Genomic DNA, 57,671 nt, shown 5'->3' on the forward strand with positions numbered 1-57,671 from the left:
GACGATCGTCCTCATGTTCATTCTGCGCATCGGCAGCCTGCTGGAAGCGGGGACCGAACAAATATTGACGATGTACAACCCGCTCGTATACGAAACCGGCGACGTCATTGGAACATTCGTGTACCGCATGGGCCTCGGGCAGCAGGATTACAGCTTCAGTACGGCGGTCGGATTGTTCAACTCCGTGGTGGGTTTCCTCTTAATCGTCATTGGAAACATGCTTAGCAGAAAATTTCTTAAACGAAGTATTTGGTAGGGGGTGAGCCGCTTGCGTCACAAAAAAGCCGGCGATTATGTGCTCGATATCGGAATTTATTGCATCTTGACTTTTATGGGCCTGATCACTCTGCTTCCCTTCGCCAACGTTCTGTCCAAGTCGGTGAGCGAAGAGTGGGCGATCGTCGCGGGGAAGGTCGGCGTATTCCCGCGAGGTTTTCAGCTGGATACGATGCGATTCGTCGTTACATCGGACCAATTCATCCATTCCTTTCTGATCTCCGCGTTCGTTACAATCGTCGGGACGCTCGCCTCTATTCTGTTCACGGCCATGACGGCTTACCCGCTCTCGAAGAGGGAGCTTCCGGGGATGGGCGTTCTGATCGTCCTGTTCATCTTCACGATGATGTTCAGCGGAGGCATTATTCCGAATTACTTGCTCTTGCGCGAATTGGGCATGCTCAACCATCTTAGCTCGCTCATCTTGCCTGCTTTGATCAGCGTGTTCAATCTGCTCGTGGTGAAAAGCTATTTCGAAAGCTTACCGCCAAGCCTGGAGGAGTCGGCCAAGCTCGACGGGGCCAAGAACATCGGCATTCTGTTCCGCATCCTTCTGCCGCTGAGCGGTCCGGTCCTGGCGACAGTCGGATTGTTCTACGCCGTCTATTATTGGAACGACTACTTTAACCCGATGCTGTACATCAACAGCACATCCTTAAAGCCGCTTCAGCTGTATTTGCAGGATATCGTGATGAACGCCGACACGTCTACGGCATTGAGCATGAGTGCCGACGACATGATGAACGTGCCGGCAGAGGGCATCCGTGCGGCAACCGTGATCGCGTCGACGATTCCGATTTTGCTCGTGTATCCGTTCCTGCAGAGGTACTTTATTAAAGGCGTGCTGATCGGTTCCGTTAAAGGGTAGGTCGGCTGCGCGAGGCAAATTCAACGTTGCATTAACTTTTTCAGGTGCACCTGATGTTAATGATATAATTACATTATTCTTAGGAGGGTCATGCATTGAGGAAACTACCGAAATTGCTCACGCTTGCCGCTATGACCGTAATGCTTGCCGGATCGTTGACAGCATGCGGATCGAAAAACAACGGAAACAACGGAAACAACGGAAACAACGCTTCCGAAGACTCAAAGGGGAATCCAACAGCCTCGGAAAGCAACGCGGCTCCGGAAACGGAGAAGCCGACCTTGAAACGACTGAACGTCTTTCAAGCGGAAGATTATGCAACCTATCCCGTAGCCAAATTTCTGGAAGAGAAAACGGGCTATAAAGTCCAGTACGACGTCCTCCCGCAAGACAAAACAGCCGAGAAACTCAACTTGATTTTCGCTTCAGGCGAGCCTTATGACTTTATTACGTTCTACAATGATTTGGCGCTCTACTCCGACTATGCTCAGAAGGGAGCATTGACGGATTTGACCCCGCTGATTGACCAATATGGACCGAACATCAAGTACGCGGTTTCTCAGCAATCGATGGACGCGCTCAAAATCGACGGCAAGCTGTACGCAATACCGGCTCCGGTTACGCATGAGGTCGGCTTTAGCATCCTGATCCGTACCGACTGGCTGGAGAAGGTTGGCCTGGCAATGCCGACGACGACCGATGAGCTGGTGAATGTTTTGAAAGCGTTTAAAGAGAAGGATCCGGGCGGCAATGGCGATCAAAACGTTCCGCTGACGATCAAAGGCGATCAAGCCATGCTGGAAAACATCGTTGGCGCTTTCGGCATGCCGAATCCATGGAACGACGTGAACGGCCAATTGACTCCGCGTGTGCTCGATCCGAACTATCCGGATTATGTGAACTACGTAGCCGATCTGTACAAACAAGGCTTGCTGGACAAAGAGTTTATCATCAATAAAGACGCTACCGCCAAAGAGAAGTTCGCGAGCGGCAAAGCCGGCGCCATCATCGTTCACTGGGCGGATATCCCCGGTCTGAACGACGCGCTGACCAAAGTCGTTCCGGATGCGAAGTTCGCTTACGTAGGTGCTCTGAAAGGTCCGAAAGGGCAAGCAGGCTTCGGCGCAATGTCGGGCTTTGACCGTCTGACCTTTATTCCGAAATCCGCGGAGCATCCGGTTGAAGCCATTAAGTACATCAACGAATTGCTGGAGCCGGCCACGTTCAAAGAATTGGCGATCGGCCAAGAAGGCAAGCATTACAAGTTTGAGAATGACGCTTATATTCCGATTTTGCCGATTTTCTCCGATGAGCGCAACCAAGCGAACAACTACATGGCCGGCGTAGACGAGGCGAACTATCCGCAATACTGGCAAGCGCGCGTCCGCAAAAACCCGATTATGTTCGAAGGCTTCGACTTCTTGAACAACAAGCAGCCCGCGGAAGTGAAAGTTCGCAATACGCTCGGATGGGCTCCGTATTTGCCGGAGCATGCGAAGAACAATATGCGCCTGGAAGTAATGGTCGGCGAATATACGGTGAAACTGTTTGCCGGCGCCGAGTCGCTGAACGATCTGGCGAAATTCCAAGAGAAGTATAAAGCTTCCGGGGAAGACGTCAGCGCGAAAGAAATTAACGACTGGTACGCGACTACAAAATAATAATCATAAACGGAGGCAGCGGTGAGATTCATGGAATCTACCGCTTCCTTCCATTGGAGGAGAAGCCCTTATGAACCTTAATTCCTATACATTCGAACGTCAAATCGACACTTACGCATACGCGGATGTCGTTGTAATCGGAGGAGGGCCGGCGGGTACAGCGGCTGCGATCGGCGCGGCGCGTTCCGGCAAAAAAGTCGCGCTGCTCGAAAAATCGGCGCAGCTCGGAGGCATGGGCACGCTCGGCAACGTCAGCATCTTCATGCCGATCGGAAACGTAACCGGCATCTATCGGGAAATGATCGCGGAAATGCTGGCTGAGTACTTGCCGGAGGGACATGACGAGTCGATCGCGCCGCAATACTCCCCGTTTCTGCTGCGGCATTATTTGAACGAGAAGATGAAAAAGGAAAACGTTCACGTGTACTTCCATTCCGAATTCGTGGGTACGATCCGCGAAGGCAATAAGATCAAAGCCGTTATTATGTCTACTCGCGAAGGCTTGAAGGCTTTCGAAGGAGAACGGTTCATCGATTGCACCGGTGATGCCCGCGTCGCCATCGATGCCGGCGTTCCTTATACGACGGGGCGCGAAGAGGACGGCTTAACGCAGCCGATGACTCTGATGTTCCAGATGACGAATACCGGCAGCCCCGTCACCCCTTTCTTGCCGGAAGGATGCTACGAATATAAGGAAGTGTCTGATCTCCCGCAAGGGCGCAGGTTATACTGGGAGCAGAACAACAACGGCACGCTGCTCGTCAACATGTCTCGCGTCAAAGCAAATGGCGCGAAGATTGAAGAAGTGAACTACGCGGAGGCCGAAGCGCTGAAACAAGTATTTTCCATCGCGTATTACCTGCAAAAGACAGGGTATGGCAACTATTCGCTTTCTCATATCGCATCGCAGACCGGCGTTCGCGAAACGAACCAAATCGAAGCGCTCTATCGGCTGACTGAGCAGGATTTAGTGACCGGTGCACGCTTCCCGGACGTGGTCGCGCAAACGAACTACGAGATCGACATTCATAGCCCGGATGCGGCCAAAACGACAGACGAGCGTAAAATCGACGGGTACGATATCCCTTACCGCTGTATGGTTCCGGAGGCGATCGATAATCTCCTCGTGGCGGGACGGTCCATCTCCGCGACGCACGTGGCAATGTCGTCGATGCGCGTGCAGGCAACGTGTTACGCGCTGGGGCAAGCAGCAGGCGCGGCCGCAGCCATCTCGATGGATCGCGAGACCGCGATGAGAGACGTACCAATGACCGAGCTGCATGAACAATTGAAGAAGCAAGGCGTCAAGTTTTTCGTGAAATAAGCAAGGAAGCGGAGATGCGATATGCTTCGCCGGATTCGACAACGAGAGCCAGCCGGGGAGGACGACTTAGACATGTATAAATTATTAATCGTGGATGACGAGCCGACGGTTAGAACCGGCTTACGTACCTATTTCAATTGGTCCTCCTACGGTATCGAGGTGATCGGCGAAGCGGACGACGGAGACGTGGCGCTTGAGTTTGTCGAGAAAGAGCTGCCGGACCTGATCTTGTCCGATGTCCGGATGCCGAACATGGATGGGATTACGATGGCGCAGCAAATTTCAGCGAGGTATCCCGATGTTCAGATTATTTTCGTAAGCGGTCACGACGACGCCGAATATTTGAAATCCGCCATGAAGGTCAGCGCGGTCGACTACATCTTCAAGCCCGTGAACCTGCAAGAGCTGACGGAGGTCATCAAGAAGGTCGTCATCGATTTGGATGCCAAACGGTATGAGCAGCGCCGCAAAGAGGAAATGCGGATTAAGCTGAAGGAAGGCATGCCGCTTCTGAGGGAGAAATTCCTGCTCGCTTTGATCGGCAATGTCACGCCGAAGCACAATCTTCAAGACCGCCTTGTTTTTCTGGGGTTGGATTTACCCGTTGAAGCTTCCTATTGGGTGATGGCGATTTCCGTCGACGATCTGGGGGAAGTGACGGCGAAGCGTTCCGAGGTGGATCGGCAGCTCCTGTGGTATTCGGTGTTAAACATTTGCAGAGAACTGATAGACGTTCATATGAGCGGCTATGCTTTCGAGCATCGGAGCGGGGAATTTGTCGGTATCTTACGGGCGGAGTCTGAGGATGGCGGGCTTCAGGATGTCGCGAACGCTTTGCTCACGCTGGCTGACGACATTCGAGAAAATTTGGAGCGCTGGCTTAAGATAGGCGTAACGATCGGAATCGGCGATCGGGCGGATTCCTTGGCCGAGCTGGCTCACGGGTACAAACAGGCTCGGGAAGCGGTCGATCACAAATGGTATCTGGGAAAAAACCGAATTATTACGATGAATAGCCTTGAAAACCCCGAAGCGGAAGGCGGCGGGGGCACGGGGAAGTTCGATTCCGAGCATCAGGAGCAGCTGGCTTCGGCGCTGAAAGCGGCAGATCCGGACAAGGTTCGCGAGACCCTCGATCTGCTGTTCGCGGACTTGAACCGCAATCGGCCGGCCGGACTAAAATACGGACGCAACGTATGCTTGCAGATCGCCCTCGTGGTCGGGCAGCTATTAATGGAGCTGAATGTGCAGTCCACGGAGCTGGAGTCTGCGGAATCGGCATTGTGGGAAGCATTGTTCGAGCAAGAAACGATAGGCGAGATGCGTCATTTGGTCGAAATCCACCTCCTATCGGTTTGCGAGCGGATCCGCGAGAAGCGAATCGGCAAGGTTGCGAATTTGGCGGAGCGGGTTCGCACCATTATCGAGCAGAAATATGCAGACGGCAATTTGACCGTCGATGCTATAGGCAAAGAGGTTTATTTAACGTCGACCTATGTCAGCCTGCTGTTTAAACAGGAAACGGGACAAACGATCAATGAATATTTGACTCAAGTGCGCGTAGAGCGAGCCAAGGAAATGCTCCGCGATCATCGATATAAGTTTTACGATATTTGCTATGCAATCGGGTACACGGATCCGAGTTATTTTACGAAGCTGTTCAAAAAAGCGACCGGCGTAACGCCGAGCGTTTACCGGGATAGCCATGTTTAAGGCCAGCGCGTTCGGTCGGTTCGTTCGCCGCTTCTCGATTCCGAGGCAGTGGCTGTTGGCCTACCTGTTCTTGATCGTGGTACCCGCGGGAGTTATTTTGTACGGGTTTTATGAGCGTTCCGCCACGATTCTCAAAGATGAAGTCTCTCGAACGATGCAGCAAGCGCTTAAGCAGGCGGGAAGCAATCTGGCTTACCGCTTGGAGCATATCGAGGATATCAGCAACTCCGTAATCATGAACGCCAATCTTCACGAGTACCTCTCGGTCGGGGAGAACGATCAGTTGATCGGCATTCAATTTCAGGTGATCAAAGATTTGCGGAATATAGTCGAATCCGTTCAGTCCAACTCGGATGTGTTCCATGTACGGCTTTTCGTCGATAAATCCAAGCTCTACGCGGGTGAACGAATTAATTTCTTCTCGCTGGAAAGTTTAAAGACAGGCTCGTGGTACGAGAAAATTATCACGCAAAACGGCGGAATCGTATGGTCGGGCAGTTACGAGCAACGGTATTTGGATGCAGGGAATGCCCGCATTTTCTCGGCTGCCCGGATGCTGAGAGATCCTAATCAATACGCGAAGGTGTCGGGCGTGCTGATGATTGACGTGAAGGAGCAAATGGTGACGGATATTTTATCGACGCTTCAATTCTCGCCGGGAACAAACGTCTACCTCGTGGATCCATATGGGACCATCGCTTATCATCCGAACAAGGCGCTCGTCGGTTCGACAGTCAGCCCCGAAATGCAAGAGGCGCTCTCGAGCGGGAGCGAAGGAACGCTCTCGATCAAGCTGGATGAGGAAGTGAATGATGTCCTGTATGCGACCGTCAATCCGACCGGGTGGAAATTGGTCGCACAGGGCACGGAGTCACAGCTTTCTCATCGCGCGGTGAAGCTGACGCAAATGACGGGATTAACCACGCTCTTGGAATACATCGCGTTGTTTCTTCTGCTACCGGTCGTACTGCTGGCAATCATCGTGCGAGGGATGAATCGCAGGGTCAAAAGCGTCATTACCACGATACGCAAAGAAGGCACGGACACTCCGGTGGATTTTCCTGCAGAGACAAGCGATTTCTTGCTGCTCGAACGGAGCGTTGAACATATGCTATTGCGGGTGCGCACGTTGGTCGGAGAGAAGTACTTGGCCCAAATTCATGAGCGCGAGGCTCAGCTTCAAGCGTTGCAAGCCCAGATCAATCCGCATTTCTTGTACAATACGCTGGATACGATCAATTGGATTGCGATCGGCAAGGGAGCGACCGACATCAGCCAGATGATCGACGCCTTGGCAAAATACTTCCGGTTGAGTCTTAATAAGGGCAGAAGTATCGTCAGCGTAGAGGACGAGTTGTGTTTGGCTCAAGTCTATTTAGAAATCCAGCAGAGCCGTTTCCCCAATACGTTCGATTTCCAGGTGGATATGCAGCCCGGGCTCGAGGCTTATCAAATGCCAAAGCTGATATTGCAGCCGATTGTAGAAAATGCGCTGTTGCACGGAATCCGCAAAGCGAAAGGGAGGCGCGGCTCCATCGTCATCACCGTTCGCGAGGACGACGGAGAGCTCCTCTTTACGGTGTCCGATAACGGAATCGGCATGGAGGAACCGAGGGCGCTGCAGCTGCTGTCGGTGGCGCCTTCCGGCGAAAAGTCCGACGGTTCGGGCAGCTCCTACGGGCTGTACAATGTCAATGAGCGCATCAAGCTCTATTCCGGAGACGACAGGTATGGGTTAAGCATCTCCTCCAAGCTTGGCATCGGCACCATCGTTACGATCCGATTCAAAGCGGCGGAGCTTACTAAAGGCGAATAATAAAGAGAAGCCGCCACGCTTAATAGCAAAACAGAGCGCTCACAAATTGTGGGCGCTCTTAGCGCGTTGACTGTACAGCAAGATAGGGGGAAGAGGCATGGAGCATGAAAAGAAAAACAGACTCACTTTAGCATTGTTTTCTATTTATTTGTTGGTTTTGGTTTGGAGTATTTTGCTGAAATTTCATTTTTCACTTTCGGAAGTACATGCAGGCAGAGCGATTAATCTTATTCCCTTTCAGGATTCGGTTACGGTTAGCGGTCTGAGATCCATTGAGATTTTTGTGAATATACATGTGTTTATCCCATTTGGCATCTATATTGGCATACTCAAATTTAATCGGCCTTTTTGGGCAAAGGTTCTTCCGATCCTGGGCACTTCATTGGCTTTTGAAATTGTACAGTTTATTCTCGCGATTGGCAGGACAGATATTACAGACCTATTCAATAATACACTTGGAGGGATGCTGGGCATTATTGTATATTGGGTTCTGCATAAGATACTGAAATCAAGAGCTGCGAAAGTAGTTCATATCATTTCGATTATGGCCATTATCCTGGTGCCGGTTTTTATCACATTGTATTTACATATAACGGGGATAAGGATCAGATTATAAGCATCTGAACTCGGGAGACCAAAGGAGTTACGATTTCTATGGACAATGAACAGGTAATCTATGGCATATTGCCGCATCCGACCCTCAAGGGTAAGGTGTTTGTACAGAAAGAAAATGAGGAATGGTGTCTCCCTGGTACGCAAGTGGAAGAACCAATCTCCCCGACTGTGGCTACACGAGAGATGTCGCGGTTGTTCGGTCAGCCCGTGGTCGCGTATCGATACATATCGATCTCAGATAATCTGCAAGTGGGGCGAAAAGAAGGCATCTTCTTAGTAGACAATCTTGGCAGTGACCAACTAACACAAGCGGGAAGATGGGTAAGCAGCGATGACTTGCCTAATTTGCCATTCAAACGATTAGACCATCTCGAGGTCATTTACAATCATTGTTCCGAATCGGAGGCAGCGGATCAACCCAAGTTCCGCCGACCATGGGAGAGCAGCGGATGGTTTGCGCAAGCGACGGCTTGGATCGAAGAAGCTCTCCGCCCGTTGGGCCTCGAGGTTATTGCGCAGCTCGAGCCCATGAAATGGTGGAGTCTGTCTTGCGTCCTCCGGGTACCTACCAATCAAGGGAATGTCTACTTCAAGGTAAACGCAGAACAGCCGTTGTTCGTGGATGAAGCTAAATTTCTCCAATTCATGGGCAAGCTTTACCCGGAACGCGTACCGGACGTCCTTGCAGCCGAACCCCATTACGGATGGATGTTATCCAGTGACAGCGGAGTCAGTATAAGAAACAGCGTATCCATGGGACAGAAGATCGAGTTACTGCGAATATTCGCGGGGATCCAGCTAGATGCCATTAACCATGTAGATGAGTTGCTTGAAATAGGTTGTGCCGACCGTAGAGCGGATCGACATCTTCCGTTGATTGCTCCGCTTCTGGATGATGAACTAATGACAGCCCAGTTAACGCCGGAAGAAATTAGCGAGCTTCGAAAGCAAATGCCCAAGGTAGCGGAAATGAACAAGAAGCTCTCGGAGTATGCAGTGCCATCGACGCTGCTGCACGGCGACCTTAACCTGGGGAATGTCACAAGCTCAAACGGCAGGCTGAGTTTCATTGATTGGACGGACGCATCCGTAGGTCATCCCTTCATGGATATGTTCCTCATCTATGACGAAACCGATTTAACGCTGCAGGCTCAACTGAGGGACGTTTATTTGGAAATGTGGAGCGGCTTCGAGCCGATGCATCGTCTACAGGAGCTGTGGTCGTTATGCGAGGTCATGCATGCCATCCATCACGCAATCAGCTACCAGTCTATCCTGCACCACACTGAAGTTAGGTCCCGAGCCGAGCTGGACGACGGACCGCCGTTCTACCTTCGCAAAGCATTGCGATTTCTTCAAGATCAAGAGGTACGGTAATACATTCTTAACAAAGGCCATCCTGCGAAGGATGGCCTTTTCAGGCTGTCGCAGAGAAAATCACTTGACTAGACACCATTTGGTGTCCTATAATAAACATGACACTAAAAGGTGTCTAATTACGAACGAGTCATACAGCCATTAATAAAAACAGTGAGCCCGGAGGAGGAAACGATATGCGTGCGATTCCCGTAACAGTAGAAGCCTTTAGATCAGGAACTCAGCCTCGAGTGAAAATGATTGCCTATTGGGTGGCCACCTTGCTTCTCGCATTTTCGATTACATTAAGCGGCATTGGGCAGCTCATGCGATATGGGGGCAATGTCGAGTTGATTACCCATATCGATTTTCCGCTATATATTACGAGCATTCTCGGCACTTGGAAATTGCTTGGCGTCCTGGCGATCGTCGTTCCGGGCGTACCTCGGCTCAAAGAATGGGCTCACGCCGGCATATTCTTTCTGATGACGGGTGCGGCATTCTCGCATGCACTAGCCGACGATTATGGCGATTACGGATTTAACATCATACTTCCGCTGACCTACGCCGCACTGAATATTGCTTCGTGGGCGCTGCGACCGAACAGCCGTAAACTTTAAATGTGAAGAGGAGAGATGGAAATGTCCAATCTTGTTGATTTCAAAAACGTGTCTACCGCCGGTTTAGAAACTTCGCCGGTAGCGGGAGCGCTTGCCGGTCTGCGTGCAAATGAAGCCCGTTATTTTATGAACAAATACAAGCATGATTTTACGGTCGTACCGGCGAGCGAGAGCCAAGAAACGCTGGATTATGTTAACCGCGTATTGAAAGAAGAACGTAATATCGTGTTTGCCGCGAAACCACTGGAAACCTCGTACTTTCAAGTGGAGAACATTCGGTGGGCTTTTGTCTTTTACGAAGATGGACTTGGCATTAACGTCCTGTACACGGTCGATGATCCTAAGAAGCGGGCCGTCGGGTTTAAGCTTTCCGAGGGGATGGAGGTCCCGGCAGAGCTGGGGAAATTCAAATTTGCCAGACAGAAATCCAAGCTGGCGGGCACGATTCGGGGTTCGTTCTTTGTAATCAAAGGGGAGTATTGACGGACAATGGCTTGGGCCATGGAAAGAAGGCAGGATCCAGGAGCAAACGTTCCCGTATCCTGCCTTTCATTGTTCTACTGCACCAAACTTTCTAAATCCGGCTGCAATTTGTTCCTCAGCATATACAGCATGGTGGCACCGACAAGGAAGGTGACCGCGTCGGCAATGACGAGCGACCAGACCACGCCGTGGAAGCCGTTCATCTGATTAGCGATATACAACACGGGAATCAGCGTGATCCCTTGAATGATGGACATAATAAAGGCCGCGGTTCCTTGCGCCGTTGCTTGGAAGATCCCCGTAAACAGCGCGGTCATTCCCGTAATGAACAAGGATAAGAACGTCACATGCAAAATGTAGCTGCCCATTTCAATTAATTGCGGGTCATTCGTAAATAAACCAATCAAGTGATCGGAAATCAGATAGACGATGACACCGAATACGGCTGCCAACGCTACAATCGCTTTGATGGTGAAGGCGATGGTATGCTTCATCCGTAATTTATTAGCCGTAAAAGAAAAAGCAATGAGCGGTACGACTCCCTCGCATAACCCCATCAGAATAACCTCTGGAAATTGCAATAAGCGTGATGAAATCCCGAACGCCGCGACGGCTTGCTCCCCGTATTCGACCAGATAACGGTTAAAGATGAGCGACATCGCACCCAAGAAGAGACTCATAACAAAAACGGGAACTCCGATTTTGAATACATTGCCGAGAATTTCCTTGTTCGCTTTGAACCATTTTAGAGAGACGGTTAGGAACGGGCTCTTATATCCAATATGGAAGGCATAGAATGCACTCGCAATCAAGTTGGAAATGACCGTCGCAGAAGCAACACCGAGCACATCCCAATGGAAGACGAAGATAACCAGCGCATCGAGAATAATATTCACCGCGACACTGAGAATCATACCGATCATCGACGTGATGGCCGCCCCCTCCGAACGCACGATATTCTCCAGCGCGAAGAATAATACGATGAACGGGGAACCGGCAATCATTACCGTGACATAGTCCTTCGTGAAGCCAAAGGAGTCCGGCGTCGCTCCCAGGCCATTAACAATGGTATCGATTAATGGTAGACCAGCGGCCATCATGATCAGACCGAGCACTATACTGCTGTAAAAAGCGAATGAGGACACATGTTTGACAACGTCATATCGTTTGTCCCCCAGCAAACGGGAGATGAATGCACTGCTGCCGATGCCGATTAAGTTACCTAGCGCCATAATAGCCGCAAATAACGGCAGCGTTAGCGCGAGTGCGGTTAACATGGCCGTATTGTCCAGCGTACCAAGGAAAAGAGCATTCAGGATGGAATAGATGACGCTCATTGACATGCCAAGCATCATCGGTACAGCGAAATGGGCGACGGCTTTGGCGACCGGTGCTTTTTCAAAGTAATGGAGGTTTTCTGCATCCATAGAAGTCACTTCTTTCTATAATTATTTATGACGACGCCAATCTAACGGTGTTAGTTTGAACCTTACAGTGTTAGATGATATCATGATCCTATACACCTGTAAAGCATAAACTTACACTGTTAGATAAAAGGACGGATAGCGATGAAAAAGCAGCAGCCGCAGATTTCGGAAGATAAGATTTTGGAAGCCTCATGGGAGCTTCTGGGGGAGGAGGGCATTGAGAAATTCAGTCTGAGGCGATTGGCTGATCGGCTGGGGATACAGGCTCCTTCTCTGTACTGGTACTTCAAGAGTAAGCAGAATCTCTATCAGCGTCTCGCCAACCAGGTATCTAAAGTCATTCTGGAGGAATTCCACTCGGAGGGGGACTGGAAGGAGCAGCTGACAGGACTTGCGGTCACGCAGCGCAGCGTGCTCAGCCGATATCCCTGCTCCACGCAGCTCATGATGATGACGCTCCCTCACGAGCCGGACATTATCCGGTTCACGAACCGTATGCTGCTTTGCGTGGAATCGACGCCTCTTGATCAAGAGCAGAAACTGCAAGTAGTGAATACGCTTGTGAACTATGTCTTCTACTTCGTTCTGGACAACTACCAGCATGAGCGCAATGTCACTGCGATGCTTAAAGAAGAGGGAGCGCCGCAACCGGGTGAAGAGATGCTTCGCCTGCTGGATTCGATGAGCGAAACGGAAGCGGGGCTGTTTCGGAGAATGTTCACGACCGGGCTGTTCCAGGTGATGGGAACCGATGGGGCGTTTGAGTTCGGTCTTAGGCTAATACTGCTCGGCATTGAACAGGTAATAAAGGAGCAGGAGAAGCAGGAAGCGAAATAGAAGATCATGAGTGAAAACAGGATCCAGAATAAGGAGGAACGATTCAACGATGACGGAATTGAACCCTAACTCCAATAGGTCGGCGGGTGAGCCGGACAGTGTGGCCATCTTGCAATTCAAACAGGCCGTAGAGGGCAATAATTCGGAAACGGTAAGGCAGCTGCTGAACGACCATCCATCGCTTGTGAGGCGGATCGACGAACCATGGTTTTCTTTTGATGCACCTGCGATTGTGATCAGTGCCGGCAGGGGAAGACGTGAAATGGTGGACGTGCTGCTGCAGTACGGGGCCGATATCAATGTCAAAAGCAGCTGGTGGGCGGGAGGATTTGGCGTCCTGCATCATGATCATCACGACTTGTCCCGCTATCTTATTGAGCGGGGAGCTCATGTCGATCCGCATGCTGCGGCTGCTTTGGGGATGCTCGACCACTTGAAGACGATGGTCGAGAAGGAGCCGGAACTTGTTAATCAGCGCGGGCCGGATGGACAGGTTCCGCTGCATTTCGCCGTTTCATCGGAGGTCATGGATTTTCTGCTGAATCACGGGGCGGAAATCGATAAGCGGGATCTGGATCACAACGGGACACCGGCGCAATATGCGGTTAACAACCCGGACAAATGCAGACACTTAATCGAGCGCGGTGCCAAGGCGGATCTCTTCATGGCCTGTAAGCTGGGGGATGCCGAGCTTGTCCGCGAAATTTTGAACGACGATCCCCATACGCTGCAAGCCCAGGTGGGGAAAGGGGACCTTACCGCCGCCGGTGGGCATATTTATGAGTACACGATCGGCTCGGGCGCGAAGCCGCTTTTTCTTGCGGATCGTCTGGGTCTTGAGGCCATCACGGATTTGATGTTATCGTATAGTCCAGTCGAGCAGAAATTCCTGCTTGCTTGTATGCGGGCGGATACAGAAACGGTCCATGATATGTTAAGAGAACATACCGACATCGTCCAAACGCTGAAGCCGGAAGATCGGAGCGTCATTGCGGATGCGGCATGGGATGACAAAACAGATGCGGTACGTCTTATGCTGGAGATCGGCTTTAACGTAGATGCGCGCCGCAATGACCGTTCCATGACAGCTCTTCATGGAGCTGCGGTACAAGGAAACGATGAAATTGTCCGACTGTTAATCGACCAAGGTGCGTCTGTCGACATTCTCAATGAATTCGGCGGGACGCCATTGAATAGCTGCATCTGGGGTTCGCTTCATATTCAAAATCCCGAGGGCGACTATGCCTTAGCTGCGGAGATCCTTATCGGAGCGGGGGTTAAGCTTCCCGACCAAGCCATGGGCAGCGAGAAGGTCAAAGACGTTCTCATTCGGCACGGAGTGCCGGGTGAGAAAGGTTGAAAAAGGAGACCGGCTAATTCTAGCATTATTTTTGCTATACTATTGGGAGATAATAGAGTTGTAGTCGGAGGATAGGCGTATTTGGCGGATCACGGATCATTAAATAAGAGAATGAGGGATGACAATGTCGTACATCGTTGATTTTAAAAATGTGTCTACCGTTGGTTTAGAGTCCTCGCCGGTAGCAGAAACGCTTGCCGGCTTGCGCGCGAATGAAGCCCGTTATTTTATGAACAAATACGAGCATGTATTTACGACTGTCCCCGCTAGCGAAAGTCAGGAGAGCCTTGAATATGCTCATCGCATTTTGAAGGAAGAACGGGGTATCGAATTTGCTGCCAAGCCGTTGGAAACGTCGCGTTTTCAAGTGGAGAATATTCAATTTACCTATGTGTTCTACGAGGATGGCCTTTCGATCAATGTGATGTACACGGTCGATGATCCTAAGAAGCGGGCGGTTGGCTTTAAGCTCTCTGAAGGGATGGAAATTCCAAAGGAGCTGGAACCGAAGTTCAAGTTTGCCAGGCAGAAGTCTAAATTAGCCGGAACCATTCGGGGCTCGTTCTTCGTTATTAAAGGCGAATACGCCGTGTAGCAACGTGTAGATACTAACGGAATAGAACCATTCAACGGAAAGGAGAGTGAAGCTATCCCTATGATCAATGCAGCACATATTATTCTATATAGCACGGACGCGGATGCGGACCGGGTTTTCATTCGAGACGTGCTCGGGTTAGCAGGCGTTGATGCCGGCGGCGGGTGGCTTATTTTTAAACTTCCCCCTGCTGAAATTGCCGTGCATCCGACAGATGGACCAAGCAAGCAAGAGTTTTACTTTATGTGCGAGGACATCGAGAAGACGTTAAATGATTTAACGGCCAAAGGCGTGGAGATCTCGGCGCCAATCAGCGATCAAGGTTGGGGCAAGCTGGCCTCCATAAAGCTTCCGAGCGGGGCAGATCTTCCGATTTACCAGCCGCTGCATCCTGTAGCCTACGACATGGAGAGCTGAGTCTACACAACAATGAAGGCCATCCCGTAAGGGGTGGCCTTCAGGCTGCCCGAGAAACTCTCGACGGCCGCTTTTTGTTTGTACTTCATGAACAAAACTTTTAACGGTTGCCAGCGTGGCGATTTGATGAAAATAAGCCTCTGTGAAATCCTAACGGTTGCCACAGACGTTATTTGCAGCATATAGGTCATTTTCTAGTGGAAAACGATCAAATAAGCGTTCTGGCAACCGTTAGAATATAAAAAGGGTACATTGATGCAATAACCACTGTCACAACCGTTAGAGATGGAATGCGACAAAGTTTGCTCTCGTGTCATGCTGGAACCCATGAATCGACTTTGTATCAACCGTGGCTTTCTCGACACTCATAAGGCCATCCCGTGGAGGGATGGCCTTATGAATTTTCCGGATTTATTAACGGCTCCACTGGCAATGCTAACGGGAATGAGAACGGCATCAAGCAGCCAAGGCTTCCTTCGTGATCTGCTCGATGTCGATTTGTGAGCGAGCTCCTTCACTTACGAGGTCGGGCAAAATGTGCTGCAGGAAGTAATCGACGCAGTGCAGCCGAATGCCTTTGATTTTAATGAGCGCATGCCGGTACATGACGACGAATTCTTGCTCGGAGTTTCCCTTCTGCAGCTCGGCGAACGCCTCGTAGATCTGATCCATTTTATCGGCCACTTCGAGGATTTGACCTTCCACGGAATCATCTTTCCCTTCACGCAGCTGTCTGCGGAAGATCGACTTAAACTCTTCGGGAATATGCTCATCGATGAAATGGGCGACCATACCTTCTTCAACTTGCTGCAGCATAGAGCGCAGCTCCATGGAGTAGTGCTTAACAGGCGTCTTGATATCGCCGATAAAAATTTCACCATAATCGTGGCTGCTTGTGATCTCATAGAGCTTCTTCCAATCGACGGCGACGCCATGGCTTTCTTCGATATCGGCCAGAGTTTTGGCATATTGGACGACTTTCCATGAATGCTCAGCAACGCTATGTTCTTGGAATTTGAATTTGCCGGGACAACGAATGATTCTCTCCAAGTCGGTCAAGGATTGGAAATACGCATGAATCCCCATACGATCAGCTTCCTTTCTTTGATGAAGGTTTGGCTTGCTGCCATCGTAGGTCCAGTATAAAGGCGGATTGTTAGCGGATCGTTAATTCCACATTGGCAATCGGTGGGCGAGGGGTTCATGAAGAAAGGCCATCCGGCAAAGGATGGCCTCAATGATTACACTACTGCTTAAATGACGATGTCCACACCGATACTGTCTAATCTGCCGACTTCCCGAATATAGGACACGACGGCCTGATGCTCGGCGTTAATCGCGTACGCATCCAATGCGTCTTGATTTTCGAACTTCACCATAAGCACAACTTGGTACTCTTTGCTTTTCTCAGCTATGTTGAGTCCCGACTGAATTTCGACGATTCCTGAGATGGAGTCTTGAAGCGCCTTGAAGCGTTTCGCGACCTCTTGAAGCTGTTCATGTGTTGTTGTTTCAGCAAATTTCAAAAGCACCGTACGTTGAATCATGAATTTATCCTCCTATAAGGCAGCAATAATGATGTCTTGTCCATCTTACATTTGGACGGAAGGGATAACAAGAGAATTAATCCATCCTAGGCAGCCTAAAAAGGACGGAGCTCTATGAGCTCCGTCCTTTTTGTCTTACACTTCTACCCGCGACAAAATCTCATCCTTAAACTGTTGAATAGCCGCATCCGTATCGATCGTGTAGCCGCATTCCAGGCCGACGAACCCGGAGAAGCCGGTATCTTTGATAGCCTTCAGGATGTTCACGTAATTCAGCTCGCCCGTGCCCGGCTGCTTACGACCGGGATTGTCCGCGATATGATAGTGGTTGATCCGCTCGAGGTAGCCGGTTGCGTTGCGGATGACGTTGCCTTCGGTAATCTGCTGATGGTAGACATCGAACACGAGCTTCACGTTCGGGCTGCCCACTTGGTCGACGACATCTACGGATTCATCCGAACGCTGCAGGAAATGGCCTTTATGATCGACGAGTCCATTAAGCGGCTCCAGCTCCAGCACGATTCCGGCCTCCTCAAGCATAGGCGCGCAGCGCTTCAGCGTCTCAACCATCGTCGCACGCTGAACCTCGCGAGGGATGCCGTCCATTTCGTTGCCTGTTTGTGAAATGATCGATTTCACATTCAAAATCCGGCAGGCTTCGATCGTCTGCCTAACCCCTTCGATATAAGCGTCCCGCAGCAATTCGTCGACCAAGCTGATAAACTTCGTGCAAGTCGCGCTGATGCCGACGCCGATCCGCTCTTGCTCCGCGGCGAAAGAACGCAGGTCTTTCAAATCCCACCAAGCGTAATATTCGAGGCCGTGAAAGCCATGCTCCTTGATTTTCTCCAGATGGTAGACCGCGTCTTTGCCTGGATAAGCTCCGATACATAATGAATATTTCATGACTGACTAATCCGCTCCCCTTGAACATTCATGATTCGTAACCTTACTTCACTTCGACACCCGCCATTTGCGATTGAGCACGCGAAATTGGGTAGGCGATATGCCGACATAAGACTTGAATAATCTCGTAAAGTTCTGTAATTCGCTATAGCCCAGCCGTTGCGAAATTTCCGTCACGGATAGATCGGATGTCTCCAGCAGCGTCTTCGCCTTCTGGATCCGCATTTCGCGTTGAACCTGGAGCGGGGACTTGCCGAATAACTCCTTGAACCGGTTGCTTACGTACGTTGGATGCATATGCAGCTCATCGGCCATCTGCTGCAGCGTCATCGGCGCCTCAGGCGATTGTACGACTCGCGTCAGCATAGCAAGGAAACCATCCGATTTGGCGACATCCTTCTGGGCATCTTGTTGACTGAGTGCGCTGTTGAGAATGATGTACAAGAGCTCGAGCGACTTTGCTCTCGTTAAGATGGAGCGCGGCAAGGAGGGAATTCGGGCATCCGCGGAATCCATGAATGCCATGAACACATCCTCGAAGTACGCATGATCTTGCAGCTGAAACACGAACGGGATGCGAAACATCTTCATGACGTCCATAACGCCTTCGATCTCAAAAGTGAAATGCCACCAAAGAAACTCGGTTTGGTCGGCGGTGTCCTTATAATGATCATGCATCACGTTAGGGGGAATGAGGGTGACTGTCCCCGGTTCAAGCGCCATCTCTTCGCCATCGATTCTGAGCTTGGCGCTGCCCGACTTCAAATAAGACATGACGTAGAAGGGGAGCGTACGGTTCAGCGTCTTCATCTCGTTCCGGCTGTGCACGTCGAATTGTTCGATTCGCAGCTCGGCATGCCTTAAGAGATGGCTCAAGCGGTCACTCATACTGCTTCCCCCTTCGTGTTTGAATTAGAACGTGACACCGAGCTTGATGCTTTGCTCCGGACTCTGATCGACGTACTTCTCGTAGCCATCGGCCGATGCCTCGAAAGGTATGACCGGATAGATGATATTCTCGCAATGGATGCGGCTGCTCGAGAGGATCTCCCAGCAGACATCTTCGATTCTGCGCCAGCTCCACCGCGGGTAGTCCGGATTCGGTTCACTGCACGCCCGGGAGAAGATGATCTTGGCATTGTTGAAATGGGCTTCGCGTCCCAAATCGAGCCCGCCCTTGAACGCTCTCGCCCAGCCGAGGAAAGCGATCGTGCCGCCGTAAGCAAGCCCTCTGAGCGCTTGCTGAAGCGCGAATTCGTTGGCACTCGTCTCCAAGACCACATCGACGCCGAGTTTGCCTGTCGCTTTCTTGAGCTCGAGGCCCACGTCATCCGTAAGGGGATCGAATGCCGCATCCGCGCCGTTCTTAAGCGCGACTTCGCGACGCCCCGCGATCGGGTCAATAACGGCCACCCAGCTGGCGCCGGCAAGCTTGGCCAGCTGCGCGGCGAGTTGGCCGATCGCGCCGAGTCCGAACACCGCTACCCGGTCGCCCGCTCTGACATGGGCGTCGCGAATGCCGCCAAGCGCAAACTGGGCGGGATCGAAGCACACCGCATTTTGCCACGACATGCCCTCGGGCAGCTTTTTCAAATAATAGTTGTTAACCGCGTTCACGATATGCGTCTCTCGAATGCCGCCATAGCAAGATACGCGGTCGCCGACTTTATATTCCGTGACGTCGGAGCCTGCTTCCGTAATGACGCCTACCCAGATGTTACCGAGGTTCCACCTTCCGAATCCGCCGTCCGTTTCCATGTCTTTCGGATCCCTGGGCAAGAACAGATTCCAGCCTTCTTTATCATCGAAATAATCGGCCGTATGCGGGCTTTCTCCGCGGAAGCCCGCAAGATCGGTACCATGCTTCGGCGAAGCGTGATCGATGCGCACTTTCACTTCATGCGGCAGTACAGTACGGTCCTCATAAGTCGTAATCGCCGCTTTTCGCGGGGCTGCTGCGATCAATTGTTTAGGCATATGCCATCCTCCTAATGTTTAGATAATAATCACTTATGTATAAGAACATGATCTGGTTGTTATCGCTTACAGCTCAATTATATAGCATGTTCATCCATTCGCTGTTATCCAAAACCACTAGATACTTATCACTTTTACAGGTTTTCCGAAAATTAAAAAACTCCCCGAAGGGGGAGCTAAAAACGACCGATCGCTACAAGCAGAGCCAGTGCAATAAAGACGACATTTACGCCGATTTCCCGATATTCCTTCCTTCCGATATGGAACAGGGCACCACAGAGGACGATCACGGCCAGCGCGGCGGCGGCAATCGGCGTCAACACAGGCGCGATGTCTGTCGCTTGAGGCAGTATAAGTCCAACAGCCCCAATTAATTCGGCTATCCCGATCAAGAATACGAATGATCGCGGGACATCTTTTACCCAGCCCCAAGCTGCTTTGGCTTGCTCATACTGAACGGCCTTCAACCAGCCGGAATAAACAAACCCCAATGCTGCTGCGCCTTGAATAATCCATAGAGCGATATTCATGCTGGATTCCACCCCCTAATTCATAAGTCACTACTAGATAGGATAGCCCCTAGTGTCGCAACTGAGGAAGTAGGCACTTTTAGTAAACCTGGTTATTTAAAAGTTACCTTAAGCGGGTAATGGGGGGAAGCGGGATTGTCCGTATTTTATGCAGTGGACATAGGGTCGTGGGATGGGACATATAAATTAGGTAGAGTCCTATCGCGAAGAAATGCCTAAAAAAACAATTGATTTCTGCCGGAATTAGTTTTATAACTATAATTAGAATAATTATTATGTAGTACTCATTTTAGTTGTAGGGGTGATACATTGAATATGGAAAATGCTAACGCAGGAAAGTGTCCGTTCAATCATGGAAGCGCTACGACTCCTGCATCCAGTGGTACGTCGAATAGAAACTGGTGGCCGAACCAACTGAATTTGAACATTCTTCATCAGCACGACCGGAAAACGAATCCGATGGGCGAAGCGTTTAACTATGCAGAAGAATTCGCCAAGCTCGACTATCCGGCGCTCAAACAGGATCTACGTGATCTGATGACGACCAGTCAAGAGTGGTGGCCGGCCGACTACGGTCATTATGGTCCATTCTTTATCCGTATGGCGTGGCACTCGGCAGGCACGTATCGTACGGGGGACGGACGCGGCGGGGCGGGAACCGGTACGCAGCGTTTTGCACCTCTCAACAGCTGGCCTGATAATGGCAACCTGGATAAAGCACGCCGACTGCTGTGGCCGATTAAACAGAAGTATGGCAACAAGATTTCTTGGGCGGACTTGTTCATTCTAACGGGCAATGTCGCGATTGAGTCCATGGGCGGCAAAACATTTGGTTTCGGCGGCGGCCGCGAGGACGTGTGGCATCCGGAAGAGGATATCTACTGGGGTGCTGAAACGGAATGGCTGGGGGACAATCGCTATAAAGGCGATCGCGAGCTGGATAATCCGCTGGCCGCTGTTCAGATGGGCCTTATTTATGTCAATCCGGAAGGTCCGAACGGCAGCCCGGACCCATTGGCAAGCGCCCGCGACATTCGCGAAACGTTCAAGCGGATGGGCATGAACGATGAAGAAACGGTAGCGCTCGTGGCGGGCGGGCATACGTTCGGCAAAGCCCACGGCGCGGGAGATGCCGCGCTTGTCGGAGCGGAGCCGGAAGGCGCTTCGATCGAAGCGCAAGGCTTGGGCTGGCTGAGCACGCATGGCTCCGGCAAAGGGCGCGACACCATCACGAGCGGAATTGAAGGGGCATGGACTGCGAACCCTACGCAGTGGGACAATGGCTTCTTCGAGCTGCTGCTCGGCTATGAATGGAAGCTCACGAAGAGCCCGGCAGGCGCGAACCAGTGGACGCCTATTGATCCTGCGGAGGAGCATCTGGCACCGGACGCGGAAGATCCGTCCGTTCGTGTTCCGACGATTATGACCACAGCGGACATGGCACTTCGTGCGGACCCGGCTTACGAGAAAATTTCTCGCCGTTACTATGAGAATTCGGAAGAGTTCGCGGATGCCTTTGCTCGTGCATGGTTTAAACTTACGCATCGTGACATGGGCCCACGTGCAAGATATCTGGGGCCGGAAGTGCCGGAAGAAGTGCTGATCTGGCAAGATCCTATACCGGCAGCAGCCGAATCCGAGCTAACTGACGCGGAAGTAGAAGATCTGAAGTCGAAGATTCTAAGCGCCGGACTGACAGTCGGCGAGCTGGTTACAACCGCTTGGGCTTCGGCTAGTACATTCCGCGGCTCCGATATGCGCGGCGGCGCGAATGGTTCCCGAGTCCGTCTTGCTCCGCAGAAGGATTGGGAAGTGAATCAGCCGGAGCAGCTCGCGAAGGTGATTTCTACACTCGAAGCCATTCAGAACGGCTTGGATAAGCATGTAAGCCTGGCCGACTTGATCGTACTTGGCGGCAGCGCTGCAGTAGAGAAAGCTGCCCGCGATGCAGGCTTCGAGGTTACGGTGCCTTTCGCCTCCGGACGCGGCGATGCCACGCAAGAGCAAACGGATGTAGAGAGCTTCGCCGTGCTGGAGCCGGCAGCCGACGGGTTCCGCAACTATCAGAAGAAGCAGTACAGCGTCAGCCCGGCTGAGCTTCTCGTGGATAAGGCACATCTGCTGAACCTCTCTGCACCGGAATTGACGGTGCTTGTAGGCGGCATGCGCGTGCTGGGCACTAACTTCGGTCAAACCAAACATGGCGTATTCACCGATCGCGAAGGTATACTCACGAATGATTTCTTTGTTAACCTGCTGGATATGGGCTTGCAATGGAAGCCCATTAATTCCGTCGTATACGAAGGACGTGACCGGAAGACGGGAGAAGTCGTACGTACCGCGACCGTCGTTGACCTCGTGTTCGGCTCGAACTCCGTGCTGCGTGCCGTTGCAGAGGTCTATGCACAAGACGATAACCAAGAGAAATTTGTGCGTGACTTCATCGCGGCATGGGTGAAAGTAATGAATGCAGATCGTTATGACCTTGCCTAATCGATACAGCAGCAGACCATGCACTTATTGATTTTCATTCATAGAAAGTAAAGAGCGCGTCCCTATTTAGGGGGCGCTCTTATTTTTTGTTCGGTTGTTCGATTAATATGATATTATGTCAATAACTTAGATCGCAATTCCATCATCAGCTTCAGGCTTCGAAAGTAGGCTCGTCATGGCAGCGATGTCTTTAGTGCCGTTATTTTTAGGAATCGCCTGTAAAATGTTGTTTAAAACCAAACTAACGAACGCGATGTTAGTGTTTATGGTTTTTATGTGTTTGTGGCAATTGGACGTCAGCGTGTTATACAGCCTCGATATACTGGACCAGGCCGTTATATTGGTTCTCTTTAAGCTGCTGCGGATCGGCTCCATTATGCTTCCGGTGGCCTTCCTATATGTGGGCTATGTCACGCTAAAGTATCAAATCAACGAGAACGTCAAGTGGATGAACTGGATCATCAATAAGTACACGTTAGGCATCTACGGTGCGTGGTCCTTGTTCATTTACGCAGTCAATTGGACTACCTATGGCGTAACGGGCTTGAAAACCATTCCCGGCGGTACGACAGCCATCCTCTATCCCGTATACGGGGAATGGGGGGCCATGTTTGTAAACCATATCAAACTATTAATTGTCAGTATTGTATTAACGCTCCTTTCAAGCCGAAAAATATCGGATAACTATTTAAGAAGCTTTCTGACTTCGTTTAGTCTGACGTTCTTATTTACCTATATGATTGGCGTGCTCAACCTGAAGGCGGGGACTTTCATTTATTCGAGTCAAATTGCCGTCATGTTTTTCTCCATCTTCATTTTCTTTATTTTTGTTCGGCTAAGCACAAAGATCATAAGAGAAACAACGCAAATCTTGAAACGCAAAGCCAAGGAAGAGCAAATTGAAATCAACACGTCCGGATTAATTCATGAAATCGGCAATCCTCTGACGGTTGTGAATGGCTATTCGGCACTGTTAACCCAAAACGAGCAGCTCGACCCCAGAGCCAAAGGCATGGTGAACCAAATTACGGTTGCCGGTTCTCATATGAGCAGCATTATTACCAATTACGATCAATTTATTAAAAGCGGCAAAATCAACAGGGTAGACACCGATATTGCGGATGTAATACAAGAAGCGTTAGTGTTAACTTCAATCCGAATCAGAGAGAAGAACGTCATCATGGATTTGAGCGAGCAGAGACGGATGGCCGTGAGCATCGATAAAGATAAAATGAGGCAAGTGTTTACGAATCTAATCAACAATAGTATCGAGGCCATGGAAGGAAAAGAACGGAAGATTATTAAAATTACAATCTCCAGTAAAAACAATGAAAGCACGATCATTTTCTCGGACACAGGCACGGGGATCGCCCGCGAGGAATGGGATCGTATTTTTAAGCCATTCCATACAACGAAGGAAACGGGCATGGGGCTCGGATTATCCATCTCGCAGCGTATCTTAAATTCGCATGGTGGATATATTGAAATACTGAAAAGCGATGCGACAGGAACAGAAATCAAAGTTTCCATTCCATTAATGGATTACAAAACGTTCGTGGCCGGACAAGACGTCGGCGCGCAGTAAGCTGGGATAAGGAGAGGTTATTTACGAATATTGAAGAAGTGTATGGGGGCAGACAGTCTGTACGAGGAGACCAATTCGGCGTCAGCATCAACCCTCGAGGTAGCGGAGCAGTATCAAGCGGATGCCGTAAAGAGAGGATTAGCGCATCATCAGCAGCATAGGACTCCCTTCTCAGAATTTCTTAGGGATATGGCAGCCGCAGGTGTGCAGTATTACGAAGTGAATATGATCGATCGTACAATCAACTATACAAGCGGAAGATCCGGAGAGTCGTATGTGGAGTCGGTCCCGGCTTTCGAATCGTTTAAGAAGCCATAACGGACTCACCGGCGTGAGTCGTTGTGGCTTTTGTTTACCCACTCTGTAAATAAAAACACCCCGGGAAAATTTCCCGGGGTGTTTATCGTAATCACCGATTGTGCTCCCAAAAGCAACATGCTATAATGAAAGAATTCTCTGCAAATTTATGTATTAGGTCATAGTTGTTGCATCTTACTTATACCTTAATTTTATCACAGGGAATTACGTTCTGTCAAATGTTCTTTTGCTTCTCCAAATTATTGTTTAAAGGAGTGTGTTGAGTAGGATGATACACGCAAAGGATTGGGAGAATGAACAAGAGCGGCTGGAACTGACGATGAGCAAACTCAGCGAGGCAATCGTGGAGCTTGAGCCTAAAGTGGATCAACTGGGTCATCAAGCGGCCGATATCCGTAAGCGATTCTGGGAAGAAGTTACGGTGAATACGAGTACCCATGAGGATTTCGAAGAGACGTTCTTCACGATTCAACAGCAGGCAGCCGTGTTATCGGAACGGGAGCGCAGCCACCGGCAGCTGCAGCAGAAATGGAACAGCGTGAAACGACTGCTGCAATCCCCTTATTTCGGGCGAATCGATTTTCAAGAGACGGGCCAGGATCTGATTGAACAGGTTTATATAGGCGTGTCCTCCTTCGTCGAACCGGATGGCATGAGCTTCTTCGTGTATGACTGGCGTACGCCAATTGCGAGTTTGTATTATGACTACTCTCCCGGAGAGGTTTCCTTTGAAACACCCGGCGGCGCAATTGCGGGGACCATGACGAAGAAGCGGCAATATCAAATTCGCGATGGACGGATTCAAAATGTGTTTGACTCCAGCATTACGATCGGCGACGAATTGCTGCAGCAGGTGCTCGGCAAGGGTGCAGATAATCAGATGAAGAGTATCGTGGCGACGATTCAGAAGGAGCAAAACGCCATCATTCGCGATGATAAAAGCCGCATGCTTATTGTGCAAGGGGTAGCCGGCAGCGGAAAAACCTCTGCGGCGCTGCAGCGGGTGGCGTACTTACTGTACAAACATCGCGATAAGCTGACGGCCGATCAGATTGTCCTCTTCTCTCCTAATCCGATGTTCAATAGTTATGTGTCTACGGTTCTTCCGGAGCTGGGCGAGGAGAACATGCAGCAGACGACTTTTCAAGAATATCTGGACTATTGGCTGGGCTCGAACTATAAACTGGAGGATCCCTTCGACCAGCTTGAATATGTGCTAACCGAAGATTCGACGCCGGGGTTTGCGCCTCGTATGAGCGGCATTCGACATAAGTCGTCAGAAGCGTTCCTTCAGGCTCTTCACGGCTATGCGTCATGGCTGGGGCAGGAAGGGATGCTGTTTAACGGAATTCGATTCCGCGATCGGGTTTTAATTACCGGAGATCGGATAAAGTCCCAATTTTATAGTTACGACACCTCGATTCGCCTGACCAACCGGATAACGTTGCTGCAGGAATGGTTAATGAAGGAACTGAACGTGCTGGAGAAGCTGGAGCGATCCGCGCCATGGGTTCAGGAGGAACTGCAATATCTGGACAACGAGCAGTATGCGGAGGCGTTTAGTGAGCTGCACAAGGATCGCGGCGTGTTTGATTTTGCCGAGGAATATGCGAAGGTGCAGGAGTTTGTTACGAAGAAACGCCGCGGGGATGAAGCTGATTTCAGCTTCGCCGAACAAGAGGAAGAGCTGCTCAGCCGCATGGTCGTGAAAGAAGCCTTCAAGCCGCTAAGACGAAGCGTGAAAAATATGTCGTTTATCGATATGCAGGGCATATACACGCAATTATTCAACGAGCATGCCGCCGTTTTCCTTGCCATGACGAATGCTGCCGAGCTGCCCGGGCATTGGCCGCAAATCTGTGAGCAGACGAACGAGAAGTTGAGTCGACGCGAGCTGTATTATGAGGATGCGACTCCTTATTTGTATCTGAAAGAACTCATTGAGGGTTCTCGGGTGAATACGATGGTTCGATATATCTTCATAGACGAGGGCCAGGACTACTCGATGTTCCAATATCAGTATCTCAAGAATCTGTTCCCGCGCGCGCGTATGACCGTGCTGGGCGATTTCGGGCAGGCGATCTTCACGCAGGCAACGAATTTGCACGAAGCCGAGTCGCCGCTGCGCAAGCTTTACGGCGATGCGGAAACGAGCCGAATCGTGCTATCCCGCAGTTACCGTTCAACGCGCGAGATCGTGGAGTTCACCAGGTTGCTGCTGCCGGGCGGCGAGGAGATCGTGCCCTTCGAGAGGAGCGGGAGAAAACCTCTCCTTATTCAACTGGACAGTGACGACAAGCGGACGGCTCGAATCGCGGCGGACCTGGCGGCACTTCAGGCCGAGGAGTTCGGCTCCATCGCTATTATTACGAAGACAGCTGCCGAGAGCAGAGAAGCCTATGAACGCCTTTCTTCTTATGGCTGTCAGGGGCTGCGGCTTGTTACGAAGGAGACGCCTATCTTCGAGAAGGGGATTATGGTGATCCCTTCTTACCTCGCGAAAGGGGTGGAATTCGACGCCGTCATGATTTACGACGCTTCATCGTCGGTGTACCGACGGGAAAGCGAGCGCAAGCTCTTCTATACGGCATGTACGCGTGCCATGCATCGACTTCTGGTGTATACGACGGAAGAATGGACGCCTTATATTCAGGCAGTGGATTCCTTATACTATGAGATGTAAATGAGTTTTCAACATGGCAGACACGGTACCCGACTTGGGTGCCGTGTCTTTTTTTGTCGAAATAAGCTAAACAAAATGGATGGATATGCCGAAATAAATTCTAGAATAATTTACTAATTATTATTAAAAGGAGCGTTTGTTGATGAAGAAGAAAGTTTCAAAATGGGTTATTCTGCCGCTGGCAGTAAGCTTGCTCGTACCAAGCTTAGTTGCACAAGCAGCTACCAAGACGTCGGCTGATTTTACGGACTTGAAGGATTTGGATGCTGCAACCAAAGCCAAGCTCGATGCCCTGTTGGCCAAAGGCATTTTTGAAGGCACAGGCAGCGATAATTTTGGAATTACAGATGCGATGAACCGCGCGCAATTCGCGAAAGTGGCCGCTTTGATTTTTGGCCTTAAAGTGGATACCAGCTTAAAGAGTTCCTCGTTTAGTGACGTGGGTGGCACCGATGGCACGAACGGCTGGGCGATTCCTTATATTGAAGCTGCGAAGAAGGCTGGGTTAATGAATGGAGTTGGGGACGACAAGTTTGCTCCTAATGGCACGACCAACATGGGTCAGCTTGCAACTGTATTCGTCAGAGGCTTAGGCGGTAAAGTAGACGTCACCAAAACCCCATGGTACAGCGATGCCCTCAAACAAGCCATTGATTTGAAACTCATCGATGCAGGAGTCGACGGTTCAAAAATCGCCACTCGCGCTGACCTGGTTGTTGGTGCGTATAGCGGACAGCAAGCCTATGAAGTGATTAAGAAAGCACAAGAAGAAGCGAATAAACCTAATCCGCCATTATACGCCGGAGATACAACGGCTCCGAGTATCACAGCAGCTACCGTTAACGGCAGAGACGTAACGGTTTCCGGTGGCACAACAGGTACGATTAGCTTTAAGAGCAGTGCGTATCTGACAGCGGGAACGCTTAGCGTGAGCGAAGCTTCGACGTTGACTATTACTGCAATCGAAGGCATCAACCTGACGGACTATCCGTCGTTATCGTTCTCTCAATCCCTGGCTTCCGGTTCGAACACGCTCGACCTGATCAGCAAGCTTGCAGCGCTTGATCCACAAGATGACGGCGTATCCATGGCGCTGCTTAATCAGTTTGATACAAACCACGACGGCCTGGTCATTACAGGTACGCTTCGAGACGGTTCCAGCAACTCCCGCACAGTGACATTAACAATTAAAGCGGACGATATCGCGCCGAACCTGACTGCGGCGACTGTCAACAATCTTGCAGTTGATCTGGATGGCAACGACGGCGAAATTACAATCACAAGCGGTTACCTGACTGCAGGAACGATCACAGCGAATGAAGACGCCAAATTGACGATTACGTCCATTCAGAACGTGAACTTGTCCTCTTATCCTTCACTGTCCTTTGAACAGCAGCTTGTCGGAGGAACTGCATCATCCTTGAATCTAATCACTAAATTAGGCGAGTTGGATTCTCAAGGTGACGGTGTATCCGTTAGCTACTTGAAGCTCCTTGGCAACAATAATAATCAACTGGTTGTATCGGGCACATTGGCAGACGCAGCCGGCAATTCCAGCCCAGTTTCGATTACGTTCTACTGGAACAACATTTCATAGTTGAAGATGGTGCAGAGCGCACACCGTTTAGGTGGCGCTCTTTTTCCTGTTTATATGCCATTTAGAGCTTGTTCCGGCATGCAGGAAGAGGTATATATAAGGTATTACCGCCATTAGGACAGGGGAGAAGAAGCAAATGACGATTATAGCTGCTATATTGGTTGCGCTTGTCGCAGTGGAGCACATTTATATTTTAATCCTGGAGATGTTTATGTGGACGACGCCCAGAGCATTAAAGGCATTCGGTACCACGAAGGCGTTTGCGGAAGAGTCGAAGTCGCTCGCCGCCAACCAGGGGTTGTACAACGGTTTCTTGGCGGCGGGTTTGTTCTGGGGATTGTTCTATCCCGATGCCGCGGTCGGACATCAGATACAACTGTTCTTCCTCTGCTGCGTGCTCGTTGCCGCCATCTATGGAGGCGTAACGGCGAAGAAATCCATCTTAATGGTGCAGGGTTTGCCTGCACTCGTTGCACTGGCGTTTGTGTTGCTGACTTAAGTCAGCTGACCTTGCCCCAATACGGATGACCATCATATCGAAAGTGTTTAAAAGCCGCTTCCCGCATAGGAAGCGGCTTTTTGACGCAAATAAAAACATAGCCATTGACAACCACCTCGAATTCCAACTATATTAACAGTACACTAGTTCAGTAGTGCACTGGTTCGCGGTCTATAGGAGGGTCGGACATGCAACTTAATTTTGACAACCCGAAACCGATATATTTGCAAATGGTGGACGAGGTCAAGAAGGCGTTAGTCAGGGGTGAGCTGGTGCCGGGAGACAAGATCCCTTCCCTGAAGGAAAGGGCTCAGATGTCGCAGGTTAACCCGAATACGGTGCAAAGGGCGTATCAAGAGATGGAGCGGGAAGGACTGACGGAAACGTTGCGCGGCCAAGGTACGTTCATCAAGAACGACCCGGCTTTGCTGCTACATATACGAGCGGAGATGGCGAACGCGGCGGTACGCCAATTCATTGAAGAGATGCGGGGGCTTGGCGTGGATCCCGGTGAGACGGAGCACTTGCTTCGCAAGCAATTATACGAGGGCGAGGAGGCTTAGCGCATGAATGAACCTATGGAACAACGGAATATTGCCGAGCTGCAGGGCGTTCATAAACGATACTTGCTGAAACATGCGATTAACGGAATCGACCTCCAAATCCGCAAAGGAACAATCGTCGGATTGCTCGGCCCGAACGGCAGCGGTAAATCGACGCTGCTCAAGATGATGGCGGGCATGATCTACCCGACGTCAGGCCGCATTCTCGTGAACGGCAGACAACCGGATGTTAAGAACAAAGCGCAAATCGCCTATTTGCCGGAGATCGACAATTTGTATGGCTGGATGACGGTGAAGGAAACGCTGCGGTTCATTTCCGGCTTTTATGCCGATTGGAAGGCGGACAAAGCGGCGGATATGCTCGAGAAGATGGAGTTGGATGCTAACCAGAAGGTGCGCAACTTGTCCAAAGGACTGCGTGCAAGGTTGAAGCTGATTGCGGCGTTATCCCGCGACGTACCGCTTATCCTGCTGGATGAACCATTCTCAGGCATCGATCCTTCCTCACGCGCGAAGATCATCCGCTCGATCGCCAGCGAATTTGAATCCGGCGAGCAGACGATCATCTTGTCGACTCATTCCGTGAAAGAGTCCGAGCCGTTGTTCGATGACGTCATCTTCTTGCAAGGCGGCCGAATCAAGCTGTACGACTCGGCGGAGAATCTGCGTGGCGAGTTTGGCTGCTCACTCGAGAACATATGGGAGAAGGTGTACGTGTAATGGCATTTCGCAATTTATTCCGCAAAGAGCTGAAGAGCGTCTGGCCATTGTACGGCGTCTTCTCCGCGGCGGTCCTGCTGATGGATTTCTTCCTCTTATTCAAGAGAAACCAATGGGATCCCAGTATTCTGACGATGTTGTCGTTGCTGCTCCCTTATATCTTTATTGCGACGATTACGATCGGCGTAGGGTACTATCAGCTGCATGCGGAGTGGAGATCGAATTCCATCTACTTGCTGCTTTCCTTGCCGGTGCGTGGATGGAAAGTGCTGGCGGCGAAGCTTGCAGCTATGATTACGCTGTTGATCGGGGTTATGCTGTGGATTGGAGCAAGCTTCTCGTTGACGCTGCTTATCGCCGAGTGGGACAAGTGGCGCACGGACTACGATATATTGCGCTTTTCGCCGGAGCTGGCGAATCTGCTGCTGCACAGCTTCTGGCTCTACGTATCCATTACGATATTCGCGGTCGTTGTGGTGCAATTCGCCTTCTTATGCGGACAGCTCGTAGCTCGATTGAAGTGGCTTGTTGTACTGATCGCCTTCGTCACGGCGCTCTGGGTTACGCTTCGGGTAAGTCCGTTCTTGTCGGTGCTGCTAAGCTGGACGCCCGATATAAGGATTGGCGGCGCTGGGCAGGACGCAGCGTTCCTGCAATCCGGACCGTTTATCGTGCTGGCGCTTATTATTGTGGGATTAACGTGGTTGAACGGCTATATTTTTGAACGGGAAGTGGAGGTATGAAGATGACGCTGCGCTCCAAGAAAACCCTTCTACTCTCCGTGGTTTTTGTTTTATTTGTTGTCATGATCCTGGATTTCGGGATTCGCAAAGTGGAGCCCTTGGAACGCTTTAGTGAACAGTTCGCTGACGTGGAGCGAACGCAGGCCCATCAGCAAGCTAATCATGGCGTGACCAAGACGTACGAGAGGGAGCTTGAAATTGCCGGTACGGGGGCAGGGCTGCGGGAGCTTCAACTCTCCGGCACGAATGGCCCGATTACGGTGCAGCGGGCCACCGGCGACAACGTCAGCCTGCACTATGCGGTTACCGTGTCCGCATCGGACGCAGAGGCAGCTGCTCGTAAGAACAGTGCGGTAAACATCGAGCAGCATAACGAAGAGGGTAAGGTTACGCTGGCTGCAATGGCCGGCGGAAAAACGATTGATCATGACGATTACGACATCGCCTATACGCTGCTCGTGCCAGCCGGCATTAAGCTTCGACTTCATGCGGAAGAAGAATCCATTCGGCTTGAAGGCCTTCGCGGAGATGCGGAAGTGACCTCAAGAGGCGGATTGGTGGAGCTCGCAGGCATTACCGGCAACGTAATCGTTAACGGCTCATACGGCAATGTGTATGCGTCCGGGATTAACGGGACTATCACGCTGAATAATCAGTCGGGGACTGCGACGATTGAGGATGTTCAAGGCGATGTAGTCCTGGACAGCAGGTCCGGGAAGCAGTTTATCCGCCGCGTGCAAGGAGCCGTAAGAGGAGTCACCGAAGGCGGCCCCGTGTACGTCAGCGACATCATAGGCAGTGTCAATCTGAGCGGACATGATGGCGATATTGGGATGGACGGCATTCGCGGCGACATCAAAGTCGTCACCCGATCCGGCACGACGGATGTGGTGCTGCCAAAGGACGGCGGATTTAGCTATAACGTTGAGGTTAACGAAGGCAACCTTCTGACCAAGCTGCCGTTCATAAGCGACAACCCGGACAACGAAAACATGACGAGTTTAAAAGGCACAACCGGTACAGGTAAATGGAAAGTCGACATTACGGCAAGTTTCGGAGATGTCATCATTCATTCCCCAATAGAGGAGGCACGACCATGAGCAACATGCCAGTCGTAAGCTTGCGCAACGTGACCAAGAAGGTCGGCAAGACAACGATTATTGATAATTTGACGTTTGACGTGCCGAAAGGCGAAATATTCGGTTTTCTCGGTCCCAACGGAGCCGGCAAAACGACCACAATCCGGATGATGGTTGGTTTGATGTCGATCACCAAAGGCGAAATATTCATTCAAGGGCATAACGTTAAGAACGAATTCGAGCAAGCGATCCGCCATGTCGGCGCGATCGTCGAGAACCCGGAAATGTACAAATTCCTGAGCGGCTATCGTAATTTGGTTCATTACGCGCGCATGGTTCCGGGAGTGACAAAGGAACGCATTGACGAAGTGGTCAAGCTGGTGAAGCTGGAAGACCGGATTCACGATAAGGTGAAGAAGTATTCCCTCGGGATGCGCCAACGGCTGGGCGTCGCTCAAGCGATGCTGCACAATCCGTCCTTGCTCATCCTGGATGAACCGACGAACGGACTCGATCCGGCGGGGATTCGCGAGCTGCGCGACTACTTGCGGTATTTGACCCGGACCGAAGGCATTACGGTCATTGTATCCAGCCACTTGCTCTCCGAGATGGAGCTGATGTGCGATCGCGTGGCGATTTTGCAGAAAGGCAGACTGGTGGATATCAAACCGATCCATGAATTTATCGGCTCCGATGAGCAGAGCAAGTCCTACCTCATCGAAGCGGACTTTACCGATGCAGCAGTGGAGGCAATTAAGCAGATAGAAGGCGTCAAAGAAGTGAAGCTGGTTGAGGGAGGCGCAGAAATCGTGACCGGTCGGGAACGGATTCCACGCATTCTGTCTTACTTAATGGGGAGCGGGATCGATGTCTACGGCGCGCATCCAATCAAGGTGTCGCTGGAAGATCGGTTCTTGGAAATGACGGGGGGCGAGCAGGTTGGTTAACTTAATTCAGAACGAAAACATGAAAGTCTACCGCCGCTGGCGAACTTGGATCATGGTCGGATTCATGATAGCGGTCGTGTTTACCGCAAGTCTCGTGGAGTGGTATTACGACAACGACATCACTTCCGATACGTGGCAGAAACAAGTCGAGCAGCAGAAGGACGCCATGGAGAAGGAATTGGACGATCCGAAAACAGGCGAAGAAACGAAGAAATATTATGAGAATCACATTGCACTTATCGATTATCGGCTGGAACATAATATCAGACCGGAAGACGGCACGATGTGGAGCGGCATTAACGGTTCCGCTACATTAGTGATCTTGATTACGCTGTTCACCGTCATTATTGCCGGAGACAGCTTGGCCGGCGAATTCTCGACAGGGACGATCAAGCTGCTTCTCATCCGTCCCGCCAGTAGGTTGAAAATTCTCATCTCCAAGTACGTGTCCATGATTCTGTTCGGCATCTTGTTGTTAATCGTGCTGTTCGTTGTATCCGTGTTGATTAACGGACTGCTGTATAAGTTCGGCGATATGAGCTTGCCGATGGTCGGCCTGGATTCGAACGGCGACATCTTCGAGCGGAACATGGTTCTTAACCTGTGGAAAACCTATTTGCTGAACGGCGTATCCACCGTGATGTACGTCACGATCGCGTTCATGATCTCATCAGCATTCCGCAGCAGCGCGATGGCAATCGGGTTCTCGATCTTCGCCTTGTTCGCGGGAGCTATATTGATGGAGCTTATTCAACGTTATGATTGGGCGAAGTATGTGCTGTTTCCGAACCTCAATCTTGCACAGTATCTGGAGGGGCGGCCGTATCAGGATGGGATGACGCTTTCCTTCTCCATCATCATGCTGGTCATTTACTTTATCGTGTTCAATCTTGTTTCGTGGCTGGCGTTTACGCGCCGGGACGTAGCGGCATAAATCGCTTCATAACCGGCACCACAATTTAGCTCAATTTGTAAAAAGCTTTCAATCCGCCAAATGCTGGCGGTTGAAAGCTTTTTATTTTGCACATTCACCCCCAAAACCTAACGTTTGTTGACTGCGGTCTTATGTTTGTTGTCTGGAATGGGGTCTCCAATATTCTATACAATGACATCAGTTAGTTTGAAAGCGCGTACACGCTGAACATGAACAAACGGAAGGAGTGGCTGACATGGACATGAAGAGCGGGTGTAAACGCTTACGAACACGCTGGCGCACGCAGGATACGGAACTGACGTTTCTGGCCCTGCCGACGACCATTTGGTATATCTTGTTTTGTTTCTTACCGATGTTCGGTCTCATTATTGCCTTTAAAGATTTCAAGATACACGGTGGCTTTCTCAGCAACGTCATAAACAGTGAGTGGTCCGGTTTCAAAAACTTTGAGTTTCTGTTCAAGTCGAACGATGCTTGGGTCGTGATGCGCAATACGCTGGGATACAATTTGATATTCATCATCCTGAGCATTGCGGTACCCGTCACTTTGGCGCTCATGATCGGTCAGCTGCACAGCAGCAAGGCCGGCAAAATCTATCAAACGATGATGTTCCTGCCTTATTTCTTATCTTGGGTCGTTGTATCCGCCATTGTTTGGGCGTTTCTAAGCTTCGATAAAGGGATCGCCAATCAATTCCTGGCGGAACTCGGCAAGGATCCCGTGAACTGGTATATGGAGCCTAAATATTGGCCGTACTTTCTGGTTTTCATGAATGTATGGAAGGGTTTGGGCTACGGTATGGTTGTCTACTTGGCGACGATCACCGGCATCGACAGCACGTATTACGAAGCCGCCGTAATCGATGGCGCATCCAAATGGCAGCAAGCGCGATTTATTACTTTGCCGCTTATGAAGCTTGTTATCGTGATGATGTTCATTCTGGCTGTAGGGCGAATCTTCTATACGGATTTCGGATTGTTCTTCCAGGTGCCGCGGGATTCCAACTCGCTCTTCAATGTAGCGACTACCATCGACGTTCTCGTCTATAAGCAGCTTAAGACCGCTACGGTAGGTATGGCTTCTGCTTCCGCTTTCGTACAATCCGTGATGGGTTGTGTGACCATTCTGATTGCCAACTGGGTCGTTCGTCGCGTAGACCGAGAGAGCGCAATGATGTAGAGGAGGAGCGGGAAATGAAAACAACAAGAGTGAAATATGAAAGCGGTCTCGATAAGTTTAACCGAATCGGGACCGCCACTAACATAAGTTTCAATTTGATTTTTATCGTATTGGCGCTGCTTTGCCTCGTGCCTGTCCTGGTGGTGCTGTCCGTATCGCTGGCCAGCGAGGATTCCATCCGCAACGATGGTTATCATCTCATTCCGACCGCTTTTTCCGGTGAGGCTTATCACTATATCGTGAAGCAAGGGAAGATGATTGGCCAGGCGCTCGGCATCTCCGTGCTCGTTACCGTCGTCGGTACGGTGCTTGGCGTGATGCTTACGACTTCGATGGGGTATGTTCTTTCGAGGCCGAATTACAAGCTTAACGGGCTGTTGACTTGGATCGTATTTATCCCGATGGTGTTCAACGGGGGTTTGGTATCCAGTTACTATATCAACTCGAATTTGCTGGGGTTGAAAGATACGGTGTGGGCGCTCATTCTGCCCCTGGCTGTGTCCTCCTTCAACGTCATCATTTGCAAAACGTTCTTCAGAAGCACCATTCCGGACGCTCTGATTGAATCCGCCGAGATCGACGGCTCGAGCCAGCTGCGCATCTTCTTCTCCATCGTGCTGCCGATTTCGCTGCCGGTTCTGGCCACCATCGGATTGTTCCTGTGCTTCTCTTATTGGAACGATTGGTTCCAATCCATGCTGTACATCAACAATCAGAACTTGTACTCGCTGCAAGCGCTGCTGAACAGCTTGATGAGTAACGTAGATGCCCTGGCGAAGAATGCTTCCAGCATGGGGATCAGCTATGCGGAGCTTGTCGCCACCATGCCTAAGGAATCCGCGCGTATGGCCGTGGCCATCGTCATCGTGGTTCCCGTTGCCGTAGCTTACCCGTTCTTCCAGAAATATTTTATTTCCGGTCTGACGGTCGGCGCTGTTAAAGGTTAACCCGAAATAAACCTGGATTCGTCCGGTTTATGATAGCTGCCGCCTGAATACAGTCGGCGGAAACAAAGATCGTACACAAAGGGAGGAAATGTTTTATGAAAAAAACAAAGAAGCAACTGCTTGCCATCGGTGCTGCGGCACTCCTGACGACAACCGCTCTTGCGGGCTGCGGTAATTCGAACTCCAATTCCGAAACAAGCAACAACACGCCTTCTAACACACAGACAGAAGCGAACAAGCCGGCTGAGTCGGGTGAAGTGCCTACGCTGGTATGGTGGACGATTGGCGGCCAAACGCCAGCCAACTTCGACAAAGCCATCGCGGCGATGAACGAATACACGGCCGAGAAAATCGGCGTTAAAATTGACATTAAGGTAGCCAGCTGGGGAGACTGGGATACGAAGATCAACACCATCGTAAACACCGGAGAACCTTTCGACATCATGTTCACGAACAACAGCAAGTACAGTCAGCAAGTTAACTTAGGTGCATTTGCCGATCTGACCGATTCCGTACAAAGCGATTCGGCTGATCTCTACAAGCTCATCCCTGAGAAGGTTTGGGATGGAACGAAGATCGGCGGCAAAATTTATGCCGTGCCGACGTACAAGGACTCTTCTTTGACTCAATACTGGGTGTTCGACGATAAGTATGTGCAGAAATATAAAATCGACGGTGCCAGCATCAAGACGTTGAAAGATCTCGACAAGCCTTTCCATGACATGAAGGCCGGCGAAGGCAAGAGCTTCTACCCGCTGTCACTCACGCAAGGCGACGGATTTAACGGATTCTTCAACGGCTACGATGATATGACGCTTGGTCTTCCGCCAATCGGCGTGAAAGTCGACGACGCTTCCCGTAAAGTCGTATCCGTGCTGGAGCAACCGGAAGTCATGGCAGATCTGAAGACGCTGCACCAATGGTACAAAGACGGCATCATCAATCCGGATGCACCGACGAAGACGGAAGCGGACAAGGCGCGCCCATTCTTCGCGGCACAGGCATTCCCGGGTGCGGAAGCAGGCTGGCAGATCACGGAGGGCGTTGCGAAGTACGACATGTTCCAAATCTTCGGCCCAATTTATACAACGAGCACAATCCAAGGCTCTCTGAATGCAATCTCCGCGAACTCGAAATATAAAACAGAAGCTTTGAAATACCTGCAATTGGTCAATACTGATCCCAAGCTGCGCAACATGCTGGCATTCGGCGAGCTGGGTGTCGACTACGATAACGTAGACGGCGAGAAAGTGGTTGAGCGCAAAACAGATACATGGCCGCTGGCAGCTTATACGCAAGGTACGTTCTTCGACCTGGCTGTAACGAAAGGCGCTCCTGTAGATCAATGGGATCAAGTGCGCAAGCTGAACGATCAAGCAACGTCGTCCACAAACTTGGGCTTCGCTCTGGACATCAGCAAGCTCGGCACGGAAGTGTCCAACACGAAAGCGGTATGGGATAAATATCGTTATGAGCTGATGACAGGTGCTTCCGATCCGGAAGTGATGGTACCGAAGATCGTTGCTGAATTGAAAGCAGCCGGCATGGATGCCATTACTGCTGCCGCACAAGAGCAAATCAACAGCTATTTCAAATAAGCCACGGCAAGTAATCTACTGTAAAAGTCATACAGAGAACCCGAACGGAGATAGCCGTTCGGGTTTTCTGCCACGAAATACCTGATTGCTTTATACGACAACTACGTTATAAGGTTGAGAGTGGGTACGACAGAAGCCTTACTGCAAAGGAGACGCCGCATGCTTTCATTTATGCAAATTAAGATCTATCGCGGCAAATTCATTGCATATGCGGTATTTGTGGTGTTCATCGGCTTGACGATCGGCGCACTCACTTGCGCAGTACTGCTGGATCAATGGGTGGGAAATTCGCGAAATGAAGCGGACGGCGCGTTCACTCGCGTGGAGAATACCCTTCAATATGATGCCGACCGAATCGAGGCTTTCATGCAGCGGGTCTATTCCAACAGCGGGCTTGTATCCGATGTGCGCAGCTTTTTGGGGAATACCGCGGAAGGATATCTGACGAGCCGACTGCAGAACAGCCATTATAATCGACCGCTTGTCTCTTTTCCCGAGGACATTAAATCCTTTCTGAGCAACGGGGGAAAGGGAGACATTACTCAAATCAGCCTGCATACCTCGCTTGAGGGTAATGTGGTGAGCTTCGACAGCAACGGAAATACGAGCTTTCAATTCCGTCTGCCGAATACGGATCCCAAGTTCCGCGAGACCATTCAGCGCGGTTTCGTCTACCATAAGAAGCTTTCCGATCCGAACCAGATCGCCCGTCAGCTGGGCGAATTCCGATTCTTGGTCAGCAGCGACCGCATATTCAAGACGGTGCAGAACTACCACCTGAGCGAAGCAGCAGCAATCAGCGCTTCCGGAGAGGTGTACCAAGTCGCCGGCAACGGCCGAAACACAGAAGAGCTGGTTCGCAGAATCGTGGCGGACGGACGCAGCCATGGGTTTCTGAAGACGGGCTTTGCGGATGCGGTATACTTCGTGTCATTCAACTCCGCGGAGTTTGATTACCGGTTCGTCAGCATGGTAGATATGGCTCCGCTTATACGTCAGAAAGCGAGTGTACTGCTCATCGTATTCCTAATCGTGCTGGTTGCGATGATCAGCGTATTGCTGCTCATTATGTATAACCTGCGCGAGGACGCAAACTTCCTGCGGCGGATTATTCTGTCGATCGGACGCGCGAAAACGGCTGATTTTACACTGGTTAACCCGGCGCGCTATCGTAGAAACGAATACGGCATGATTGCGCGCGAGCTGGACGATATGATCCAACAGCTCGACCGCCATATTCAAACGAATTATTTGCTCAAGCTTAAGCAGCAAGAAACCGAAATGAAAGCGCTTCAGCATCAAATCAATCCGCATTTTCTATATAATACGCTCGAGGTTATTCGTTCCTCTGCACTGATGAACCGTGCGGACTACACATCCGATGCGATTGCCACTTTGGGGGCTTTGTACCGGGATATCGTGAAGAACGAGAATATCATTCCGCTCGGCAGCGAGCTAAACTTGCTTCAGAAGTATCTGAAAATCATGGAATTTAAATATCCGGAACGCTTTTATTATCAGCTTAATGTAGAACCGCCGCTGTTAGCTTTGCCAACCGTGAAATTCTGGCTGCAGCCGCTGGCGGAAAATTTCTTCATCCATGGCTTCAACCCCGAGAGCGAGTTCAACCTGCTGATCGTGAACGGTTGGGAGGAAGAAGACCGCTTCGTGCTGGAGATTATGGACAACGGCAACAAGATCCCTGAGGAGCGTTTGGCCGAAATCAGAAACAAGCTTGCCAGAGGCGACGATGCCGAGACGGATCACATTGGGTTACGTAACGTGTATACAAGACTGCACTTCTTCTATGGGGCCGGGTTTTCGATGACCATCGACAACAATGAAGAAGCAGGCGTTAAAATAGGTGTATTCCTATCCAAGGAGGCTACATTCGATGTACAAGCTACTGATCGTAGATGACGAGCCGCAAATTCTGGAGGGCGTGAAACGAACGCTGGATTGGGAGAAATACGGCTTTGGCCAAATAGAGACAAGCGAAACGTATGAAGGCGCAATCTCGAAGGCGGTGGAATTCTTGCCTGACCTGGCTATATTCGATGTGTGCATCGGCAAACAGCGCGGGTATGATGCCATCCACAAGCTGAATGAACTGCGTCTTCCTTCAAAATATATCATGATGAGCGGCTATGGCGAATTTCAGTACGCACTGGAGGCCATCCGCTGCGGCGCCAAGGATTATCTGCTCAAGCCTGTCGACCGGACGAAGCTGCAGCAATTGGTGGAGAAGATTATTGTAGAGGATCTGCACGGCACGATCGAAGGTTCGGATCGCGATGACCTGGACATCGATCCGGTGCTCGGCGTGCGTTACGATAGTTTGTCCAAGCTGACGAATCGCATTCTGTTGATTGTGAAAGCGGAGTATGCACAGAACCTGAATTTGAAATCGGTTGCAGAACGTTTTCGCATGAATGGGACGTATCTTGGGCAGTTGTTTCTTAAGGAGACCCATAAGAAGTTTTCGGAGTATCTCATGGCTTATCGAATGCTCAAAGCCCAGGAGCGCATCCAGAATACGGACGAGAAGATCGTCAGCATCGCGCTTTCTGTCGGATACCCGAACCTGAACTATTTTTACTCTCATTTTCACGCTTATTTCGACAAATCGCCCTCGGATTTGCGGAGAAAGGAATAGAACCGTGATGCGACGACAACAACGGAATCCAAGTCGCCTCGTTGCCACCTTCGTGCTCGTCCTGATGCTGATGCTGCTTGTATCCGGCTGTTTCTCCTCATCCGGTAATGGCAAGAATAACGCAATTCCCGGCAATACGGTGAATTTGATCTATTACACCATCGGAGACCCCGACGCGGACCTGCAAATGGTCAACGACAAGATCAACGAGGTGCTGGCGAAGAAAATCGGCGTGACGATCACTTATATTAAGGTGGGCTGGCAGGAGTATGAAGATCGGCTGAACACGCTCGTGTCTGCGGGCACGCCGTTTGATATCGCTTTTGCGCCGGAATATACCACCTATGCACAGCGCGGCGCATGGCTGAAGCTGAATGATTATTTATCGAATGTGGGTAAGGATATGTATGATGCCATCGATCCGAAATTCTGGCAAGGCGTGCGGATGGATGATGGGAGCATCTATGGTGTGCCGACTAATAAGGAGTTAGCGGTACGTGACCAGTGGATGTACCCGGATGAGCTGGTGAAGAAGTACAAGATCGATATTTCCAAATATACCACGCTCGCTTCCCTTGAACCGTTGTTCCAGATGATCAAGGAGAAGGAACCTGACTATCAGCCGATGGAGCTCGACAAGGATTCTCAGAACTTCTTCGCTTTGGACGGTTTCGAGTATGTATCGGAGAAGACGCTTCCGCTGATGGTGCGCGTGCTGGATCCGAGCTCGCCGGTCGTAAATATATTCGAAACGAAAGAAGCCCGGCAGGTGCTCGATATTCTTCGGCGCTACTATGTGAAAGGGTATATCAATGAAGATGCCGGCATGCGCGAGAGCCAAGGGCTGAAGCGGGGCGTGAAGGTGTTCTGGAAAGCAGCCGGAGGCGGGCCTCTCTCGGAGAACAGCTGGAGTAAAGATCGCGGATATAAGCTTGTGGCTTACCCGGTAACACCGGCGCTGATCACAACAGAATCCATGCGCGGCGGGGTTATGGCTGTCAGCGTCGATACGAAACATCCAATCGAGAGCGTGAAGTTCCTCAATCTGCTGAACACAGATCCCGAGGTGCGCAACCTCTTTAACTTCGGCATTGAAGGCGTGCACTACACGCTGGATCGTAACGGTCAGGTGGTGCCTAAGGCTCCGGAGGACAGCGACGGCAAACCGATCCCGGGTGCGCAGCCAAGCTATGGGGGCGTGCAGTATACCCAAGGCAATTGGTTTATTTTGAAAACGATGGGCGGCGAATATCCGGATCCGCCGGACAAATGGAATCAGTTCCGTGCCAGCAATCGGGAGGCGGTCAATTCCAGTACGCTCGGCTTTACGCCCGACTTATCCCGCGTACCGATCCAAGTGCAGAACATTCAGATGGTCTGGGAGAAGTATTTCCCAAGTCTGATGACCGGCAGCGTAAACGTGGATGCGGTGCTGCCGAAGTTTAATCAGGAGCTTCAGCAAGCAGGAATTAATGAGGTTCGAATGGAAGTACAGAAGCAGCTCGATGCTTGGCGAGCTGCTCATTCCTAGCCTGATTTCAAGTGTTGATTCTGTTTTTGAGATTGTTTATACTTCGAAGAGGCACCTATACCAAATATTAGGTGATCACAACTACGAGAGTTCCAGAGAGATCAGCCTTCATGTCATGGACATCAATGAGTTCATAAGGGTGGTGCGAATTGATCGTATTTGATTACTTTGTTAATCTCTCTATATTCTCACTCCTGGTCAGTACTCCCTTGGTCATCCGTTCGTTCATTATTCGCCGCTCACTGAAGCAGATGCGTCTGTGGATCGGCGTGTATGCAGGGCTAGTTTCCGTTATTCTCGTCATCCTCTCCGTCAAGCAGCAAGGGTATTCCTACGACATCCGATATGCGCCTGTAATCCTGGTATATGCCTATCTTGGGCCGGTGCCGGGCATTATTGCAGGCTCATTTTCCTTAATTACAAGACTGCTCTCCGGCGGCAACTGGCTGCCGGCCATCATAGGCTGGGTCATAAACATCGCGATTCTCACCGGCCTATACAAGTACATCCCTCGCCTTACGCCACTTCAAAAAAGTGCGGTATTATTCGGTGGCTACATCGTTGGCTATTTGTGCACCGTGTTTACTTTTCAAATTCTCATTGCATTGCCGTTCTTTCACGTGCAGTATTTGGTCTTTGTCCTGTTAGGCGTAGTTATTGGCGGGTTTCTTATTGAATCCAATGAGAGACTCCGTAGAATTATCGCAGAGAAGAACTACGTGGAGAAGACGCTGGAAGTCAGTGAATCCCAATACCGACTAATTGCGGAGAACACATCCGATCTTATTGTTCTGATGGATAAGGATTATTCGGTTAGTTATTTCTCGCCTTCTCATGAGCACGTATTGGGGTATATTCGTTCTGAATTAGATGGGGTTGAATTGTGCAAGTTCGTACATGAGGACGATGTGGCCATGTTCCGGGGCGCGATCAAAAAAATGTTTGCCCATAGTGAATCACATGCCATGGAATTCCGGCTGAGACATAAGGATGGGCGATGGATCGAATTTGAGTCCCGTTGCAGACCCGTGGTGGGAGAGACGGGGAGTATCGATCACGTCGTTATTATTAGCCGCGATATTTCGGAACGGAAGAAAGCGGAGGAGTTTCTGCTGCAATCGGAGAAGCTGTCCGTTGTCGGGAAGTTGGCAGCCGGCGTGGCGCATGAAATTCGCAATCCGCTGACAACGATGAAAGGGTTCCTTCAGCTGTACAAGAGGGAAAATCCTTCGATGCGCAACAGCGACTTGCTCCTTAGCGAGCTTGAGCGGATTGAAATGATTACGAATGAGTTCCTTTCGCTTGCCAAGCCGCAATCCATTCAACTTTCCGATACCGATCTCAAAGAGCTGATCGAGGAAACTGTCGAGTTTCTGTCGCCGCAGGCTCTGCTGAACAATATTGAGTTTATTCGCGGATTTGCGGGAACCCAATTTCCTATTACATGCGAGAAAAATCAGCTGAAGCAGGTATTCCTCAATATATTGAAGAACGCCATGGAATCCATGCCGGGTGGCGGAGAGATCCACATCAATTTAAGAGTCGAGGACGAAGAAGAGTACGTCATTTCGATCAAAGACCATGGCTGCGGGATTCCCGAGGAACTGCTGCCCCAGTTGGGACAACCCTTCTACAGCTTGAAGGAAAAGGGAACAGGGCTCGGACTTATGATCAGCCATCGCATTATTAAACAGCACTTTGGCGATATTGCGTACCAGAGCAAGGGGAATGAAGGGACGTTAATTGAGATTAAGCTGCCGGTCAGAAGGGTACAGATACCAAACTAACAATATATTCATTCGTATTTGATCTGAATTTAACACTGCATGCTTATAATAGTGTAATTCTAGGCTATCATTACGAAAGAAGGTTAATGTTGATGCAAGTACCCCAATCGATCGTGGATCAGCACGTGCATTCTAATTATTCCCCTGATTCGGAAGAAAAGTTGGAGCACATTGTTGCCCATGCGGCGAAGCTGGGCAAGTCGGCCGTTGTGACAACCGATCATTTTGATTATGACTGCAAGTATTTCAAGAAAGACGTCCTCATCGATATGGACAGCTATGAACGAGAGGTTGACGCATTACGTCAGCGGTATGAGATCGAGATCCGAAAGGGCATCGAGGTCGGATATCGGAAAGACTTCCATGAAGAGATCAATCGTTATCTGGAGAGCTACTCGTTTGATTTGGTGCTGCTTTCCGCCCACAATAACGGAGTCCTTGATTTTGCCGAGGAGGCCTTCCACAATCAGCCGATGGATGTGCTCCTGGCGGATTATTTCACGCATGTACGCGATGCCGTCGATCGGATGGACAATTACGACGTGGTCGCCCATCTCGATTACGTGGCTCGTTATACGAAGTCGATGGTAAGCCATGCGGATTACGAGCGCTGCAGCCCGATTCTATACGATCTATTGAAAACGATCATTCGCAAGGAGAAGGTACTCGAGCTGAATACGACCGGGCTGTTCCGGCAAGGATGGATTCATCCGCATACGTACCTAATTGAGATGTACCTGGATCTAGGCGGCAAATTGTTCTCGCTCGGTTCTGACGCACACCGGCTCGGCAGTATAGAGCAAGGCTTCGGCGAGGCGATCACGTTATTGAAATCGTATGATGTTCACGAAGTCGTGCAGTTCCGCAATCGTGTTCCGCAGCTCGTGCTGCTATAAGATTTACAAGCAAAGGGAGGGTACCCATCAGGGTGCCTTTTTTGCTGTTAGTAGGGGGATTTGATATAACATCGGTTTTTTAGATTCCGGCACGGCACGGGTGCATACATTGTCGCATTCCAACGCTAACGGTTGTGACAGCGGTTATTAGGCCTAAATAGCCCCTGTTTAGCGGCTAACGGTTGCCAAAGAGCTTATTTCAACGTTTTCCACGGGGTATCGGCCAATTTGCTGCAAATAACGTCTGTCACAACCGTAAGGATTTCAAAATGGCGTATATTTATCAAATAGCCACGCTGACAACCGTTATAGTTTTGTCCATGAAATATAGACAATAAAGTAGCTGCCGGGACTTTCTCGGGCAGCCTGAGGGTACCCGTTAGGGTGCCCTTTTTTGTTTGCGCATCAGACATGATTTTATCGAAATAACCGCATGCTAAAAAAAATATTCGCCCCAATGAAAAATATGAGCCTGCTCAATTGTATTACAAGTGAAAGGAGGTGCTGAGGTGTACGATTCATATGAGCTCAATGAATCTGTGCGACAGGCCTTGGATCTATATTCGCAAAGCATGATCAAAATTGCTTTTGCCTACTTGAAAAATATAGCGGATGCAGAAGAAGTGACGCAGGAGGTGTTTCTCACCTATTTGCAAAAGCGCCCTGTATTTCAATCCAGTGAACATGAGAAGGCGTGGCTGATTCGAACAACCATTAATAAAAGCAAGAACATGCTTAAAGCCGGGTGGTTTAGAAACAGGAACCCCGTCCCAGAAGACCTAAGCTACCTCCCGAAGGAAGAAAACGACGTTCTACAGGCTGTTCTGGCTTTGGACAAGAAGTACCGGATTCCGATTCATCTGCACTATTACGAGGGATATTCCATTCAGGAAATCGCAGAAATTATGCAGGCTAAGCCGGCGACGGTCGGAACCTGGCTTGCAAGAGGACGCTTAATCTTAAAAGAGAAGATTGGAGGTCTCGAGCGTGAAGAAATCTGTTTATAAGTCTGCGATGTCCCACGTGAAAACAAGCGAGGATTTCAAAGAAGCAACATATAAGAAGTTGATGCAGGAAATGCAGCAAATGGACAAGGAACAAACCAATACAATTAACCCAAAGGGGCGAGTGAAAATGGAAAAAGTAATGACAAAAAAACTAACAGGTTGGACAGTTGGAATTGCAGCATGTGCGGTGTTGGCGGTTAGTATCTTCACATTGAACAATGATACGACACCTGCCAATCCTCCTCAGACTGCAGTTGTTGATACACAGAAGCCGCCAATCATGGGTAAAGTAAGAGTTAATATTGATGGCGTGATCTCTGAAGTGAGCGCAGACGGCAAAAGCTTCAAAGTAGGCGATCTGTGGGTCGAAGTAACGGATCAAACGCAATGGGGCAGCAACGAACCAACGGCAACCGCGCCGTCCGAAGATCTGCTGTCGAAAGAATTTAAAGTCGGCAACATCGTATCGGGCTTCACGTCGGACGATGTAAGCACAGGTAAAGTGAAAGCAACTGTGATCTACAACAACATGGCTCCACAGACTGGTGAGGCAGGTCAGTCAACAAAACCGGCTACAACAGGCAAAATGATGGCTAACATCGATGGCGTGATTACAGAAGTAAGCGCAGACGGCAAAAGCTTCAAAGTTGGCGACCTTTGGGTTACGGTAACACCGGAAACGCAACTGGGTATCGATGGCCCGACTGCTGCAGCACCGTCTGAAGAGCTGCTGGCCAAAGAATTCACTGTAGGCAATATCGTATCCGGATTTACATCCGGAGATGTAAGCACAGGCAAAGTGAACGCTACACGTATCTACAACAACATGGTTCCACAGAAGTAAGCGATCCGGCATTACCATCCATTCGATATTTCGCCTCTCCAGAAATGGAGAGGCGCTTTTTTTTATGCTCCATTACATTTCACTTTGACAACCTGCATACAATTGTATACAGTTATTTGTATACAATTGTATGCAAAAGGAGTTGGCGTATTTGAGAGATATGGACGGTAAAGGCGAGAAACACGAGAAGCACGGAGGCGGGCGGCATAGGGGGAGACATCATCACCATCATGGCGCTCAGACCTTCCGACGCGGGCGGGCGCTTGAGTTCTTGGCAAGGCTCAACGTCAAACGCTCGACGTTGAAACAACAGCTGGATGCACCGGAATTCCAAGAAATCAGGCCGGTCATACTTGGGGAACTCAAAGCGATTGAACAGATCATAAACGAATATACGGAGCATTTTGAAATTCGCGAAGCAGAAGGCGAGGACCAACAGGCTGAGGAAGGAGAAGGGAGCCAATAAACGATGTGGGGACTTAAAGCATACCTGAGGCCGTACTGGAAATTCATGATACTCGGGCCGCTCTTTATGATCTTCGAGGTCTTTTTTGATTTGCTGCAGCCGACGCTGGCCGCTCATATCGTTAATTTCGGCGTCGTGGAACGCGATTTTAGCGTGATCCAGCATACGGGGCTCTTGATGGCATTGGTAGCACTGCTCTCCTTAGTAACGGGAGTGGGCTGCAATCTCTTCGCAAGCCGCGCCTCCCAGAACTTCGGGGCCGACATTCGAGAAGCGCTGTTCACCAAGGTGCAATCGTTCTCGTTTGAGAATATGGATACGTTTAAGTCAGGTTCGTTAATAACTCGAATGACCAGCGATGTTGTTCAAGTTCAGAATTTACTGCAAATCGCGCTTCAAGGTTTGGTTCGTGCACCAAGTCTGCTGATTGGCAGCGTGGTTATGGCTTTGATTATTAATCTTCGGCTAGGGCTTATCCTTCTGGGTACCTTGATCCTTTTAGTCATCGCGCTTGTTGTGCTCATTCGATTCTCGTCACCGTTGTTCGCAACTGTTCAGGCTAAACTGGATGCCGTGAATATACGGATACAGGAGAACTTGGCTGGCATTCGGGTCATTAAGGCCTTCGTCAGATCCGACTACGAAACGAAGCAATTCCAAGAGGTGAACCGTGAATACACGGAGGTCTCCATTAAAGCAGCCCGAGTCATCGCGCTGAATTCTCCGGTTGTGACCTTCATTATGAATGCTTGCTTGGTTGCCATCCTGTTGTACGGCGGCGACCTGGTGTCATTCGGATCGGTGCGGGTTGGGGATTTGGTCGCTTTCGTAAACTATGTCGTGCAGGTGCTGTCTTCTTTGTTAATGGTGAGCGGGTTGCTGATCAACGTTTCGCAGGCTAGCGTATCCGCGAGACGCATTCAAGAAGTGTTATCGACGCAGCCCTATATCAAGGATGCGGATCATGTAACATCGACTTCTATAACAGCGCAGCATGTAAAGCTTCAAGATGTGGCTTTCTCCTACAATCGAACGGCTGAATCCAATAGTTTGGCCTTGCGAAATATTACACTGGAAGCCCGCCGCGGCGAAACAGTCGCTATTATCGGTGCGACGGGGGCCGGGAAATCGACGCTCGTCCAATTGATCCCGAGGCTGTATGAGGTCTCATCGGGTGCCATCGAGATCGATGGGAAGGATATTCGGAACCTCCCGCTTGCTGAGCTTCGGCGCCATATCGGCATGATCCTTCAGGAATCGTTTCTGTTCACGGGAACGATTCGAGATAACATCGGATTCGGCAAATCGGATGCAACGCAGGAGGACATTGAACAGGCGGCTAGGCTTGCTCAAGCGCATGATTTTATTTCGGCAATGCCTGAAGGGTATGACACGCTCCTTGGTCAGAAAGGCGTCAATCTATCCGGGGGACAGAAGCAGCGGATTTCCATTGCGAGAGCGCTGCTCATCAAGCCGCCTATTATTATCATGGATGACAGCACGAGCGCCCTGGATCTCGGAACGGAAAGACGGCTCCGAATGGCTTTGGCAGACTTATCGGCAGATAGCATCACTTTCCTCATCACGCAGCGGATATCCTCAGCGCTCGAGGCGCAGAAGATTCTGGTGCTCGACGAGGGCTCCATCGTAGGAAGCGGGACTCATGCCGAGTTATTGCAGCAGTGCGAAGTGTATCAGGATATTTATCGGTCGCAATACGGCAGTCAGGAGGTGTTCCATGTCGGGTAAGGCGAATTTCGATCAGATGGGCTTCCGCCCGGGCCAAGGCCCACACTTGGGAGCTTCTAAAGTCAGGTCGAAGGATACGAAAGGGACGCTGCGAAGAATAGGCCGTTACTTGCTGCTTCAACGCCGCTCATTGTGGTTCGTAATCATCTGTACGATAGTAACATCCGTTCTCGCGCTGCTGGGCCCTTATTTAATCGGTCAAATGATCGACGACTACATTGTCCCCCGTCAATATGAGGGTTTTGTTCAGATGGGTTTGATTTTATTAGGCGTGTATTTGGCAGGGGCGGTGTTCACTTGGATCCAGCAATACATGGCTTCGAGCTTATCCCAGCATACGGTTCGGGATATGCGTCAGGATTTATTCGACCATTATCATGGACTGCCTGTGCAGTTCTTCGATGGGCGCACACATGGCGAGCTGATGAGCAGAGCGACCAATGATATCGCTAACGTTTCCAATACGCTGAACCAAACGGTCGTTCAACTGATTTCCAGTGTTTTGATGCTTGTTGGCAGCGTAGTGATGATGCTTAGCCTGAGCGCATGGATGACGCTGATTACGATTCTAACGGTTCCGCTCATCGCGTATATCACTAAGAAAATCACGAAAATTACCCGCCAGTATTTCTCGCAGCAGCAGAAATATCTTGGCGAAGTGAACGGTTTCGTTCAGGAGAATATCTCCGGCTTGAAGGTCGTCAAGGTGTTCGGCAGGGAGACCAAGTCGATTGAGCAGTTCCGCGAAATCAATGAACGATTGCGAGTCGTTGGCGTGAAAGCGCAAAGCCTCTCCGGTTCGATGGGACCGATGATGAACACCATGCGTAATTTGACCTTCGTCGTGATTGCGGTGTTCGGCGGCGTCTTTGCCTACCATGAAGTGATCACGATCGGCATCATCGTCAGCTTCCTCAACTATTCGAATCAATTCAGCCAGCCGATCAATCAGCTTGCCAATCAATATAATTTGTTTCAATCCGCCATTGCCGGAGCGGAGCGCGTGTTTGAAGTACTGGATATAAAGCCCGAGCATACGGAAGGAGCCCCAAGTAAGCCTAGTCAGCCCATCAAAGGAGAGGTGGTGTTCGATCAGGTTAACTTCGGCTATAAGCCGGACGCAGCTGTTCTGAAGAACCTATCGCTGCAAGCATCTCCCGGTCAGATGATTGCCTTAGTGGGTCCGACGGGCGCGGGGAAAACGACGGTTATTAACCTTCTTACGCGATTCTACGATATTCAATCCGGACGGATTCTAATTGACGGCCGGGATATTCAGGAGCTCGATAAACAGGAGTTACGCAGTCAAATTGGATTGGTGCTGCAGGATGCGTATGTATTCTCGGGCACGATTCGAGACAATATCCGCTACGGCCGGTTGGATGCTACCGATCTAGAGGTGGAAGAGGCGGCTTCGCTCGCGAATGCGGATACGTTTATTCGAAAACTGCCGCAGGGCTACGATACGCATTTGAATGCGGAAGGCAGTAATTTGAGCCAAGGGCAAAGGCAGCTGCTCACGATAGCCCGTGCCGTGCTGGCTAATCCCGCCATCTTGATTCTGGACGAGGCGACAAGCAGTGTGGATACGAGGACGGAGCTGCACATCCAAGAGGCGATGAAGACGTTAATGAAGGGGAAAACCAGCTTCGTTATCGCCCATAGGCTCAGCACGATCAGGGAGGCGGATGCCATTCTTGTCATTAACGGCGGTGAAGTCATCGAACAAGGTTCGCATGAAGAGCTCATGAAGAGGAATGGATTCTATTCCCATATGTATCAGCAAGCTTAAGATTTAAGGCCACCGTTGAGGTGGTCTTTTTTAGGGACTGGCCCCATTTTCCGACAAATTCAAATGAGAGAAGACTAATGATCGATGGGACTCTGGGTAGATGCTAACTAATACTTGGTATGTCAAAGTAATACCGAGGGGATGCATTTCAGCATTTCACCTAAGGAGGAAATCGATAATGAACTATCATTTCTTTGTAGGCAACGATAACGGAAACAGTGAGCATGATCTGATCATTGACGGCAAATTGATTCAGCAGCCCAATGTGAATTGCAGAGTGGACGAGCTTCCATGGAGCGAGGAGCAAGCGCCGGAGAGTTTTGTGCGAAACCTGCAGGATCAGCTGGTAGTCACGGTGGATTCGCCTGCCGCGAGGCCGGGGATGTACTATGTCGGAAAGTTTGCGCTGGAGAGCGGCGAGATTATTGATACGATTCAGATTGGCATCGATTCGAAAAGCGAGATGGATCTGCCGGTCATTAATACGCTGGCTCAGATCGCAGCGCTAGCCGTGCAGAAGGCATTCGAGGACGAGAAGAAGATCCCATCGCAGATTGATGTCGAGGTGGATATGGCGACCGCACTGCCGGTTACACAGCATACCGACGAGAGCTCTGCCAGGTTTGAGAAGCGGTTCACTTCCGATGTGCATCATGTGACGGTGCATTTAGGCGTGCAGCGCGTAGCCGTCAAAGTCAGCTTCCCGTTCGTGAAGGTTGTGCCCGAAGCGACGCCGGTTATCTTCACGCTGCAGAAGGATGCGGCGGGGAACTGGAGAGAAGGGGATATTTTTGCCGATTTTGCCGCGACCTACGGACTCGAGAAGAAATTCAACGGCAGCTATTTCAAGGATAAACGGATCCTTCATGTCGATATTGGCGACGGCTCGACGGAATACCCGATTACGGAGGGCAATAAGTTCCTGCGGCAGTTCATTCACGGCAGTCATCATGGTGCGGGATATGCGATAGAGGAAGCGCTGCAGGAGTTTAACCGACTCATTCATTTGCCGGATAGTCCGAGGCAGTTCTTCAGCGATGTGCTCAAGAATCCGAAGCATAAATACCATGCACGGGCGCTCAAAACGTTGCGCAGGCCGCTGGAAAGCCAAGTGAAGCAAATCGTGCAGCATGTGAAGAAGCAGCTGACCAAAGCGCGCAATGAGATCGATCTCATCTGCGTCTATGGCGGCGGGAGTATTCTGATGCGTACTGTCTTATATCCGTATTTGAAGGAGGCCTGCGATGAGCGGGAGATCAAGCTGCTCTATATGCCTTCGGACTACGCGGTTGAGCTAAATGCGACGGGGCTGGATGCTTTCGTACGGGGCAAGATCTATGAAGCGCTGAAAAATAAAGCGGAGCAACCGGCATAGCGAGCCTGGTAGGTTGAGGTGATTTGGATGAAAAAGACAAAGCTTCCCGGCGGCAATATCAGCCTCAAAACGAAGAAGACAGAGGACCCGCTTGTTATGGCTTGGCTGAATGCGCAGTCGAATCTGATGGATTCCTTTCGTTATTTGGTGGAGAAGGAAATCACGCTGAATGGGGTTCGGAATTTACAGGCCTATATTCCTATGGAGAGGACGAACTTGCAGGACTCTCCGGATGCATTGGGAGCGGCATATCGTCAGATTACGACAGACAGGCAGCAGCTGGCGGCGACAATCGAGGAGGAAGAAGAAGAGGAAGCAGCGGAAGAAGAAGCGGAAGAAATCGATGATGGCGATATTGAGGCGTGGAGCTAATACGGAGTGACGCGAAGTATTACCCGGTGTTACCTGGCGTTACACGGTAACATGAAGTAATACCGCGTAATACTCGGTGTTACCAAGCACCATAAGGTGTGACGAATAAAGCCCCTTCCATCATCCGAGGAAGGGGCTTTGCATTGTCACGAGCGAGGGTTACTTCTTCTCCGGAACGGCACAAATCCCATCGATACAACTGTCGCCGTCTACGTCCGAGCTCTCGAGAGGCTGCCGGTCGCCCCATGCTTGCTGCAGGGCTTTCAGGAACATGGTCTCCTGCTGGGCGCCGGACAAGGTCTGCTTCCGGTCGATGATATAGTACGGAACGCCGCGTATGCCGAGCGAGCGCCCATCGGCTTCTTCAGCGCGGACGCGGTCGGAGAACTGCTCTCCGGCCAGCAGGGATAGCGTTTCGTTGCGATCGAGTCCGACCGCCACCGCTATATCGGCGAGCGTCTCGTGATCGCTCACATTTTTATTTTCAGTGAAATAAGCGCGGAATAACAGTTCGGATACCTCGGCACCTTTGCCGGCTTTCTCGGCGAAATGTCTCAGACGATGCGCATCGAATGTATTCGTCAGCGCCAAGCCGGCGAAACGAAAGTCCAGCCCGTCTGCAGCTGCTTGCTGAGCAAGATTTTGATTCATCTTGATTGCTTCTTGCCGGCTCATGCCGTATTTGCCGGATAACATGTCATACACGTCATGAGGCACATGCTTCGGCGAATGAGGGTCTAATTCGAAGCTGCGGTAAATTACCTGAACCTGATCGCGATGTTCAAACGCGGCCAGCGCTTTCTCGAAGCGGCGCTTGCCGATATAACAGAACGGACACGCAAAGTCCGACCAAATCTCTACTTGCATCTCAAATGCCTCCAATCGGAATTCAAATTTAGGGAATGAGTTATTCGGCTTCGCCCACCAGCGTGATGCGCTCATTCACATGCTTCGGCTGTTCGATTTCATCGAGTACGGCGATGGCGTAGTCGGCGTAGCTGATATAGCTCTGACCCTGACTATTCAAGATAACATGATCTTTCCCTACTGTATAAGACCCTGTTCGTTTGCCATCGGGATTGAAGAAGGCAGCGGGGCTAATATACGTCCATGTAATCGAGGTCGTGTTTCTCAATTCATCAAGCTGTTTCCCCGCATTGGAAGCGGTCGGATACACGAAAGCCGGGAAGCCCGGGGTATCCATGAGCTTGGTTGTATTCGTTTCGTCAACGAAGAGGCTTCCGGCACCGCCCACGACGATCAATTTGGTGCTTGGCGTTTCTTCGAGGGCTTGAACCAAAGCTCTGCCGGCATCGATGTATAGATGTTCCTCGCCATCGGGCGCTTTATACGTATTCACTACGACGTCGAAGGATGCCAGATCCGATCCGGTGAGAGCGAAAATGTCTTTCTCAAGCACGTGGATGGCGGTATCGGTGATTCTTGCAGCGTTTCTTACGATGGCCGTTACTTCATGGCCGCGATCGGAAGCTTCTTTCGCAATAAGACTTCCGGCTTTGCCTGTAGCGCCGATAATGGCGATTTTCATGGATAATTCCTCCCGGTTCTATCTTGCAGTAGTTGTGTTTTGCTGTATAGTCCAATAGTATAGGGATAATTGGATTTTCGGTAGTAGGCACATTTTTATAACATAGTCACAAAAATAAGACCATAAGAATTGAGGAGGATTTACGATGGCTCGGACCCAATTCGAAGGAAGCATCCCCGAGGAACAAATCGAGGTTTGCCCGGTTACGGAAACGCAGAACGTCATTGCAGGGAAGTGGAAAATCATCATTTTGTGGCATCTGAGAGAGACAAGACGGTTCGGGGAGCTGCAGCGATTAGTACCCGGCATTTCCAAAGGCATTCTGACCAGCCAGCTGAGGGAGCTGGAGAAGGATCAAATGATTCACAGAAAAGTGTATCAGGAGGTTCCTCCCAAAGTGGAATATTCGCTGACGGAAGCGGGGGAAAGCTTCATTCCCATTCTGGAGAGCATGGGCGAGTGGGGCAAGAAGTACACCAAAAGCAAGAAAGGCGGAGAGAGCATATGAGCAAAGAGCTGATTGCTGCTGCTGAACGAGGCGATGTGGAGAAGGTAGCCCGCTTTCTGAACGAAGGGGCGAACATCAATGAGCAGGACGCCAGGGGCAGAACAGCGATCATGGCCGCCACGCATGCGAACAAGCCGGATGTGGTCCGTTTGTTAATCGAAGCCGGAGCCGATATCAATGTGCAAGACAATATGCGCGATAATCCTTTCCTCTATGCGGGTGCCGAAGGGCGGCTCGATATTCTCAAGCTCCTTATTGAAGCCGGCGCGGATATGAAGCTAACCAATCGATATGGCGGCAATGCACTCATTCCTGCTTCGGAGAAAGGCCATGTGGAGAATGTAAGAGTACTGCTTACGACGACGGATGTGAACGTCAACCACATCAACAATCTCGGCTGGACGGCGCTGCTGGAAGTGGTCGTTCTCACAAACGGCGGGCCGAAGTACCAACAGATCGCGAGACTGCTTCTCGATCACGGAGCCGACGTAAATATCGCCGATCGAGACGGCGTTACGCCGCTCCAGCATGCCAAGCGTGATCGCCGGTTCAAGGAAATTGAACAGATGCTGCTGCAAGCGGGAGCGCGTTAGTAGCGGTGTACCTCTAAGACCAAGGGTCTTGGAGGTTTTTCTTTTGCGGCAAAGTAATCCGAAATTCAGCTCGCCCATGTGCGCGGTGTGATATGATAATGGGCAGGTGTGACCGAAGACAGGAAGAAGTAATCCCACAGTGAAATCAAGGTGATCCATAAAGATGAATCGAAAAACGATTGGCATGTTTGCTCATGTGGATGCAGGCAAAACCACACTGGCCGAGCAGCTGCTGTACCATACGCATAGCATTCGGGAGCGCGGCAGAGTTGATCATAAGGATGCCTATCTCGACAGTCACGAGATCGAACGGGCAAGAGGCATCACGGTATTCGCCGACCAAGCCGTTATGGCTTATAGAGGGACTGCCTATTACCTAATCGATACGCCGGGGCATGTCGATTTCTCGCCGGAGATGGAGCGGGCGGTCCAGGTGATGGATGCCGCAATCCTTGTCATCAGTGCGGTTGAAGGCATTCAGGGGCATACCGAAACGGTGTGGCAGCTGCTTCATAAGCACAGGATACCGACGTTCTTGTTTATTAACAAAACGGATCGGGTCGGTGCCGATGTTGCCCGCGTGCTCGAGGAGATTCGCATGCATCTGACCGCAGATGCTTGTATGATCACGGGGCATTTCGCGGCAGACGGCCAAGTCGGAGAGGCATTGCTGGAAAGTATGGCGGAGCGGGATGAAACGTTATTGGACATGTTCCTGGCGGGTGAGGAAGACAATGCATTCTGGCTGCGAACGCTGCAGCATCAGATTCGCGAACATAAGCTCTTCCCGTGCGCAAGCGGATCGGCGTTGCAGGATATAGGCGTGATCGAATTTCTGGATCAGCTGCATGAGCTGACAACGGTAGATTATGATGAGCTGGCCCCATTCGGAGGGCGCGTCTATAAAATCCGCCATGACCAAAACGGCGTACGCCTAACCTATATCAAGGCTTTGAGCGGCACGCTGAAGGTGCGCGATGAACTGTGTTATGGGAGCGGGGACGATCAGATTTGCGAGAAAGTGACGCGGCTCCTCCTCGTTAACGGGAACAAGTCGCAAGCAATCGATCAGGTTTCGGCAGGCGATCTGTTTGCCGTGACCGGACTTTCAAGCGCTGAGGCGGGCCAGGGCTTAGGCGTGTATTCGGATAAGCTGGTTTACGATATGGTACCGACGCTGACGGCGAAGGTGATTTTTGCAGCTGAGCTGAATGTGAAGGATGTGCTCAAAGCTTTCCAAGTGCTGAATGCCGAGGATCCGTCCTTGAATGTCATCTGGGAGGAAAGCTTGCAGGAGATCCATATTCACGTGATGGGCCTCATCCAGCTGGAGGTGCTGGAGCAGCTTGTCAGAGAACGATTCCGGTTCGCCGTCACCTTCGGCAGCCCGGAAATTCTGTATAAAGAAACGATAACGACGACCGTGAACGGATACGGCCACTTCGAGCCGCTCAAGCATTATGCCGAGGTGCATCTGCGCCTGGAGCCGGGGGAGCGGGGCAGCGGATTGACGTTTAGGAATGAATGTCATGCGAATGATCTAAGCATCGGCAATCAGAATCTCGTCAAAACGCATCTCTATGAGCGAGACCATCATGGACTGTTAACAGGCATGCCGCTCACCGACATTGTGGTGACGCTGCTGACGGGCGCCGGCCATAATGAACATACGCACGGCGGCGATTTTCGCGAGGCTGCGTTCCGCGCGCTCAGACAAGGCTTGGAGAAAGCGGAGAATATCCTGCTTGAGCCCTATTACGAGTATAAGATCAAAGTGGAAATCGACGATATGGGCCGCGTGTTATCGGATATTCAGCGGGCCTCCGGCGTGTTCGAGCCGCCTGTAACGACCCCTACGCACGCGGTCATTACGGGTAAAGTTCCTGTCGCTACCTTCATGGATTACAGCACGGAACTGGCTTCTTTTACACATGGCAGAGGGATTGCGCGCTTCGTCTTCGGGGGTTATGATCGTTGTCATAACGAACAAGCGGTGATCGAGCGGAAGGGTTACCGGAAGGATGCGGATCCGCTGTACAGCTCGTCGTCGATTTTTTGCGCGAAGGGACATGGGTATACGGTCGCTTGGGATGAGGCAGAAGCAAAGATGCATTTATTATAAGCGGCAAGGTTGTTTCAACTTGCTTTAGGGGAGGGACCTCAACGTGGCAAAAGCATTAACCAAAGGAATTCCGGTAGGCGCTACCGTATTTCCGATCATATTCGCAATCAGCATCGTTCATTTACTTAATGATACGATGCAATCCACCGTAACGGCGCTGTTTCCGATCTTGCGCGATTCGCTGCAATTAAGCTATAAACAGATCGGGTT

The 57,671-nt window shown here is 50.6% G+C and carries 54 protein-coding genes and 1 pseudogene (2 of these 55 cut by a window edge); 46 read left to right on the plus strand and 9 right to left on the minus strand.

The window, feature by feature from the left end; genetic code table 11:
* From BM412_RS26420 to BM412_RS26465, 10 genes are all read left to right on the plus strand, one after another.
* Nucleotides 1–256 carry the end of an ABC transporter permease gene (locus BM412_RS26420; protein WP_091224705.1) on the plus strand. It extends 665 nt beyond the left edge of the window, so 256 of the gene's 921 nt are visible here — the last part of the coding sequence; its start codon lies off the left edge, out of view; its stop codon occupies nucleotides 254–256.
* Nucleotides 257–259: 3 nt separating this feature from the next.
* On the plus strand, nucleotides 260–1,144 hold the full coding sequence (locus BM412_RS26425; protein ID WP_256256605.1) for a carbohydrate ABC transporter permease: 885 nt from the start codon (nucleotides 260–262) through the stop codon (nucleotides 1,142–1,144).
* Nucleotides 1,145–1,239: 95 nt separating this feature from the next.
* Nucleotides 1,240–2,805: an extracellular solute-binding protein gene (locus tag BM412_RS26430; protein ID WP_091224706.1), complete on the plus strand. Its 1,566-nt coding sequence runs from the start codon at nucleotides 1,240–1,242 to the stop codon at nucleotides 2,803–2,805.
* Between the two features lie 70 nt (nucleotides 2,806–2,875).
* Nucleotides 2,876–4,129 carry an FAD-dependent oxidoreductase gene (locus tag BM412_RS26435; protein WP_091224707.1) on the plus strand — a complete coding sequence of 418 codons (1,254 nt, stop codon included), beginning with the start codon at nucleotides 2,876–2,878 and terminating at the stop codon, nucleotides 4,127–4,129.
* Nucleotides 4,130–4,201: 72 nt separating this feature from the next.
* Nucleotides 4,202–5,842, plus strand: a complete 1,641-nt coding sequence (locus BM412_RS26440) for a response regulator (protein WP_091224708.1) — start codon at nucleotides 4,202–4,204, stop codon at nucleotides 5,840–5,842.
* A complete protein-coding gene (locus BM412_RS26445; protein ID WP_091224709.1) occupies nucleotides 5,835–7,658 on the plus strand; it encodes a sensor histidine kinase in 1,824 nt (607 codons plus the stop codon). Before BM412_RS26440 ends, BM412_RS26445 begins: the two co-directional genes overlap by 8 nt.
* A gap of 97 nt (nucleotides 7,659–7,755) precedes the next feature.
* Entirely contained in the window at nucleotides 7,756–8,274 is a 519-nt protein-coding gene (locus BM412_RS26450; RefSeq protein WP_091224710.1) for a VanZ family protein, read from the plus strand.
* 38 nt (nucleotides 8,275–8,312) lie between these two features.
* Complete coding sequence (locus tag BM412_RS26455; RefSeq protein WP_091224711.1) at nucleotides 8,313–9,650, plus strand: aminoglycoside phosphotransferase family protein; 1,338 nt, start codon at nucleotides 8,313–8,315, stop codon at nucleotides 9,648–9,650.
* A 176-nt stretch (nucleotides 9,651–9,826) separates the two neighbouring features.
* On the plus strand, nucleotides 9,827–10,249 hold the full coding sequence (locus BM412_RS26460; RefSeq protein ID WP_091224712.1) for a DoxX family protein: 423 nt from the start codon (nucleotides 9,827–9,829) through the stop codon (nucleotides 10,247–10,249).
* A 21-nt stretch (nucleotides 10,250–10,270) separates the two neighbouring features.
* A complete protein-coding gene (locus tag BM412_RS26465) occupies nucleotides 10,271–10,732 on the plus strand; it encodes a phage tail protein (protein WP_091224713.1) in 462 nt (153 codons plus the stop codon).
* 74 nt (nucleotides 10,733–10,806) lie between these two features.
* On the opposite strand, the gene BM412_RS26470 is transcribed toward BM412_RS26465, so the two are convergent.
* The gene (locus BM412_RS26470) at nucleotides 10,807–12,159 is read right to left on the minus strand and encodes an MATE family efflux transporter (protein WP_091224714.1); all 1,353 of its coding nucleotides are present in this window, start codon (nucleotides 12,157–12,159) and stop codon (nucleotides 10,807–10,809) included.
* Between the two features lie 141 nt (nucleotides 12,160–12,300).
* On the opposite strand from BM412_RS26470, the gene BM412_RS26475 reads away from it, so the two are divergent.
* From BM412_RS26475 to BM412_RS26490, 4 genes are all read left to right on the plus strand, one after another.
* Nucleotides 12,301–12,996 carry a TetR/AcrR family transcriptional regulator gene (locus BM412_RS26475; RefSeq protein WP_091224715.1) on the plus strand — a complete coding sequence of 232 codons (696 nt, stop codon included), beginning with the start codon at nucleotides 12,301–12,303 and terminating at the stop codon, nucleotides 12,994–12,996.
* A 49-nt stretch (nucleotides 12,997–13,045) separates the two neighbouring features.
* Nucleotides 13,046–14,356 (plus strand): ankyrin repeat domain-containing protein, encoded by a 1,311-nt coding sequence (locus tag BM412_RS26480; RefSeq protein ID WP_091224716.1) that lies wholly within the window; start codon nucleotides 13,046–13,048, stop codon nucleotides 14,354–14,356.
* Nucleotides 14,357–14,480: 124 nt separating this feature from the next.
* Nucleotides 14,481–14,951, plus strand: a complete 471-nt coding sequence (locus BM412_RS26485; RefSeq protein WP_091225062.1) for a phage tail protein — start codon at nucleotides 14,481–14,483, stop codon at nucleotides 14,949–14,951.
* 60 nt (nucleotides 14,952–15,011) lie between these two features.
* Entirely contained in the window at nucleotides 15,012–15,368 is a 357-nt protein-coding gene (locus tag BM412_RS26490; protein ID WP_091224717.1) for a VOC family protein, read from the plus strand.
* 456 nt (nucleotides 15,369–15,824) lie between these two features.
* Here BM412_RS26490 and BM412_RS26500 read toward each other — a convergent pair whose 3' ends face one another.
* From BM412_RS26500 to BM412_RS26525, 6 genes are all read right to left on the minus strand, one after another.
* On the minus strand, nucleotides 15,825–16,454 hold the full coding sequence (locus tag BM412_RS26500; protein WP_091224719.1) for an HD domain-containing protein: 630 nt from the start codon (nucleotides 16,452–16,454) through the stop codon (nucleotides 15,825–15,827).
* Nucleotides 16,455–16,621: 167 nt separating this feature from the next.
* Complete coding sequence (locus tag BM412_RS26505) at nucleotides 16,622–16,915, minus strand: Dabb family protein (RefSeq protein WP_091224720.1); 294 nt, start codon at nucleotides 16,913–16,915, stop codon at nucleotides 16,622–16,624.
* A 135-nt stretch (nucleotides 16,916–17,050) separates the two neighbouring features.
* Nucleotides 17,051–17,821, minus strand: a complete 771-nt coding sequence (locus BM412_RS26510; RefSeq protein WP_091224721.1) for a TIM barrel protein — start codon at nucleotides 17,819–17,821, stop codon at nucleotides 17,051–17,053.
* Between the two features lie 48 nt (nucleotides 17,822–17,869).
* The gene (locus tag BM412_RS26515; RefSeq protein WP_091224722.1) at nucleotides 17,870–18,709 is read right to left on the minus strand and encodes an AraC family transcriptional regulator; all 840 of its coding nucleotides are present in this window, start codon (nucleotides 18,707–18,709) and stop codon (nucleotides 17,870–17,872) included.
* 24 nt (nucleotides 18,710–18,733) lie between these two features.
* Nucleotides 18,734–19,798 (minus strand): zinc-binding dehydrogenase, encoded by a 1,065-nt coding sequence (locus BM412_RS26520; protein ID WP_091224723.1) that lies wholly within the window; start codon nucleotides 19,796–19,798, stop codon nucleotides 18,734–18,736.
* Between the two features lie 176 nt (nucleotides 19,799–19,974).
* The gene (locus BM412_RS26525; protein WP_091224724.1) at nucleotides 19,975–20,328 is read right to left on the minus strand and encodes a DoxX family protein; all 354 of its coding nucleotides are present in this window, start codon (nucleotides 20,326–20,328) and stop codon (nucleotides 19,975–19,977) included.
* 315 nt (nucleotides 20,329–20,643) lie between these two features.
* Here BM412_RS26525 and katG point away from each other — a divergent pair, with 315 nt between their 5' ends.
* From katG to BM412_RS26660, 28 genes and pseudogenes are all read left to right on the plus strand, one after another.
* The gene (gene katG, locus BM412_RS26530) at nucleotides 20,644–22,821 is read left to right on the plus strand and encodes a catalase/peroxidase HPI (protein WP_091224725.1); all 2,178 of its coding nucleotides are present in this window, start codon (nucleotides 20,644–20,646) and stop codon (nucleotides 22,819–22,821) included.
* A gap of 796 nt (nucleotides 22,822–23,617) precedes the next feature.
* Nucleotides 23,618–23,833, plus strand: a pseudogene (locus tag BM412_RS32950) (hypothetical protein); the annotation flags it as partial.
* 33 nt (nucleotides 23,834–23,866) lie between these two features.
* Entirely contained in the window at nucleotides 23,867–24,406 is a 540-nt protein-coding gene (locus tag BM412_RS32955) for a sensor histidine kinase (protein WP_371264866.1), read from the plus strand.
* Nucleotides 24,407–24,448: 42 nt separating this feature from the next.
* Nucleotides 24,449–24,724, plus strand: coding sequence for a DUF1398 family protein (locus tag BM412_RS26540; RefSeq protein WP_091224727.1), 276 nt, complete (start codon nucleotides 24,449–24,451; stop codon nucleotides 24,722–24,724).
* Nucleotides 24,725–24,992: 268 nt separating this feature from the next.
* On the plus strand, nucleotides 24,993–27,407 hold the full coding sequence (gene helD / locus BM412_RS26545; RefSeq protein WP_256256606.1) for an RNA polymerase recycling motor HelD: 2,415 nt from the start codon (nucleotides 24,993–24,995) through the stop codon (nucleotides 27,405–27,407).
* 142 nt (nucleotides 27,408–27,549) lie between these two features.
* Complete coding sequence (locus BM412_RS26550) at nucleotides 27,550–29,004, plus strand: S-layer homology domain-containing protein (protein ID WP_091224728.1); 1,455 nt, start codon at nucleotides 27,550–27,552, stop codon at nucleotides 29,002–29,004.
* Nucleotides 29,005–29,140: 136 nt separating this feature from the next.
* Entirely contained in the window at nucleotides 29,141–29,503 is a 363-nt protein-coding gene (locus tag BM412_RS26555) for a DUF1304 domain-containing protein (protein WP_091224729.1), read from the plus strand.
* Between the two features lie 188 nt (nucleotides 29,504–29,691).
* A complete protein-coding gene (locus tag BM412_RS26560; protein ID WP_091224730.1) occupies nucleotides 29,692–30,066 on the plus strand; it encodes a GntR family transcriptional regulator in 375 nt (124 codons plus the stop codon).
* 3 nt (nucleotides 30,067–30,069) lie between these two features.
* Nucleotides 30,070–30,786 carry an ABC transporter ATP-binding protein gene (locus BM412_RS26565; protein WP_091224731.1) on the plus strand — a complete coding sequence of 239 codons (717 nt, stop codon included), beginning with the start codon at nucleotides 30,070–30,072 and terminating at the stop codon, nucleotides 30,784–30,786.
* Complete coding sequence (locus BM412_RS26570; RefSeq protein ID WP_091224732.1) at nucleotides 30,786–31,529, plus strand: hypothetical protein; 744 nt, start codon at nucleotides 30,786–30,788, stop codon at nucleotides 31,527–31,529. Before BM412_RS26565 ends, BM412_RS26570 begins: the two co-directional genes overlap by 1 nt.
* Nucleotides 31,526–32,629 (plus strand): DUF4097 family beta strand repeat-containing protein, encoded by a 1,104-nt coding sequence (locus tag BM412_RS26575; protein WP_091224733.1) that lies wholly within the window; start codon nucleotides 31,526–31,528, stop codon nucleotides 32,627–32,629. Before BM412_RS26570 ends, BM412_RS26575 begins: the two co-directional genes overlap by 4 nt.
* Nucleotides 32,626–33,555: an ABC transporter ATP-binding protein gene (locus BM412_RS26580; protein WP_091224734.1), complete on the plus strand. Its 930-nt coding sequence runs from the start codon at nucleotides 32,626–32,628 to the stop codon at nucleotides 33,553–33,555. The genes BM412_RS26575 and BM412_RS26580 overlap by 4 nt, the downstream gene beginning before the upstream one ends.
* Nucleotides 33,548–34,489: an ABC transporter permease gene (locus BM412_RS26585; RefSeq protein WP_091224735.1), complete on the plus strand. Its 942-nt coding sequence runs from the start codon at nucleotides 33,548–33,550 to the stop codon at nucleotides 34,487–34,489. The genes BM412_RS26580 and BM412_RS26585 overlap by 8 nt, the downstream gene beginning before the upstream one ends.
* 235 nt (nucleotides 34,490–34,724) lie before the next feature.
* Nucleotides 34,725–35,669 (plus strand): ABC transporter permease, encoded by a 945-nt coding sequence (locus tag BM412_RS26590; protein WP_091224736.1) that lies wholly within the window; start codon nucleotides 34,725–34,727, stop codon nucleotides 35,667–35,669.
* 14 nt (nucleotides 35,670–35,683) lie between these two features.
* Complete coding sequence (locus BM412_RS26595) at nucleotides 35,684–36,616, plus strand: carbohydrate ABC transporter permease (RefSeq protein WP_091224737.1); 933 nt, start codon at nucleotides 35,684–35,686, stop codon at nucleotides 36,614–36,616.
* Between the two features lie 95 nt (nucleotides 36,617–36,711).
* A complete protein-coding gene (locus tag BM412_RS26600) occupies nucleotides 36,712–38,214 on the plus strand; it encodes an ABC transporter substrate-binding protein (protein WP_091224738.1) in 1,503 nt (500 codons plus the stop codon).
* Between the two features lie 159 nt (nucleotides 38,215–38,373).
* Nucleotides 38,374–40,134, plus strand: a complete 1,761-nt coding sequence (locus BM412_RS26605; RefSeq protein ID WP_091224739.1) for a sensor histidine kinase — start codon at nucleotides 38,374–38,376, stop codon at nucleotides 40,132–40,134.
* Nucleotides 40,109–40,870, plus strand: coding sequence for a response regulator transcription factor (locus BM412_RS26610; RefSeq protein ID WP_091224740.1), 762 nt, complete (start codon nucleotides 40,109–40,111; stop codon nucleotides 40,868–40,870). Before BM412_RS26605 ends, BM412_RS26610 begins: the two co-directional genes overlap by 26 nt.
* Before the next feature lie 7 nt (nucleotides 40,871–40,877).
* Nucleotides 40,878–42,401, plus strand: coding sequence for an ABC transporter substrate-binding protein (locus BM412_RS26615; RefSeq protein ID WP_256256629.1), 1,524 nt, complete (start codon nucleotides 40,878–40,880; stop codon nucleotides 42,399–42,401).
* A 149-nt stretch (nucleotides 42,402–42,550) separates the two neighbouring features.
* Entirely contained in the window at nucleotides 42,551–44,188 is a 1,638-nt protein-coding gene (locus BM412_RS26620; RefSeq protein WP_091224741.1) for an ATP-binding protein, read from the plus strand.
* Between the two features lie 92 nt (nucleotides 44,189–44,280).
* The gene (locus BM412_RS26625) at nucleotides 44,281–45,084 is read left to right on the plus strand and encodes a histidinol-phosphatase HisJ family protein (protein ID WP_177246106.1); all 804 of its coding nucleotides are present in this window, start codon (nucleotides 44,281–44,283) and stop codon (nucleotides 45,082–45,084) included.
* Between the two features lie 509 nt (nucleotides 45,085–45,593).
* Nucleotides 45,594–46,091 (plus strand): RNA polymerase sigma factor, encoded by a 498-nt coding sequence (locus BM412_RS26630; RefSeq protein WP_091224743.1) that lies wholly within the window; start codon nucleotides 45,594–45,596, stop codon nucleotides 46,089–46,091.
* The gene (locus tag BM412_RS26635) at nucleotides 46,072–46,935 is read left to right on the plus strand and encodes a DUF5666 domain-containing protein (protein ID WP_091224744.1); all 864 of its coding nucleotides are present in this window, start codon (nucleotides 46,072–46,074) and stop codon (nucleotides 46,933–46,935) included. The genes BM412_RS26630 and BM412_RS26635 overlap by 20 nt, the downstream gene beginning before the upstream one ends.
* A 160-nt stretch (nucleotides 46,936–47,095) precedes the next feature.
* Nucleotides 47,096–47,401 carry a hypothetical protein gene (locus BM412_RS26640; protein ID WP_091225065.1) on the plus strand — a complete coding sequence of 102 codons (306 nt, stop codon included), beginning with the start codon at nucleotides 47,096–47,098 and terminating at the stop codon, nucleotides 47,399–47,401.
* Between the two features lie 3 nt (nucleotides 47,402–47,404).
* Nucleotides 47,405–49,150, plus strand: coding sequence for an ABC transporter ATP-binding protein (locus tag BM412_RS26645; RefSeq protein WP_091224745.1), 1,746 nt, complete (start codon nucleotides 47,405–47,407; stop codon nucleotides 49,148–49,150).
* Entirely contained in the window at nucleotides 49,140–50,942 is a 1,803-nt protein-coding gene (locus BM412_RS26650; RefSeq protein WP_256256607.1) for an ABC transporter ATP-binding protein, read from the plus strand. The genes BM412_RS26645 and BM412_RS26650 overlap by 11 nt, the downstream gene beginning before the upstream one ends.
* Nucleotides 50,943–51,120: 178 nt before the next feature.
* On the plus strand, nucleotides 51,121–52,317 hold the full coding sequence (locus tag BM412_RS26655) for a ParM/StbA family protein (RefSeq protein WP_091224746.1): 1,197 nt from the start codon (nucleotides 51,121–51,123) through the stop codon (nucleotides 52,315–52,317).
* Between the two features lie 27 nt (nucleotides 52,318–52,344).
* On the plus strand, nucleotides 52,345–52,689 hold the full coding sequence (locus tag BM412_RS26660) for a hypothetical protein (protein WP_091224747.1): 345 nt from the start codon (nucleotides 52,345–52,347) through the stop codon (nucleotides 52,687–52,689).
* Between the two features lie 159 nt (nucleotides 52,690–52,848).
* Here the strand turns inward: BM412_RS26660 and BM412_RS26665 are convergent, their stop codons facing one another.
* On the minus strand, nucleotides 52,849–53,556 hold the full coding sequence (locus BM412_RS26665) for a DsbA family oxidoreductase (RefSeq protein ID WP_091224748.1): 708 nt from the start codon (nucleotides 53,554–53,556) through the stop codon (nucleotides 52,849–52,851).
* A gap of 40 nt (nucleotides 53,557–53,596) precedes the next feature.
* Nucleotides 53,597–54,238, minus strand: coding sequence for an NAD(P)-dependent oxidoreductase (locus tag BM412_RS26670; protein ID WP_091224749.1), 642 nt, complete (start codon nucleotides 54,236–54,238; stop codon nucleotides 53,597–53,599).
* 145 nt (nucleotides 54,239–54,383) lie between these two features.
* Between BM412_RS26670 and BM412_RS26675 the strand changes: the two genes are divergently transcribed.
* The 4 genes from BM412_RS26675 to BM412_RS26690 form a co-directional block, all read left to right on the plus strand.
* The gene (locus tag BM412_RS26675) at nucleotides 54,384–54,746 is read left to right on the plus strand and encodes a winged helix-turn-helix transcriptional regulator (protein ID WP_091224750.1); all 363 of its coding nucleotides are present in this window, start codon (nucleotides 54,384–54,386) and stop codon (nucleotides 54,744–54,746) included.
* Nucleotides 54,743–55,339: an ankyrin repeat domain-containing protein gene (locus tag BM412_RS26680; RefSeq protein WP_091224751.1), complete on the plus strand. Its 597-nt coding sequence runs from the start codon at nucleotides 54,743–54,745 to the stop codon at nucleotides 55,337–55,339. Before BM412_RS26675 ends, BM412_RS26680 begins: the two co-directional genes overlap by 4 nt.
* 163 nt (nucleotides 55,340–55,502) lie before the next feature.
* Nucleotides 55,503–57,461: a GTP-binding protein gene (locus BM412_RS26685; RefSeq protein WP_091224752.1), complete on the plus strand. Its 1,959-nt coding sequence runs from the start codon at nucleotides 55,503–55,505 to the stop codon at nucleotides 57,459–57,461.
* 43 nt (nucleotides 57,462–57,504) lie between these two features.
* Nucleotides 57,505–57,671 carry the 5' portion of an MFS transporter gene (locus BM412_RS26690; RefSeq protein ID WP_256256608.1) on the plus strand. The gene runs 1,081 nt beyond the window's last position, so 167 of the gene's 1,248 nt are visible here — the first part of the coding sequence; it begins with the start codon at nucleotides 57,505–57,507; the stop codon falls past the right edge of the window.

It is taken from the genome of Paenibacillus sp. BC26, assembly GCF_900116125.1.
Classification (GTDB): Bacteria; Bacillota; Bacilli; order Paenibacillales; family Paenibacillaceae; genus Paenibacillus_Z; species Paenibacillus_Z lignilyticus.

Excerpts from the sequence above, each read along its gene's own strand:
- BM412_RS26525 (WP_091224724.1), bottom strand. The coding sequence starts at position 20,328 with ATGAATATCGCTCTATGGATTATTCAAGGCGCAGCAGCATTGGGGTTT.
- BM412_RS26520 (WP_091224723.1), bottom strand. The coding sequence starts at position 19,798 with ATGCCTAAACAATTGATCGCAGCAGCCCCGCGAAAAGCGGCGATTACG.
- BM412_RS26465 (WP_091224713.1), top strand. The coding sequence starts at position 10,271 with ATGTCCAATCTTGTTGATTTCAAAAACGTGTCTACCGCCGGTTTAGAA.
- BM412_RS26605 (WP_091224739.1), top strand. The coding sequence starts at position 38,374 with ATGCTTTCATTTATGCAAATTAAGATCTATCGCGGCAAATTCATTGCA.
- BM412_RS26515 (WP_091224722.1), bottom strand. The coding sequence starts at position 18,709 with ATGAGTGACCGCTTGAGCCATCTCTTAAGGCATGCCGAGCTGCGAATC.
- BM412_RS26610 (WP_091224740.1), top strand. The coding sequence starts at position 40,109 with ATGTACAAGCTACTGATCGTAGATGACGAGCCGCAAATTCTGGAGGGC.
- BM412_RS26480 (WP_091224716.1), top strand. The coding sequence starts at position 13,046 with ATGACGGAATTGAACCCTAACTCCAATAGGTCGGCGGGTGAGCCGGAC.
- BM412_RS26645 (WP_091224745.1), top strand. The coding sequence starts at position 47,405 with ATGTGGGGACTTAAAGCATACCTGAGGCCGTACTGGAAATTCATGATA.
- katG (WP_091224725.1), top strand. The coding sequence starts at position 20,644 with ATGGAAAATGCTAACGCAGGAAAGTGTCCGTTCAATCATGGAAGCGCT.
- BM412_RS26650 (WP_256256607.1), top strand. The coding sequence starts at position 49,140 with ATGTCGGGTAAGGCGAATTTCGATCAGATGGGCTTCCGCCCGGGCCAA.
- BM412_RS26595 (WP_091224737.1), top strand. The coding sequence starts at position 35,684 with ATGAAAACAACAAGAGTGAAATATGAAAGCGGTCTCGATAAGTTTAAC.
- BM412_RS26655 (WP_091224746.1), top strand. The coding sequence starts at position 51,121 with ATGAACTATCATTTCTTTGTAGGCAACGATAACGGAAACAGTGAGCAT.
- BM412_RS26460 (WP_091224712.1), top strand. The coding sequence starts at position 9,827 with ATGCGTGCGATTCCCGTAACAGTAGAAGCCTTTAGATCAGGAACTCAG.
- BM412_RS26455 (WP_091224711.1), top strand. The coding sequence starts at position 8,313 with ATGGACAATGAACAGGTAATCTATGGCATATTGCCGCATCCGACCCTC.
- BM412_RS26470 (WP_091224714.1), bottom strand. The coding sequence starts at position 12,159 with ATGGATGCAGAAAACCTCCATTACTTTGAAAAAGCACCGGTCGCCAAA.
- BM412_RS26560 (WP_091224730.1), top strand. The coding sequence starts at position 29,692 with ATGCAACTTAATTTTGACAACCCGAAACCGATATATTTGCAAATGGTG.
- BM412_RS26540 (WP_091224727.1), top strand. The coding sequence starts at position 24,449 with ATGGGGGCAGACAGTCTGTACGAGGAGACCAATTCGGCGTCAGCATCA.
- BM412_RS26675 (WP_091224750.1), top strand. The coding sequence starts at position 54,384 with ATGGCTCGGACCCAATTCGAAGGAAGCATCCCCGAGGAACAAATCGAG.
- BM412_RS32955 (WP_371264866.1), top strand. The coding sequence starts at position 23,867 with ATGAGCAGCATTATTACCAATTACGATCAATTTATTAAAAGCGGCAAA.
- BM412_RS26670 (WP_091224749.1), bottom strand. The coding sequence starts at position 54,238 with ATGAAAATCGCCATTATCGGCGCTACAGGCAAAGCCGGAAGTCTTATT.
- BM412_RS26565 (WP_091224731.1), top strand. The coding sequence starts at position 30,070 with ATGAATGAACCTATGGAACAACGGAATATTGCCGAGCTGCAGGGCGTT.
- helD (WP_256256606.1), top strand. The coding sequence starts at position 24,993 with ATGATACACGCAAAGGATTGGGAGAATGAACAAGAGCGGCTGGAACTG.
- BM412_RS26665 (WP_091224748.1), bottom strand. The coding sequence starts at position 53,556 with ATGCAAGTAGAGATTTGGTCGGACTTTGCGTGTCCGTTCTGTTATATC.
- BM412_RS26590 (WP_091224736.1), top strand. The coding sequence starts at position 34,725 with ATGGACATGAAGAGCGGGTGTAAACGCTTACGAACACGCTGGCGCACG.
- BM412_RS26500 (WP_091224719.1), bottom strand. The coding sequence starts at position 16,454 with ATGGGGATTCATGCGTATTTCCAATCCTTGACCGACTTGGAGAGAATC.
- BM412_RS26600 (WP_091224738.1), top strand. The coding sequence starts at position 36,712 with ATGAAAAAAACAAAGAAGCAACTGCTTGCCATCGGTGCTGCGGCACTC.
- BM412_RS26555 (WP_091224729.1), top strand. The coding sequence starts at position 29,141 with ATGACGATTATAGCTGCTATATTGGTTGCGCTTGTCGCAGTGGAGCAC.
- BM412_RS26640 (WP_091225065.1), top strand. The coding sequence starts at position 47,096 with ATGGACGGTAAAGGCGAGAAACACGAGAAGCACGGAGGCGGGCGGCAT.
- BM412_RS26505 (WP_091224720.1), bottom strand. The coding sequence starts at position 16,915 with ATGATTCAACGTACGGTGCTTTTGAAATTTGCTGAAACAACAACACAT.
- BM412_RS26550 (WP_091224728.1), top strand. The coding sequence starts at position 27,550 with ATGAAGAAGAAAGTTTCAAAATGGGTTATTCTGCCGCTGGCAGTAAGC.
- BM412_RS26510 (WP_091224721.1), bottom strand. The coding sequence starts at position 17,821 with ATGAAATATTCATTATGTATCGGAGCTTATCCAGGCAAAGACGCGGTC.
- BM412_RS26575 (WP_091224733.1), top strand. The coding sequence starts at position 31,526 with ATGAAGATGACGCTGCGCTCCAAGAAAACCCTTCTACTCTCCGTGGTT.
- BM412_RS26475 (WP_091224715.1), top strand. The coding sequence starts at position 12,301 with ATGAAAAAGCAGCAGCCGCAGATTTCGGAAGATAAGATTTTGGAAGCC.
- BM412_RS26450 (WP_091224710.1), top strand. The coding sequence starts at position 7,756 with ATGGAGCATGAAAAGAAAAACAGACTCACTTTAGCATTGTTTTCTATT.
- BM412_RS26440 (WP_091224708.1), top strand. The coding sequence starts at position 4,202 with ATGTATAAATTATTAATCGTGGATGACGAGCCGACGGTTAGAACCGGC.
- BM412_RS26580 (WP_091224734.1), top strand. The coding sequence starts at position 32,626 with ATGAGCAACATGCCAGTCGTAAGCTTGCGCAACGTGACCAAGAAGGTC.
- BM412_RS26625 (WP_177246106.1), top strand. The coding sequence starts at position 44,281 with ATGCAAGTACCCCAATCGATCGTGGATCAGCACGTGCATTCTAATTAT.
- BM412_RS26435 (WP_091224707.1), top strand. The coding sequence starts at position 2,876 with ATGAACCTTAATTCCTATACATTCGAACGTCAAATCGACACTTACGCA.
- BM412_RS26615 (WP_256256629.1), top strand. The coding sequence starts at position 40,878 with ATGCGACGACAACAACGGAATCCAAGTCGCCTCGTTGCCACCTTCGTG.
- BM412_RS26680 (WP_091224751.1), top strand. The coding sequence starts at position 54,743 with ATGAGCAAAGAGCTGATTGCTGCTGCTGAACGAGGCGATGTGGAGAAG.
- BM412_RS26685 (WP_091224752.1), top strand. The coding sequence starts at position 55,503 with ATGAATCGAAAAACGATTGGCATGTTTGCTCATGTGGATGCAGGCAAA.
- BM412_RS26485 (WP_091225062.1), top strand. The coding sequence starts at position 14,481 with ATGTCGTACATCGTTGATTTTAAAAATGTGTCTACCGTTGGTTTAGAG.
- BM412_RS26570 (WP_091224732.1), top strand. The coding sequence starts at position 30,786 with ATGGCATTTCGCAATTTATTCCGCAAAGAGCTGAAGAGCGTCTGGCCA.
- BM412_RS26660 (WP_091224747.1), top strand. The coding sequence starts at position 52,345 with ATGAAAAAGACAAAGCTTCCCGGCGGCAATATCAGCCTCAAAACGAAG.
- BM412_RS26445 (WP_091224709.1), top strand. The coding sequence starts at position 5,835 with ATGTTTAAGGCCAGCGCGTTCGGTCGGTTCGTTCGCCGCTTCTCGATT.
- BM412_RS26490 (WP_091224717.1), top strand. The coding sequence starts at position 15,012 with ATGATCAATGCAGCACATATTATTCTATATAGCACGGACGCGGATGCG.